At 41.1% G+C, this 57600-nt stretch carries 55 protein-coding genes, 2 tRNA genes and 2 rRNA genes (2 of these 59 only partly in view); 22 read left to right on the forward strand and 37 right to left on the reverse strand.

Annotated elements, in window-relative coordinates; genetic code table 11:
• The 3 genes from yajC to coaE all read left to right on the forward strand — a co-directional run.
• On the forward strand, window positions 1-208 hold the 3' portion of the coding sequence (gene yajC / locus N7E81_RS03035; protein ID WP_263051810.1) for a preprotein translocase subunit YajC. It extends 101 nt beyond the left edge of the window; only the last 208 of its 309 coding nucleotides appear in the window; its start codon lies off the left edge, out of view; the stop codon is at window positions 206-208.
• 124 nt (window positions 209-332) lie between these two features.
• Window positions 333-1181: a YbbR-like domain-containing protein gene (locus N7E81_RS03040; protein WP_263051811.1), complete on the forward strand. Its 849-nt coding sequence runs from the start codon at window positions 333-335 to the stop codon at window positions 1179-1181.
• Window positions 1178-1759, forward strand: coding sequence for a dephospho-CoA kinase (coaE, locus tag N7E81_RS03045; protein WP_263051812.1), 582 nt, complete (start codon window positions 1178-1180; stop codon window positions 1757-1759). Before N7E81_RS03040 ends, coaE begins: the two co-directional genes overlap by 4 nt.
• Here coaE and N7E81_RS03050 read toward each other — a convergent pair.
• Complete coding sequence (locus N7E81_RS03050; RefSeq protein ID WP_263051813.1) at window positions 1756-2481, reverse strand: LolA-like protein; 726 nt, start codon at window positions 2479-2481, stop codon at window positions 1756-1758. The two genes, coaE and N7E81_RS03050, sit on opposite strands and share 4 nt — an antisense overlap.
• 93 nt (window positions 2482-2574) lie before the next feature.
• Here N7E81_RS03050 and N7E81_RS03055 point away from each other — a divergent pair, with 93 nt between their 5' ends.
• Window positions 2575-3075 carry a tetratricopeptide repeat protein gene (locus N7E81_RS03055; RefSeq protein ID WP_263051814.1) on the forward strand — a complete coding sequence of 167 codons (501 nt, stop codon included), beginning with the start codon at window positions 2575-2577 and terminating at the stop codon, window positions 3073-3075.
• On the opposite strand, the gene N7E81_RS03060 is transcribed toward N7E81_RS03055, so the two are convergent.
• Together N7E81_RS03060 and N7E81_RS03065 are read right to left on the reverse strand one after the other, a co-directional pair.
• Complete coding sequence (locus N7E81_RS03060) at window positions 3072-3860, reverse strand: (Fe-S)-binding protein (RefSeq protein WP_263051815.1); 789 nt, start codon at window positions 3858-3860, stop codon at window positions 3072-3074. The two genes, N7E81_RS03055 and N7E81_RS03060, sit on opposite strands and share 4 nt — an antisense overlap.
• A 4-nt stretch (window positions 3861-3864) precedes the next feature.
• Window positions 3865-5172 carry a (Fe-S)-binding protein gene (locus N7E81_RS03065; protein WP_263051816.1) on the reverse strand — a complete coding sequence of 436 codons (1308 nt, stop codon included), beginning with the start codon at window positions 5170-5172 and terminating at the stop codon, window positions 3865-3867.
• A gap of 84 nt (window positions 5173-5256) precedes the next feature.
• Between N7E81_RS03065 and N7E81_RS03070 the strand changes: the two genes are divergently transcribed.
• Window positions 5257-5332: transfer RNA gene (locus tag N7E81_RS03070), tRNA-Phe, on the forward strand.
• Window positions 5333-5692: 360 nt separating this feature from the next.
• Here N7E81_RS03070 and N7E81_RS03075 read toward each other — a convergent pair.
• The 13 genes from N7E81_RS03075 to N7E81_RS03135 all read right to left on the reverse strand — a co-directional run bounded on the left by N7E81_RS03075 (window position 5693) and on the right by N7E81_RS03135 (window position 17012).
• Window positions 5693-8596, reverse strand: coding sequence for a TonB-dependent receptor (locus N7E81_RS03075; protein ID WP_263051817.1), 2904 nt, complete (start codon window positions 8594-8596; stop codon window positions 5693-5695).
• Between the two features lie 139 nt (window positions 8597-8735).
• Complete coding sequence (gldC, locus tag N7E81_RS03080) at window positions 8736-9059, reverse strand: gliding motility protein GldC (protein ID WP_263051818.1); 324 nt, start codon at window positions 9057-9059, stop codon at window positions 8736-8738.
• Window positions 9060-9176: 117 nt separating this feature from the next.
• Window positions 9177-9830 (reverse strand): CoA transferase subunit B, encoded by a 654-nt coding sequence (locus N7E81_RS03085; RefSeq protein ID WP_263051819.1) that lies wholly within the window; start codon window positions 9828-9830, stop codon window positions 9177-9179.
• A gap of 24 nt (window positions 9831-9854) precedes the next feature.
• Window positions 9855-10556 (reverse strand): CoA transferase subunit A, encoded by a 702-nt coding sequence (locus tag N7E81_RS03090; RefSeq protein ID WP_263051820.1) that lies wholly within the window; start codon window positions 10554-10556, stop codon window positions 9855-9857.
• A gap of 87 nt (window positions 10557-10643) precedes the next feature.
• Window positions 10644-11576, reverse strand: coding sequence for a bifunctional riboflavin kinase/FAD synthetase (locus N7E81_RS03095; RefSeq protein WP_263051821.1), 933 nt, complete (start codon window positions 11574-11576; stop codon window positions 10644-10646).
• 25 nt (window positions 11577-11601) lie between these two features.
• Entirely contained in the window at window positions 11602-12267 is a 666-nt protein-coding gene (gene truB, locus N7E81_RS03100; protein ID WP_263051822.1) for a tRNA pseudouridine(55) synthase TruB, read from the reverse strand.
• Between the two features lie 20 nt (window positions 12268-12287).
• Complete coding sequence (locus tag N7E81_RS03105) at window positions 12288-13085, reverse strand: undecaprenyl-diphosphate phosphatase (RefSeq protein WP_263051823.1); 798 nt, start codon at window positions 13083-13085, stop codon at window positions 12288-12290.
• Complete coding sequence (locus tag N7E81_RS03110; protein ID WP_263051824.1) at window positions 13082-13297, reverse strand: DUF3098 domain-containing protein; 216 nt, start codon at window positions 13295-13297, stop codon at window positions 13082-13084. Before N7E81_RS03110 ends, N7E81_RS03105 begins: the two co-directional genes overlap by 4 nt.
• A gap of 3 nt (window positions 13298-13300) precedes the next feature.
• The gene (locus tag N7E81_RS03115; protein WP_263051825.1) at window positions 13301-14197 is read right to left on the reverse strand and encodes a cell division protein FtsX; all 897 of its coding nucleotides are present in this window, start codon (window positions 14195-14197) and stop codon (window positions 13301-13303) included.
• Window positions 14198-14267: 70 nt separating this feature from the next.
• Window positions 14268-15155 (reverse strand): hypothetical protein, encoded by an 888-nt coding sequence (locus N7E81_RS03120; RefSeq protein ID WP_263051826.1) that lies wholly within the window; start codon window positions 15153-15155, stop codon window positions 14268-14270.
• A gap of 4 nt (window positions 15156-15159) precedes the next feature.
• Window positions 15160-15699, reverse strand: a complete 540-nt coding sequence (locus N7E81_RS03125; RefSeq protein ID WP_263051827.1) for an RNA polymerase sigma factor — start codon at window positions 15697-15699, stop codon at window positions 15160-15162.
• A 202-nt stretch (window positions 15700-15901) separates the two neighbouring features.
• On the reverse strand, window positions 15902-16585 hold the full coding sequence (locus tag N7E81_RS03130) for a 2'-5' RNA ligase family protein (protein ID WP_263051828.1): 684 nt from the start codon (window positions 16583-16585) through the stop codon (window positions 15902-15904).
• Window positions 16578-17012: a DUF2147 domain-containing protein gene (locus N7E81_RS03135; RefSeq protein WP_263051829.1), complete on the reverse strand. Its 435-nt coding sequence runs from the start codon at window positions 17010-17012 to the stop codon at window positions 16578-16580. The genes N7E81_RS03130 and N7E81_RS03135 overlap by 8 nt, the downstream gene beginning before the upstream one ends.
• Before the next feature lie 342 nt (window positions 17013-17354).
• Here N7E81_RS03135 and gap point away from each other — a divergent pair, with 342 nt between their 5' ends.
• On the forward strand, window positions 17355-18341 hold the full coding sequence (gene gap / locus N7E81_RS03140) for a type I glyceraldehyde-3-phosphate dehydrogenase (RefSeq protein ID WP_263051830.1): 987 nt from the start codon (window positions 17355-17357) through the stop codon (window positions 18339-18341).
• A gap of 299 nt (window positions 18342-18640) precedes the next feature.
• On the opposite strand, the gene N7E81_RS03145 is transcribed toward gap, so the two are convergent.
• The 8 genes from N7E81_RS03145 to N7E81_RS03180 all read right to left on the reverse strand — a co-directional run bounded on the left by N7E81_RS03145 (window position 18641) and on the right by N7E81_RS03180 (window position 26927).
• Entirely contained in the window at window positions 18641-19390 is a 750-nt protein-coding gene (locus tag N7E81_RS03145) for a YebC/PmpR family DNA-binding transcriptional regulator (protein ID WP_263051831.1), read from the reverse strand.
• A 54-nt stretch (window positions 19391-19444) separates the two neighbouring features.
• A complete protein-coding gene (locus N7E81_RS03150) occupies window positions 19445-20281 on the reverse strand; it encodes a DMT family transporter (RefSeq protein ID WP_263051832.1) in 837 nt (278 codons plus the stop codon).
• A gap of 12 nt (window positions 20282-20293) precedes the next feature.
• Window positions 20294-20947, reverse strand: a complete 654-nt coding sequence (locus N7E81_RS03155; protein WP_263051833.1) for an ABC transporter ATP-binding protein — start codon at window positions 20945-20947, stop codon at window positions 20294-20296.
• A gap of 166 nt (window positions 20948-21113) precedes the next feature.
• The gene (locus N7E81_RS03160) at window positions 21114-21497 is read right to left on the reverse strand and encodes a DUF1987 domain-containing protein (RefSeq protein WP_263051834.1); all 384 of its coding nucleotides are present in this window, start codon (window positions 21495-21497) and stop codon (window positions 21114-21116) included.
• Window positions 21498-21852: 355 nt separating this feature from the next.
• Entirely contained in the window at window positions 21853-22509 is a 657-nt protein-coding gene (locus N7E81_RS03165) for a response regulator (protein WP_263051835.1), read from the reverse strand.
• Between the two features lie 6 nt (window positions 22510-22515).
• Window positions 22516-24294, reverse strand: coding sequence for a hybrid sensor histidine kinase/response regulator (locus N7E81_RS03170; protein ID WP_263051836.1), 1779 nt, complete (start codon window positions 24292-24294; stop codon window positions 22516-22518).
• Entirely contained in the window at window positions 24291-24737 is a 447-nt protein-coding gene (locus N7E81_RS03175; protein ID WP_263051837.1) for a response regulator, read from the reverse strand. The genes N7E81_RS03170 and N7E81_RS03175 overlap by 4 nt, the downstream gene beginning before the upstream one ends.
• A 66-nt stretch (window positions 24738-24803) precedes the next feature.
• Window positions 24804-26927: an ATP-binding protein gene (locus tag N7E81_RS03180; RefSeq protein WP_263051838.1), complete on the reverse strand. Its 2124-nt coding sequence runs from the start codon at window positions 26925-26927 to the stop codon at window positions 24804-24806.
• A gap of 154 nt (window positions 26928-27081) precedes the next feature.
• On the opposite strand from N7E81_RS03180, the gene sucC reads away from it, so the two are divergent.
• The 4 genes from sucC (at window position 27082) to N7E81_RS03200 (ending at window position 30205) form a co-directional block, all read left to right on the forward strand.
• Entirely contained in the window at window positions 27082-28290 is a 1209-nt protein-coding gene (sucC, locus tag N7E81_RS03185; RefSeq protein ID WP_263051839.1) for an ADP-forming succinate--CoA ligase subunit beta, read from the forward strand.
• A gap of 57 nt (window positions 28291-28347) precedes the next feature.
• Window positions 28348-28421: transfer RNA gene (locus N7E81_RS03190), tRNA-Arg, on the forward strand.
• A 192-nt stretch (window positions 28422-28613) separates the two neighbouring features.
• Window positions 28614-29396 (forward strand): type I methionyl aminopeptidase, encoded by a 783-nt coding sequence (gene map / locus N7E81_RS03195; protein WP_263051840.1) that lies wholly within the window; start codon window positions 28614-28616, stop codon window positions 29394-29396.
• A gap of 101 nt (window positions 29397-29497) precedes the next feature.
• Window positions 29498-30205: a hypothetical protein gene (locus N7E81_RS03200; RefSeq protein ID WP_263051841.1), complete on the forward strand. Its 708-nt coding sequence runs from the start codon at window positions 29498-29500 to the stop codon at window positions 30203-30205.
• Between the two features lie 64 nt (window positions 30206-30269).
• Here the strand turns inward: N7E81_RS03200 and N7E81_RS03205 are convergent, their stop codons facing one another.
• On the reverse strand, window positions 30270-30659 hold the full coding sequence (locus N7E81_RS03205; protein WP_263051842.1) for a DUF1573 domain-containing protein: 390 nt from the start codon (window positions 30657-30659) through the stop codon (window positions 30270-30272).
• 163 nt (window positions 30660-30822) lie between these two features.
• Between N7E81_RS03205 and N7E81_RS03210 the strand changes: the two genes are divergently transcribed.
• Window positions 30823-32085, forward strand: a complete 1263-nt coding sequence (locus N7E81_RS03210) for a sensor histidine kinase (RefSeq protein WP_263051843.1) — start codon at window positions 30823-30825, stop codon at window positions 32083-32085.
• Complete coding sequence (locus tag N7E81_RS03215) at window positions 32082-32765, forward strand: response regulator transcription factor (protein ID WP_263051844.1); 684 nt, start codon at window positions 32082-32084, stop codon at window positions 32763-32765. Before N7E81_RS03210 ends, N7E81_RS03215 begins: the two co-directional genes overlap by 4 nt.
• A gap of 12 nt (window positions 32766-32777) precedes the next feature.
• On the opposite strand, the gene N7E81_RS03220 is transcribed toward N7E81_RS03215, so the two are convergent.
• Window positions 32778-33725, reverse strand: coding sequence for an NAD-dependent epimerase/dehydratase family protein (locus tag N7E81_RS03220; RefSeq protein WP_263051845.1), 948 nt, complete (start codon window positions 33723-33725; stop codon window positions 32778-32780).
• A 145-nt stretch (window positions 33726-33870) separates the two neighbouring features.
• On the opposite strand from N7E81_RS03220, the gene N7E81_RS03225 reads away from it, so the two are divergent.
• Both N7E81_RS03225 and N7E81_RS03230 read left to right on the forward strand, forming a co-directional pair.
• Complete coding sequence (locus N7E81_RS03225; RefSeq protein ID WP_263051846.1) at window positions 33871-34350, forward strand: Lrp/AsnC family transcriptional regulator; 480 nt, start codon at window positions 33871-33873, stop codon at window positions 34348-34350.
• Between the two features lie 126 nt (window positions 34351-34476).
• Complete coding sequence (locus N7E81_RS03230) at window positions 34477-36213, forward strand: methyl-accepting chemotaxis protein (RefSeq protein WP_263051847.1); 1737 nt, start codon at window positions 34477-34479, stop codon at window positions 36211-36213.
• A gap of 35 nt (window positions 36214-36248) precedes the next feature.
• On the opposite strand, the gene N7E81_RS03235 is transcribed toward N7E81_RS03230, so the two are convergent.
• On the reverse strand, window positions 36249-38684 hold the full coding sequence (locus N7E81_RS03235; RefSeq protein WP_263051848.1) for a TonB-dependent receptor domain-containing protein: 2436 nt from the start codon (window positions 38682-38684) through the stop codon (window positions 36249-36251).
• A gap of 196 nt (window positions 38685-38880) precedes the next feature.
• Here N7E81_RS03235 and N7E81_RS03240 point away from each other — a divergent pair, with 196 nt between their 5' ends.
• From N7E81_RS03240 to N7E81_RS03255, 4 genes are all read left to right on the forward strand, one after another.
• Entirely contained in the window at window positions 38881-39900 is a 1020-nt protein-coding gene (locus N7E81_RS03240; RefSeq protein WP_263051849.1) for a sensor histidine kinase, read from the forward strand.
• A 4-nt stretch (window positions 39901-39904) separates the two neighbouring features.
• Complete coding sequence (locus tag N7E81_RS03245) at window positions 39905-40603, forward strand: LytR/AlgR family response regulator transcription factor (RefSeq protein ID WP_263051850.1); 699 nt, start codon at window positions 39905-39907, stop codon at window positions 40601-40603.
• 119 nt (window positions 40604-40722) lie between these two features.
• Window positions 40723-42150 (forward strand): carbohydrate porin, encoded by a 1428-nt coding sequence (locus N7E81_RS03250; RefSeq protein WP_263051851.1) that lies wholly within the window; start codon window positions 40723-40725, stop codon window positions 42148-42150.
• 46 nt (window positions 42151-42196) lie between these two features.
• A complete protein-coding gene (locus N7E81_RS03255) occupies window positions 42197-43009 on the forward strand; it encodes a ThuA domain-containing protein (RefSeq protein ID WP_263051852.1) in 813 nt (270 codons plus the stop codon).
• 134 nt (window positions 43010-43143) lie between these two features.
• On the opposite strand, the gene N7E81_RS03260 is transcribed toward N7E81_RS03255, so the two are convergent.
• Window positions 43144-43773, reverse strand: coding sequence for an Ezrin/radixin/moesin family protein (locus N7E81_RS03260; protein WP_263051853.1), 630 nt, complete (start codon window positions 43771-43773; stop codon window positions 43144-43146).
• A gap of 109 nt (window positions 43774-43882) precedes the next feature.
• Window positions 43883-45286: a class II fumarate hydratase gene (fumC, locus tag N7E81_RS03265; protein WP_263051854.1), complete on the reverse strand. Its 1404-nt coding sequence runs from the start codon at window positions 45284-45286 to the stop codon at window positions 43883-43885.
• Window positions 45287-45483: 197 nt separating this feature from the next.
• On the opposite strand from fumC, the gene N7E81_RS03270 reads away from it, so the two are divergent.
• The 3 genes from N7E81_RS03270 to N7E81_RS03280 all read left to right on the forward strand — a co-directional run bounded on the left by N7E81_RS03270 (window position 45484) and on the right by N7E81_RS03280 (window position 49192).
• Window positions 45484-46659 carry an imelysin family protein gene (locus tag N7E81_RS03270; protein ID WP_263051855.1) on the forward strand — a complete coding sequence of 392 codons (1176 nt, stop codon included), beginning with the start codon at window positions 45484-45486 and terminating at the stop codon, window positions 46657-46659.
• An 80-nt stretch (window positions 46660-46739) separates the two neighbouring features.
• Window positions 46740-48128: a di-heme oxidoreductase family protein gene (locus N7E81_RS03275; RefSeq protein WP_263051856.1), complete on the forward strand. Its 1389-nt coding sequence runs from the start codon at window positions 46740-46742 to the stop codon at window positions 48126-48128.
• Window positions 48125-49192 carry an imelysin family protein gene (locus N7E81_RS03280; RefSeq protein WP_263051857.1) on the forward strand — a complete coding sequence of 356 codons (1068 nt, stop codon included), beginning with the start codon at window positions 48125-48127 and terminating at the stop codon, window positions 49190-49192. Before N7E81_RS03275 ends, N7E81_RS03280 begins: the two co-directional genes overlap by 4 nt.
• A 4-nt stretch (window positions 49193-49196) precedes the next feature.
• Here N7E81_RS03280 and N7E81_RS03285 read toward each other — a convergent pair whose 3' ends face one another.
• On the reverse strand, window positions 49197-49724 hold the full coding sequence (locus tag N7E81_RS03285; RefSeq protein WP_263051858.1) for an RNA methyltransferase: 528 nt from the start codon (window positions 49722-49724) through the stop codon (window positions 49197-49199).
• A 124-nt stretch (window positions 49725-49848) separates the two neighbouring features.
• Here N7E81_RS03285 and mutS point away from each other — a divergent pair, with 124 nt between their 5' ends.
• Complete coding sequence (mutS, locus tag N7E81_RS03290) at window positions 49849-52425, forward strand: DNA mismatch repair protein MutS (protein WP_323131650.1); 2577 nt, start codon at window positions 49849-49851, stop codon at window positions 52423-52425.
• Window positions 52426-52527: 102 nt separating this feature from the next.
• Here the strand turns inward: mutS and N7E81_RS03295 are convergent, their stop codons facing one another.
• The 7 genes from N7E81_RS03295 to N7E81_RS03325 form a co-directional block, all read right to left on the reverse strand.
• A complete protein-coding gene (locus tag N7E81_RS03295; RefSeq protein ID WP_263051860.1) occupies window positions 52528-52926 on the reverse strand; it encodes an energy transducer TonB in 399 nt (132 codons plus the stop codon).
• A 74-nt stretch (window positions 52927-53000) separates the two neighbouring features.
• On the reverse strand, window positions 53001-53780 hold the full coding sequence (locus tag N7E81_RS03300) for a LytR/AlgR family response regulator transcription factor (protein WP_263051861.1): 780 nt from the start codon (window positions 53778-53780) through the stop codon (window positions 53001-53003).
• A complete protein-coding gene (locus tag N7E81_RS03305; RefSeq protein WP_263051862.1) occupies window positions 53761-54858 on the reverse strand; it encodes a sensor histidine kinase in 1098 nt (365 codons plus the stop codon). The genes N7E81_RS03300 and N7E81_RS03305 overlap by 20 nt, the downstream gene beginning before the upstream one ends.
• Window positions 54859-54985: 127 nt before the next feature.
• Window positions 54986-55324 carry a T9SS type A sorting domain-containing protein gene (locus tag N7E81_RS03310; protein WP_263051863.1) on the reverse strand — a complete coding sequence of 113 codons (339 nt, stop codon included), beginning with the start codon at window positions 55322-55324 and terminating at the stop codon, window positions 54986-54988.
• Between the two features lie 354 nt (window positions 55325-55678).
• Complete coding sequence (locus N7E81_RS03315) at window positions 55679-56023, reverse strand: T9SS type A sorting domain-containing protein (RefSeq protein ID WP_263051864.1); 345 nt, start codon at window positions 56021-56023, stop codon at window positions 55679-55681.
• A gap of 307 nt (window positions 56024-56330) precedes the next feature.
• A 5S ribosomal RNA gene (gene rrf / locus N7E81_RS03320) occupies window positions 56331-56442 on the reverse strand.
• 129 nt (window positions 56443-56571) lie between these two features.
• Window positions 56572-57600 (reverse strand): 23S ribosomal RNA (locus tag N7E81_RS03325); it runs 1856 nt beyond the window's last position.

Here is a 57600-nt window from a genome sequence, read left to right on the forward strand (position 1 = left end):
TCGCCCTCAGCAAAAAAAGCAAAAAGATCAGAAAGCTTTTACTGAAAGCGTGACCAAAGGGGACAATGTCGTAACTATCGGCGGCATCCATGGCAAAGTTTTGTCAGTAGAAGACACTACTGTAACTTTAGAAATAGACAAAGGTGCAAAGATGAAGATTGAAAAATCTTCTATCTCGATGGAGTCTACTAAGAAAGTAGCGAGCTAATTGTTTTTTATGAATAAATAATTGAATGGGAATATTTAGGTTCTTATTACCTGGATTAAAAGATAACTGGAAGGTAGTTGTGCTCTCAATATTAGGAGCAACTACCTTTTGGTTTTTTAATGCCATGAACAAGTCATACGACACTCGGGTGGACTACCCTCTATCCTATACCTTCGATAGAGACAGTGTCGTCGTGATAGATCCACTTGCTCCCCAAATCAAAATAGATGTGACCAGTGGTGGATGGAACCTCATCAGAAAAACGCTACGAATCAACGCAACCCCCATCAACATCCCTCTTGACAACCCAACCGAAATAAAGTTTTTAACTCGATCTAGCCTCATCCCGATGATCTCCGATCAACTCGATGGGCTTCGTCTGATTTATGTAGTCACAGACACGCTATTTTTCAATATTGAGCAACGGATAACAAAAAAACTACCCGTATACATAGACAGTGTTGCGATCCCCTTATCTCAGTCTTATCGTATGGTTAGCCCAATCTCATGCAACGTAGACAGCGCCATCGTCTCAGGGCCAAAATCTACCATGGAGCAAATGCCTGCTTACGTGCAACTTGATTTTAGTAACAAAAGCATTGACAGTAATTTTGATGACGAACTGGGCTTCTTTGTGAGCGACCACGTAACAGTAGAACCAAATGAAGCCGCTGTAAAATTTAAAGTAGGCAAATACCTAACCCGTGAAATTAGCATTCCAATAGAGCCACTAGACTTTCCTATAGACTCTTCTGCCTATTTGTCTAACCATGAAATTGTGCTCTATTATACCATCAAGGAAGAAGATGAAGACGAAGTGACGGCTACAGATTTTAGCATTACGGCAGATTATTCTATGCGAAACATGAAAGACTCTACGGTGATCCCAATCCTCATGTATGCGCACGAAAAAGCCCTAGACATTGTATTGGCTTCGGATCGCATCAAACTAGTTTACGCTGATCCAAAATGAAAACGGTAGGCATTACTGGCGGAATAGGCTCTGGCAAGTCTACAGTTTGTAAAATATTTGAGGTTTTAAACATCCCTGTATACGCCGCTGATGACCGAGCCAAATTTCTCATGCAGTATGATCCCTCATTGATCAAACAAATCACAAATACCTTTGGAGAAGCTTCCTACTCAAATGGCACACTCAATAGAAGTCATTTAGCCAATGTAATTTTTAGCAACCCTAAGGAAACCGAAAAAATAAATGCTTTAGTGCATCCTGTAGTAGCTCAAGATTTTGGTTCATGGCGAGCACAGCAACATAGCCCATATGTACTCAAAGAAGCCGCACTACTGATCGAATCTGGCTCCTACCAAAGTCTAGACTTCCTTATCAATGTCTACGCACCTATCGATACGAGAATTCACCGAGTGCAGCAAAGAGATCCGCAAAGATCAATAGACGAAATAAAAGGCATTATAGACAAACAAACGAGCGAAGAGCGAAGAACCGCTGTAGCAAATGCCATCATCAACAATGACGGCAATCAACTCTTGATCCCGCAAGTATTAGCCATTCACCAACAACTTATCAGTTAGTTTTCAGGCATTTTAAACAAGCTACTCGGCGCCCCCTGTCCAAAGACGATATCATCCACAATCACATGAGTGGCGGATCTATCAATCCTATTTTCAAACTCAAATGGCATCGAAAACGCACCTAATTTTTTGTAATTTTTAAAAATCACCTCCTTTTCCACTTCTTCAACATTATCCTCCTTATATATCCGTACCAGATGTACCATATAGGTCTTTTTATTAAGTAAATAATCTACATAAAAACCTGACGGCCTAGTAACACGAATGACATAATGCGACTTATCCTGTGCATACTCAGAGCCAATCAAAGTTAACTCTTGATCTAAACCTGCATAATTGTATAAAGGCGAACCCAGGCCTACATCCAACAGCAGCAGGGCTTTCTCACGCTCAGTCATCAATTGTGCTACCTGTACACCTGTCCATGGGGCAATCGTCCATGCACGCACACCATCATATGCACTAACATATCGTTGTTCTTTCCATACACCCTCTATGATTATTTTACTTGGTGCCTTTTTCGTAACGGTGTATTCCTTCGTTTTGCTAAAGCCATTCATCTCTCGCATATCCATAGAAATGGTACGCATGGATAAAATCTGCTCCTGGCCTACCGCCTCAAAATGACGTGTCAATATTTTATCTAAATCTTGAGCCACTACCACAGCAGGGAGGTTTAAGACTACTTGAAAAAGTACTTTTATCAACTTAATTCTATTCATTTCGTTCTAAGCGTTTAGCAATAGCAAGTTAGTTGGTAATCCACATTTTTTCATAGAAATTACAAACTCGAGATATCCAAAATTGATCACACTATGAAAAGTCTAATGACTACGCTCCTGATAATAGGAATCCTGTTTCAAAGCCAAGCCCAGCAAGCCACACTTGCCCAAGCACACGAGCTGCTCGCCGATGAGTATCTCGAAGAAGCATTGGATATGTTTAATAGTTTGGAAAAAAACAACAAGCAAAATGCTGAGTTCTATTTTCTTCGAGGCTCTTGTTTGTCCGAATTGGGTGAAAATGAAAAAGCCATCTCGGATTTGAATGTTTCTATTTCGCTCGACGGGAAAAATGCCAATGCCTTCTACCAGCGAGGGTTTGCATACTTCAGTATAGGCGAAAGCCCAAAAGCGCTGAAAGACTTTAATCAAGCGATTGCACTCAGTCCTTCTTTTGGTGAGGCCTATCTCAACCGTGGCACTATACAATATGACTTGGGCAAACCTGAAGCAGCTTGTCAAGATTGGCAAAAAGCCTTAGAAACAGGGATTACCTTAGCGCAATCCCTGCTCGATCAATTGTGTAAAAATTAATTCATCGCATCGTTGATGAGCTCGGCAATGTCTTTCACCTGTACTTCGACCTCCTTTTCTTTGTTTTTCACACCATCAGAAAGCATCGTCATGCAGAAAGGACATCCCGAAGCAATCACCTTAGCCCCTGTATCCAAGGCCTCCTCTGTACGTTCCACATTGATCTCCTTGTCGCCCGATTCGGCGTCCTTAAACATCTGCCCACCACCAGCACCACAGCACAAACCTTTGGTCTTGCAACGTTTCATTTCTACTAAATCTGCATCTAATGCTTTTAGCACATTGCGAGGCGCCTCATAGATGTCGTTGGCTCGGCCGAGATAGCACGAGTCGTGATAAGTGATTTTCTGTCCTTTAAACGAGCCTCCGCTTACTTTCAGCTTACCCTCGTCGAGCAGCTCTTGCAAGAAAGTGGTATGATGAATCACTTCATAATTACCACCAAGGTCTGGATATTCGTTTTTCAATGTATTAAAACAATGTGGGCAAGCGGTTACGATTTTTTTAACTTGATACATATCCAACAATTGGATGTTGGCCATGGCCTGCATCTGAAACAAAAACTCATTGCCCGCTCTACGGGCAGGATCGCCAGTACAACTTTCCTCTGGTCCCAATACAGCAAAATTGACATTGAGCTTGTTGAGTATGGTCGTAAAAGCCACGGTTACCCTTTTGTATCTATCGTCGAATGATCCTGCACAACCTACCCAAAATAAGATTTCGGGAGTTTCGCCTTTGGCTTGTAGCTCTGCTACGGTGGGTGCTTTTATAGTCTCGCTCATCTGCTTAGTTTTTGTCGTTTAAATCTTGTGCCCAGTTGAATCTATCGGTAGGAGAAAATTTCCAAGGGGCAAAATTGGTTTCTATATTCGAAAACATGGAATTCCAAGAAGCAGGCGAACCCGATTCTTCCATGGCCACATATCGCTTCATCTCTAGTATAATTGATAAAGGATCAATATTGATCGGGCAAGCCTCCGTACAAGCATTACAACTCGTACAAGCATTAATTTCTTCTTTGGTAATAAAATCACCCAAGAGAGACTTGCCTTCTCCCTGTCCCGCACCTATTTCTTCAATACGATCACGCGTATCCATCATGATCTTTCTAGGTGATAGGAGTTTTCCTGTTTGATTGGCGGGACACTCAGTGGTACATCTCCCACACTCGGTACAGGAGTAAGCTTCCATTAGACTTTTCCAACTCAGATCAGAGGCATCCTTGGCTCCAAAAGTACCTACCTCAGTAGGAGGCTCACTCCCTCCTTCTACTGGCATACCGAGCATAGATTTCACTTCTTTAGTCACAGCATCCATGTTCTGTATTTTTCCCTTAGGCGCTAGATTGGAGTAATAGGTATTGGGAAATGCCAAAAAGATATGCAAGTGCTTGGAATAAGTGACATACACAGCAAAAGTAAAAATGCCAATGATGTGAAACCACCACGCTGCCCGCTCAGTAAAAATCAAGAATCCATCTGAGAAGTGCTCAAATATAGGGATCATCAAACTTGAAATCATGAGGTGACCAGTATCTACATAACCTGCCACTCCACGACTCTGCAGCACCTGATCCGCAGCATTCATTTTAAGAATAGCCATCATCAGCACGCATTCTATGATTAGGATCAAGTTGCCATCCATTGCGGGCCAACCCTTCATTTCTGGCTTGGTAAACCGTGACACTTTGATCACATTCCTTCTGATTAAAAAGGCGATGCATGAAATCAACACTCCCAACGCTAGGCATTCGAAGATATTCATCGCCACGTTGTAGAATGCCCCTAGATAGGGTGCGAAAATCCTGTGTGTGCCAAATAAACCATCGATGAGAAACTCCAGCACTTCCAAATTGATTACCAAAAAACCAACATAGATCAGCAAATGCAAAAAGGCTGGAATAGGCTTTTTAAACATCTTCTTCTGACCAAAAGCAATAAGCATCATGGCTTTCCATCGATCTCCTGATCGATCGCTGCGATCGAGATCTTTGCCAAGTAAAATATTACGCCTGATCTGTTTAATTCTACGTATCAAAAAGTAGATCGGAACGGCCACTACAGCCACAAAAACTAACTGTATCATCCAAGTCATAGGTTTGTTATTTTTTTATTTTAAATATCTTCTCAAATGTTTGTAGCATTAACAATTATTTTTACTTTTGTGCCTCGTTAACGCGGTGATGTAGCTCAGTTGGTAGAGCATCGGACTGAAAATCCGTGAGTCGGTGGTTCGAGCCCACTCATCACCACCAAGTAACGAAAGGGTTTCTGAATCAGGAACCCTTTTTTTATGGTCTTGTCCGAAGACATCATTCCTATTTCCACAACTGATCTCAATGTGCCTTAACCCTATTTCAAATATTTTTATCCCAATACGTACTAAGGCATTGGTTCTCGGGTAAGTCAATATTGCGTAAGCTATCATTCCTCTAATGTAATGAAGAATTCACTAAATATAGTATGCATGCATAACAAATTAATCAGGTGAGATCTCTATTTAGAGTGATTGTAAACTAACTCCATTATCTAATGAAAGGCAAAACCAAAACACGCTGCCAAACAAAAAAACCTCGACAGTTTGCCGAGGTTTTCAAAGTCATTTGTTGGAAATGCTAGTTCATAAATTGATCAAAAGTGATCGACAAGTAATATATAGCTCCCATACGCGGTCCGCCATAGTTCAGAACATATCTCTCATTAGTTAAATTCGATCCTCCCAATTTCAGAATTGATTTCAGATTTTTTAGTTTATAACTAACCTGTGCATCCACAGTACCCACAGCGTCAACAGGTCCTTGAGCAAATGAAGACTCCCAATGGAAGGCATCCTGCCATCTATACGTCACGTTAAAACCTAGATCCTTAATAATTTCTCTATTACCAAAGCTTACATTGTACTTGTGCTCTGGAGTATTAAAGTCATTTAAGAAGCCTGCGTCTAAACTAGCGTCATCCAATTTATTCCAGTTGTAGTTTGCACCAAATTTGTAGCCCCCATCAAACAAATAGTCAATGCCCAAAGTCGCTCCTTTAGCCTTCACCGTTTGCGTGTTATTAGTATAGACTTGGAAGGTATTCGTATTGTCTCCTGATAACAAAGAAGCCACGACTGCCTGATCAGTAGCAGTTCCAGTAAATGGACCAGATGCTTTTCTCACTCTAATTTGACTAATAAAATCATCAAACTGATTAAAATAAACAGCCGCATCAAAGAACAATTTGTTATTGATATTGCTTCTATAGCCAAATTCTATTGAACGAATCTGTTCAGGTTTCACTTCTTTATGCTCAGTAAATGGAACAAGCCTTGTTGGAGCCGTTGGGTCTCCTTCTATTACACCTTGAGTCATGCTGTTTACGGATTCTATTGTATAAGCATTTTCCGTGATTTTATACTTCTCGCCATATTGCGCTAATCCTCCAATCAGTTGAGCTGTAATTACATTCAAATCAATATGCTGACCTTGTGTGGTTGGGTTTCTAAAACCTGTTTGATAAGAAGCTCTGAAATTGTGAGTCTGAGCTACTGTGTATACAGCTGAAAGTCTTGGGTTAAGCTGCCCGTCAAAATTTTCGTTCTTGTCAAATCTCAACGAACCTGACAACTTCAAATTATCACTTATCAAACGCTTAGATGCCTGTAGATAGGCTCCATATTCCTTGATAGCAATTCCTCCGTCAGCATCAGCGAAAATAGTACCATTAGACTTCAAATTATATTGTCTAAAACTAGCTCCAGCTTGTAAGTCCATAAAGTCAATTTGATTTTTAAAATCAAACTGTCCTTCTGCATGATAGAAGTTTGACTTGTCATTGAATCTTGCTCCTCCATCTGAAATATTTGCTCCTAATGCCGCTGCTTTTGCTGCATCAAAAGCTGGCGTACCTGGCTCTAGTGCGGTAGCTTGTGCAGCTGCGAATGCCGCATCAGTAATGGCATCCATAGCTGCTTGATTACCAACTATAGCATCTACAATTGCCTGATTATAAGTTGGGTTTCCACCTTGAGCTGCTGCCACTTGGCCTAAAATTCCCGCACCTACTCCAGTTCCATAAATTCCAAACCAGTTACTATAGTTGCCAGTGGCCACACTATTGACGGAATATCCGACTAAATCTGCAATATAAGAGTCACCTGAATTTTCTTGTGTCGTATATCCCTTCACAAAAAAGTTATCTCCCTTCAGCTCTAACTTGTGCTGCATAATAGAAAAATTAGACAAAGAATATCTTTGAGCACCAGTATACACCGTAGTACCATACCCATAATTGAGGGTGTAGCTCAGCTCCATTCGGTCATTTAGACGATAATGTAAGGCCGTATTTATTTTCAAATTTTCAGCACCATAATCTACCAAATACTGCTCTTCAAATCCCTTTCTCCCAACAGTTAGGTTAGGCAAATTTTGTGCATAGGCATCTGTGATAGCAGTAGGGGCTCCAGTAGCTCCAGAAATACCCGCAGAAATAGCAGCTGATACAGACGGGCTTAATGACAATAGAGCAAGGTTAGTAGTACCATCATCTCCATAAGTATGTACTCCATCATAAGCTGGATTGCGAGCATAATTGCCTTGAAAAGCAATATTTTTATCATCATAATTTGTACCGTGCCAATCTTCTGCTCTACTGTAGGCTACATTTACTTTAAAAGCAAATTTGTCATTAAATGCTTTCGCATACCTGATGGCAGCCATATGCATAGGCTGAGGACTACCAGGTTCTCCAATTTCTTCATCACCACCTATATGGTTTACACCAATTTTATACATGGCACTTAGCCCTTGGTACTCAAAAGGATTTTTACTTGTCACTAAGAGGACACCATTGAACGCACTTGGTCCATAAAGCGCAGAAGCGGCTCCTGGTATCAATTCCAATCCCTCAACATCCAACTCAGAAGGACCGTTAAGGTTACCTACAGGGAAATTAAGTGCAGGTGCTTGCGTATCCATCCCATCTGTCATTTGCACAAAACGAGTATTCCCAGTAGAACTAAACCCTCTCGCATTGATAACTTGGAAATTTACACTACTTGACGTTACATCAACTCCCTTTAGATTAGCAATACTCTTGTAATACGAATCAGAAGCTGAATTTTTAACAGCCAAAATATCCATCTTTTCAATTGAAACTGGCGACTGCAGTATACTTTCTTCTACTCTTGATGCAGCAACTACTACTTCTTGCCCCATAATTGCAGATTCTTCCAAAATCACTTCTAATCCTTCAACATTAGCTTCATTAATTTCTATCTCTGAGGAGGTGTAACCTACCATAGAGAAAACTAGGGTCAATGGTGGAGCAGTGCTTACATTCAACTTGTAATTTCCGCCGGTGTCCGAAATAGTACCGACTACCTTGCCCTTGACTAGGATACTTACTCCCAGTAGGGGTTCCTTAGTGTTGCCATCGACAACACTGCCTGATATGCTGGTCTGTGCCTGAACACTGAATGCCATCAGTGCCACAAGTACCAAACTCAGATAAAATCGCTTAGTAAAAAGTTTACTCATATTCATCATTATTAAGTGTTTTGCTGATCATGTATCCCGAACATTTAAAAATCGGGTCACTAATATTAAAGAAAAAAATATAAAATCAGCCTTGATTACACACCTAATAGTGATAATTACAAGAAATTATGCATGCATACTACTTTTCGCTCAAGTATTGCACAAGCTTTTCACAGAGATTTGAGATTTCGGAAGACATAAATTCGTCGCCAGTAGCTGACAAAAGTGTGCTAGCAGAGCTGCCTAATAGATTGATATGAAACTGTTTCATCTCATCTACATTCATGTCTTTTGTCCATAAATCAAGCATCAAAGTATCGCGTTTCTTTTCGTCCCATATCCCAATAGAAATGGCTTTGGTCTTTTGCAGTTCTGCTCCTGCATCTTCGGCAGACCATTGAATATTTTCAGGAATATTTTGCTCGTCGAGGGTCACCTCTATATTGATCTTTGATTTTTTCATTTGAATTGTATTTGACTTTATCTCCGCAAGTGAAGCGCAAAGAGACTATGAATTTATCAATGAATCAACGGATGGGGGATTTAATATTAAAAGAACAAATCTCTTACTTATTGAAAACTATAACCTCATTTCGGGAATATCTCCTTCTACGATCAAAGTGCCCTCGGTAGCTTTTATAATTTCATCCACAGACACTCCTGGTGCTCTTTCAATAAGCCTGAACCCTTCTGCAGTGACGTCGAGCACGGCTAAGTTGGTCACTATCTTTTTTACACACCCCACTCCTGTAAGCGGAAGGGTGCATTTTTTGAGGATTTTAGATTCTCCTGCTTTGTTGGTGTGCATCATTGCCACGATGATATTTTCCGCGGAAGCGACCAAATCCATCGCCCCTCCCATGCCTTTAACCATTCTGCCTGGAATTTTCCAATTGGCAATATCGCCAGTCTCAGATACCTCCATAGCACCGAGCACTGTGAGCTGTACATGCTGCCCCCGAATCATCGCAAAACTGGTAGCCGAATCAAAAATAGAAGCTCCTTTGAGTAGAGTTACGGTTTGTTTACCTGCATTGATCATATCGGCATCTTCCTCTCCCTCATAGGGAAAAGGCCCCATACCCAGAATACCATTCTCAGATTGAAATTCTACTTCTATACCCTCGGGAATATAATTGGCCACTAGCGTGGGAATGCCTATGCCTAAATTCACATACCAACCGTTTTGTAGTTCTTGCGCAATGCGCTTGGCGATTCCTGTTTTGTCTAACATCTCTGTTTAATTTGTGAACATGAACTAATTAGCAAGTTTTCGAACCGTCCGTTGTTCGATCCGTTTTTCGTAATCCTTGCCTTGGAAAATACGCTGCACAAAAATACCTGGCGTATGAATAAAGTTAGGGTCCAGCTCTCCTGGCTCTACCAGTTCATCCACTTCGGCAATGGTGATTTTGCCAGCCATAGCCATTGCTGGATTGAAATTTCTGGCGGTACCCTTATACATCAAATTACCAAATCTATCTCCTTTCCAAGCCTTCACGATGGCAAAATCTGCCGTAAGTGCCGTTTCTAAAATATGTGGCTTGCCATTGAATATACGCACTTCCTTGCCTTCGGCCACTTCGGTACCATAGCCTGCAGGGGTAAAGAAAGCAGGTATACCAGCACCACCTGCCCTGCATCTTTCTGCTAATGAACCCTGTGGGATCAGATCCACATCCAACTCACCACTGAGCATCTGACGTTCGAATTCGTCGTTTTCGCCCACATAGGATGAAATCATTTTTTTGATTTGTTTTTTATAGAGTAGTAACCCCAAGCCAAAATTGTCTACACCAGCATTATTAGAGATACAAGTGAGTTGGGAGGTTCCTTTTTGATGGAGGGCCGAAATGCAGTTTTCTGGAATGCCACACAAGCCAAAACCACCGAGCATGAGAGTCATCCCATCTTCGATCCCTTCAATGGCCTCTTGGGCATCCGCTACAATTTTGTTCATAGCAGTCTTGTTGTTTAATGTATAAATATACCCAACAAACTTAAGGTTTTCGAGGCTTTGGCTCTAATCAATCTTGTGACAAGTAGATCAATATTCTTTCAAAAGGGATAATGCAGTCGTTTTATCCTTTTCGAGCTGAAATTTGAGTTCTTCGAGCGAATCAAATTTTTTCTCATTTCGAAGATGTTGTATAAATTCAACCTGAATGGGTTGATCATAAATTTGCTGATCGAAATCAAAAAGATGGGTTTCTATGACCCGATGAAGTCCTCCGACAGTCGGGCGAACACCCACATTGAGCATTCCTTTGTGCCACCGATCATTCACCATGACACTTACCGCATATGCCCCATCTTTAGGGATCAATTTAAAATCCTCCGCTACTTGAATGTTGGCTGTAGGAAACCCGAGTTCTGTACCTATTTTTTTGCCTTTTACTACAGTCCCGCTAATGCTATATTTCCTACCCAGATACTCTGCCGCCAAATCCACTTCGCCATGAAAAAGTGCCTGACGAATTTTGGTGCTACTCACGCCTACGTCGTCTATGTCTTGGCGTGGAATCTCCTCCACCTCAAAACCAAATCGACCACTGTTTTCTTTTAAATATTCGAAGCTTCCTGTTCGGTTTTTACCAAAACGGTGATCGTATCCTATGATCAATTTTTTAGTTTTCAATTGCTCTACGAGCATTTCTTGAATAAAGGTCTCTGAAGACAGTTGAGAAAATGCTTTGGTAAACTCCACCTTCACCAGGTAATCGATACCTACTTCTTCCAACAGTTTTGCTTTTTCTTCAAAAGTAGTCAAGAGCTTAAGGGTCTTTTCTTCTGGGAATAGCACAAATCTAGGGTGAGGCCAAAAGGTAAGGACTACACTTTTGCCATTGAGTTCTTGAGCCGTTTTAACGATTTTTTTTAAAATCTTTTGATGACCAAAATGTACGCCATCGAAGGTTCCGCTGGTGACAACGGCATTAGATAGATCGGGAATGGCTTGATGTCCTTCGATAATGACCATGGGTAATGCTAAATTTTGCGTAAAGCTAATCTCTTTGCAATCGAGAAATAAAATCATCCAAAACAAATGCGTCCTCCACTTGAAAATCGCCAATAGCCGTTCTACGCAATTCGGACATATAAGCCCCACAACCCAATGCTTCTCCTACATCTCTCACAAGGCTTCGGATGTAGGTGCCTTTTGAGCATTGAATTTTGAAACTGATCTCTGGCAGTTGGCTTGTATCTACCTCAAACAAAGACACTTGAACTGGACGTGGGTTAAGTTTTACTTCTTCTTTTCGTCGAGCGGCCTTATAGACTCTTTCACCATCTACTTTGATGGCACTATAAATGGGAGGCACTTGCATAATGTCTCCTGTCCATTGAGTGGCAGCCTCTTCTACTTGACCTGGCGTGATATGATCGTAAGGTTTTTCACTATCGAATTCGGTTTCTAAATCCACTGAAGGCGTGGTCTTTCCTAACACCATTTTACCCGTATAGGTCTTACCGAGATCTTGATACTCATTGATTTTTTTAGTAGATCTACCTGCGCAAACAATCAATAAGCCAGTAGCCAAAGGGTCTAATGTTCCAGCGTGTCCTACTTTTTTGATTTTTAGCTTTCCTCGAATTTTTTTGACAACATCGAAAGAAGTCCATTCGAGCGGTTTGTCTATCAAAAAGACTTCACCTTTTTCGAAATCCATCTCTGAAATAAGAATAGGACCTACCATAACAGTCCTCCCGCAATAGCCAACAGCCCTGCTACTCCGCAATACATGGCGAAATAGATGAGCTTTCCTTTTTGTACAATAGAGAGCATCCATTGGCATGCCAATAAGCCTGATAAAAATGCTGCTACAAAACCAACCGACAAACTCATCCCCGACACGTTCGCTGCAATGGCTGGGTTTTCTAAAAAATCTTTGGTTTTCAATAGCATGGCTCCCAATATGGGCGGCAATACCATCAGAAATGAGAAACGTGCTGCTTTTTGCTTGTTGACCCCCAGTAGCAACGCCGTAGAAATAGTGGCTCCAGACCTAGAGATACCTGGCATGATGGCAATGGCTTGTGCCAAACCAATAAGGAAGGCATTTTTGAAGGTAATTTCTCCTTCGTTCTTTTTGCTAAAGTAAGTGACCGCCAGTAGGCCGGCTGTCACTAAAAGCATTGTACCTACCAACAAAATATTACCGCCAAAAAGCTGTTCTATCTGATCTTCGAAAAAGACACCAACGATACCTACTGGAATCATCGACAACACAATCATGGCTGCAAATCGAGTGGACTCATTCCATTCAAATTTGAAAAGACCTTTGATAATCTCTAAAATGTCTTCCCTGAAAATAACAACTGTGCTACAAGCCGTAGCGCCATGTAGAATGATCGAAAAAAGCAAATTGTCCTCCGACTGTACACCAAGAAAATAGGTACCTAACTCCAAGTGCCCGCTACTACTCACTGGGAGAAATTCTGTCAACCCCTGAATAATACCAAGGATCAATGCCTCAAGAAAACTCATTTATCCGATTTTGGCTTGTAAAGAATGGCGACAAACTCGATAGCAAACCCAAGTAGTACCACCAAGGGGCCTAAGGTGAGTCCTAGAAAACCAAAGCCATACGGCTCTGTATCAAGCGTCATGATGATAAAGCCTAAGATCAGTACAGCTACTCCAGCAAGCATGATCTGGTAATTTATTTTTTGAAAAGCTAGTTTGTTCTTATCACTCATAATCTAATATAGTTCGTCCAGAGACATTTTCATATACCTCCTGATGGCTGCAAAAGTACTCATAAAACCCACAAATATGCCGACCAAAGCGATACCTCCCCCCAATATTAGGAGTTGATTCACATGAAGCAATTCGAGCAAGCCTTCTACTTCGGTATTTAAATACTTCATCAATGAAGCCAGCAGCCCAATAGCAATCAGCGCTGACAAAAAGCCGAAAAGTGAAGCTCGCATTAAAAAAGGCTTTCGGATAAAATGGGTAGTAGCGCCCACTAGCTGCATGCTGCGAATCAAGAATCGCTGGGAAAAAAGAGCCAGTTTAATGGTATTGTTGATTAAAATAATAACTACAACTAACAAAATCACAGAAAAACCAAGCAGAACCAAACTGACCTTCCGGACATTTTGACGAATACTATTCACGAGGCTTTCGATATAAGTGACTTCGTGTACACCACGAATAAAACCGATTTCTTTTTTTATCTCGACAAGGTTTTGTGCTTCATGAAAGTCTGGATTGATCTTGATAACCACAACATCTCGCAGTGGGTTGTCTCCTAAAAAGGCTACAAAATCCTCCCCTGTCTCCTCATAAAATTCCTTAGCAGCTTCTTCTTTGGTAATATGCGCTATTTGCGCCACGCCCTCTTTTTTGATTACATAATCTTTGGAAGACAGTGTCTTAGTGATTTTTGTAATTTCGTTTTGACTGAGGTTTTTATTGAGAAAGACCTGCATTTCTACATTCTCCTGAATAATGGTTGTCAGATTCTTGGTCATCATGAGCAACAAACCAAACAACCCCATCACAAAAAGTGCGAGCGTGACACTAAACACAACACTCACAAAGGGATAGCTCCCTAACTTTTTCTTTTTTCTGAATTTTTTATCTTTTGCCATAAGCTATGGCCAAAAATAGCCCAAATACTGAAAATATGGGGACGGAGAAAATAAAATAATCCTGTACGGCTTATCCCCTGGCCTTCAACTCGCCGAGTTCATGAATAAGCTCTCGATTTTCGATTTTAGAAAGTGGGGTGATAGATGAGGCATTTTTTCTCAACTGATAGAAATCTCCGTGATAGTAGAAAAATAATTTTTTATTGCCTGGTGTACTAATCTCAATGATTTCGTAAGGTGACTCATTAAATTTTCCATACAGAAATAGCCGATTATCTTCCAGTCTATAGTGAAAATTGTACCTTCTAGAATTGATGGTTTGAATGTTGACTTTGTCTACTTCCGATATGCCAGACACCTGAGCTATACGATCCATGGCATTGATATCTACCGCCATACCATCAAACCCATCCTCATGAGTAGGAGCTACTTCGGGCACATCAAAAGCTATGACTTGTTTAGGCATATTTGCCTCAGGTTCAATTTCTCTTTTCTTTAGTACGGGTGCCGCTTCTACATAGTCGAGCATTTGCATATTGCCTTCAAACCTGTAGTCTAGTGGTTGAACCGAAGATGGTGCTAAAGCTGAGCTCAATGAATACTCAGTTTTAGCATCGAGTGCCTCTATATGGTATTGAATAGCCGCTTCCTTGTTATAATAAAGATAGCCCCCAGTAGCAATCATTACAGCTGACAAGCCGTAGGTCAGTGATTTCAGCATAGACCCTTGCATCAAAGTACCAATCAGCGTAGGCTCTACGGATATATTATTCAGTCTTGTTTTCAGCTCTGCACGGCGGTGCGCTTTCAAGCCTTCTACAATATCGTTTTGTCTATCAAATTCAGCCTTAAGCTCTGGATTGCTCTCCACTCTGCCTTCGAACAGGATGCGATCAGTTTCTGACATCCCTCCACTAAAGTAAGCTTCTAATTGACTGCTGTATTTATTGATTCCCATGATCTTAGTCTAGTACATCTTGTGAAGAATAATTCCGCTTAACCATCAGGTCGAGCTTCTTTTTGCACTTATACTTTTTGGTCTTGGCAGTGTCCGTATTAGCAAACCCTAATTTGTCTGCGATATCGGTCATGGACAATCCATCAAAGTAGTGATAAGTCAATATTCTTCTACATGTATCTCCCAACTGATTGATACAATCGGTAATAATTTTTATTCGTTCGTTTTTTTCATACTCCTGGTAGATGGATTGTTCGACTTCTTCGGAAGACAATCGACTCTTTCGATCCAATTCTTTTCTCCAAAGATTGAGGCAAATACTATAAATGTATGTACTAATCTTAGACGTCAATACCAACTTTCCAGCTACGGCCTTCTGCCAAAACACCAAGAGCGCGTCCTGAAAGACGTCTTTCGCTTCATCTTCGGATCCGTTATTGTTTAGCACAATACGGGTCATCATTTTATAATGTTTCTTGTACAGGTAGTCCAATGCTCCCTCATCCCCTCTACTTACCCGTGCTAACACTTCATGATCTTTCATGATAAAAAAGCTCTCGCTCTAGTTTAAATACGACAATGTAACTAATTGTAACCCATCAGGGTAGAATATATGTGTTCTGTCTATCAAGATAGCTGATTTACGACAAATAATCCAATGAGCTAACGTCATTAATCCCATTTTATGATCGCACAGTTAGTATCTTTCTTGTTTAGCAAAATAATCACGAAAGTGCCTGATAGAATTAGACAAGTGAAAAAGTGTGCAAATTTTTCACTTTCCTTGCTTGCTGATACCAGTCGTTGAACACCAAATCAAGTATAGAAATCGTCATCCCACCAAAAGAAAAATCCCGAAAACACTCCAAGAGAGCTACCATCTTTTCAGGGTTTGTCAACGGCCTTCTGAGTCTAGCTACTGTGATGTGAGCCGTATTGATTTTGTATCGACTGTCGATCGAATGCTGAAGCGATCTAGCCCTGAATGCCTCACGAAGGGCGTTTCGCAACTTCTCTAAACCCTCCCCTTCAGGAAATCCTTGAATCAGAATCCCCGATGGACTAGCGGTGATCCCTCGGAAGCAAATTTGAATTGGTTTCTCCAGACAAGTTTCAATAACTTCAACATAATCTGCCACTTCTATATCCGTTAACCGAAACCCGGTATAACAGGAAATAATAGATAAGACCGTCAAGTGCAAATCCGATGTGGGGTAATAATACTGGCATGGTTCCTCTTGCTTAAGTTTATTTTGAAAATCAACAATTTGTGCACTTAGCTGGGTCGATGGTCTCGCCAACAACGTGATACCCCTACGTTCGTCAGCAGGATCATCAATAAGTGCATCTGGCTCAGAGCTGCCTTCTCCAAATTTTCGGATAGCCTCTTCCCACATCTGAGCATAATGGCTCATCAAATACTTACTCATACTTTTGCCAAGTCTGTGTACGATAAAAAAACGCCACATAGCCTCGAAGTTTCAAATTACCTTCTTCAAGCCACAGTTTACAACTGTATACTTTGCCGTTTTTAGGATCTAATATTTCTCCTCCTACATATTCTTCTCCGTCTCTTTTGGCTCCTTTTAATATCTCCATGCCCATTACTTTTTTCATATATCTTGGGTCAGACCGATCACAATCATCGCACACAGGGTCAGGATCTTCTTCGGGAGTCAAAAACATTTCGATGACTTTGCCATAGTACAAATTCTCTTTTTTATAAATCTCTACGATAGACCGAGGCTTAGCAGTCTCATCATCGATAGTTCTCCATTTCCCTACAATTGGGTCTTGAGCTATAGCCAAATGACTCCATGTCATCAGGCTAATCAAAACAAACAGGTTCATTTTCATAATTTCTCTTGTTATACTTAAACAACATACAGGCTAGTACGTATTTATCAGGAGGTATACGAACGACTAAAAAGCGGTTTTAAAAATACCTTTTGTAATTCTTTATCAAAGAAAATAAAGCTTGTTTTTTTCGAATGGGAACAGTTTTCTACTGTTTACATCACTTTTTTTACGACCAATCCAACAAAGACCTGCTATTATTACAAAATCTTGATATTTCTTGTTGATAAATTAACAAACATCCAAATAACAGTTGGTTTCTTTACGAACCAATTATTTGAATTAGTCGTTCAACCTATTAGTTTTGCCAAAATTTTTAACACACACTAAATTAAATAATCAATGATTAAAGTTGCTATCAACGGATTTGGGCGTATCGGAAGACTTGCGTTCAGAGCATTATTGAAAAAAGAAAATGTAGAAGTCGTTGCGATCAACGACCTGACTGATACTAAGACGCTAGCACACTTGTTGAAGTATGATTCTACTCAAGGTAAATTCGACGGAACAGTTGAAGCCGCTGCTGATGGCATCATCGTAAACGGCAAGAAAATCGGCATCACTGCTGAGAGAGTTCCTGCTGACTTGCCATGGAAAGCATTGGGTATCGATGTAGTATTGGAGTCTACAGGTAGATTCGTAGACGAAGCTGGCGCTAGCCAACATTTGACTGCTGGAGCTAAAAAAGTGGTCATCTCTGCTCCTGCTAAAGGAAACATCCCTACTGTAGTATTGGGTGTAAACGACGATATTTTGACTGGCGAAGAGACGATCATGTCTAACGCTTCTTGTACTACCAACTGTTTGGCTCCTATCGCTAAGGTGTTGAACGACAGCTTTGGTCTAGAGCAAGGATTTATCACTACTATCCACGCTTACACTGCTGATCAAAACTTACAAGATGGCCCTCACGCTGACTTGAGAAGATCTAGAGCTGCTGCGATCAACATGGTACCTACTTCTACTGGTGCTGCTAAAGCTGTAGGGTTGGTATTGCCTGCATTGAACGGCAAATTGGATGGTAACTCTATGAGAGTACCTACTCCAACTGGCTCTATCACTGACTTGGTAGCTACTCTATCAAAAGAAGTAACTGTTGAAGAAGTAAACGCTGCCATGAAAGCTGCTGCTGAAGGGCCAATGAAAGGCATCTTGAAGTACACTGAAGATCCTATCGTTTCTTCTGATATCGTAGGCGATCCTCACTCTTCTATCTTCGATGCTGGTATCACTTCTGTGAACGGCAAAATGGTAAAAGTAGCGTCTTGGTACGACAACGAAGCTGGATACTCTAACAGAGCCGCTGACTTGATCGCTAAGATTGGTTAATTGGGCTTGTTGGCAGAAGTGCTAACAGAACCATTAAAGGATAATAAAATTTTGAACCTCGGCTTTTAAGTCGGGGTTTTTTTGTGCCGTTTTTAGTCGTCATCGCCTTTGCTTGTCAGGATGATCTATCTGAATAACAACAAATGAAAATGTTAAGCTACCAAACAATTGAGATTACCCAGATCATTTCTTATTCGTTAGCTCGATCAGCTAAAAAAACATTCATAATATTTTGCCCCCCGTCTTCAAGCTAGACAAGCCCCTACTTTTTCATTGCCAAAAAGTAGGCAAAGGTGTGCCTAACTTAACAACTCCTCCTGACCATCTCCCACCTCTAGGTTATGCCAGACTTGCTGTACGTCGTCGTTGTCTTCTAGGGTGTCTATAAGTTTCATTACTTTTTGAAACGCTTCGTCGTTGAGTGATTGGGTGGTATTGGGGATACGCTGGAGTTCGGCATTTTCTGGCTCCACACCTAGCGCTTCAAACTTCTTGTTGAGATTTCCAAAATCTTCTAGCACACAAGTGACGGTGATGTATTTGTCTTCGACTATGAGCTCATCTGCTCCACCGTCGATCACCTCCAGCTCAAAGTCTTCTATATCCATTCCTTCAGAAATAGGAAGCGTAAAAACTCCTTTTCTGTCAAAGATAAATTCCAGCGAACCATTCGTACCTAAACTACCCTCATTCTTGGTGAAAGCAGCACGTACTTCTTGTACCGTTCGGTTTTGGTTATCGGTAAGACACTCTACGAAAACAGCAATACCGAAAGGGCCATAGCCTTCGAAGGTCTGTTCTATATATGAGCTGGCATCACCACCTATTCCTTTTTTAATGGCTCGTTCGATGTTGTCTTTGGGCATGTTTACACCCTTGGCATTTTGAATGGCCATGCGCAGACGTGGATTAGCTTCTGGATCGCCGCTGTTCCCCTCTTTTACGGCTACCGTAATTTCTTTACTAAAGCGCGTGAAAATCTTAGCTCTTTTAGCATCCGCTGCTCCTTTTTTTCTTTTGATTGTCGACCACTTACTATGTCCAGACATACCTTTCTATACTTTCAATATTCAAGTGCAAAATTACAAATTAGCAAAAAAGGATCAAGTCTTCTTGTACCTAAGGTTGAGAATGATGCCGACCACCACCAAGGCCATTCCCATATAACTTAGCCATTCGTAGGTCTCTCCAAAAATGATAAAACCAAATGCCAGCGAATAGATAATGCCCATATAATTGATGATCGAGACTTTGGAGAGCTCTTCGGTCTGATAGGATCGTGTCATATAGTACTGTGCAATCTGAGTAAATAAACCGACTAGCAGCAGATACATCCAATCCCAGCCCTGCGGCGACACCCAACCAAACCACGAAATTATTCCTGCCAAAGGCAAGGAAACTAAGGGAAAGTAAAAAATAATAACAAGTGGATGCTCTGAGGTTTTTAGAATACGGATACAATTGTATGCCAGCCCTGTAAAAACAGCTCCTCCAATACCAATGATTAAGTGAATCATAGATACGCGTGCATCAAACCCTTGGATAATGATGATACCCAAAAAGGATATCATGAAAAACAAATACTGCTTGGCAGTCACTTTTTCTTTGACAATAAACACACCCAAAATGGCGGTAAAAATAGGGGCCATATATTGCATACTTGCAGCAGCAGCCAATGGGATCTCCTGAAGAATATAAAAGTAAGAAGCCAAAGCAATAGACCCCACCACTCCACGCAGTACTAAGATTTTTTTATTGTTGCCCCAAGGGCTGACTTTGTCTTTCAAAAGAAAAAACAAACAAATAACGATAGAGATAACCGAGCGAAAAAAAATAATTTCGATAGCAGGAATGTGCGAAATCATTTTCACACAGACTTTCATCAATGCAAAAGTAAAGGTAGAGATGATCATAAACTGCACCCCTTTAGATAGATTCATATTAGATGGGATTTAGCTTACGATCTTGCCGTCTTGAATCACAATCTTGCGGTCGGTCATTTCTGCTAAAGCCTGATTGTGTGTGACAATAATAAAGGTTTGATTCAGCTCTTTTTGCAATTGGAAAAACAGATGGTGCAACTCTTCTGCATTGACAGAGTCCAAATTGCCACTAGGCTCATCTGCAAAAATCAGAGCTGGCTTATTGATCAATGCACGGGCTACGGCTCCCCGTTGTAGCTCCCCCCCAGACAGTTCCGAAGGCTTGTGATCCTTGCGGTGGTCGATATGAAGCAGTTTCATCAAATGGCTGGCATAATTGGTCAATGCTTTGCCATTCTTGCCGTTGATATAAGCGGGAATACAAATATTTTCGAGCAGGGTAAACTCTGGCAACAGATTATGAAACTGAAATACAAAACCTATTTGCTGGTTACGAAACGCAGCCAAAGACTTTGAATTAAGCTTGAATACATCCTGTCTGTTGATCTCTACGGTGCCCCCATCTGGCTTATCCAGCGTACCTAAAATTTGTAATAGTGTGCTTTTTCCAGCACCAGAAGCGCCTACTACGGACACCACCTCGCCTGTCTCAACTCTAAGATCGATTCCTTTGAGGACTTGTAATTCTCCGTAAGATTTTATGATGTTGGTCGCTTGCAGCATGTATGATCCGTTGTGCAGCAAATATAAGAGTCAGGAGTCGAGAACCAAGAAACGAGATTCAAGATTTCTTCATTTCCTACGAGAGTAAGAAAAAAGGGCATAAAAAAAGGCTGCCACTAGAGCAACCCTTTTAATCCACCTGTATTATCCCATTATTTTTAAGCCATTAAGCTGACTGTTTTTCTTCTCCAAGTACTTTGATCTCTGGTATCTCTAAAAAATTGAATTCCATGTCGAAGAAACTACTCAAGTCTTCACCTGCTTCTTTCATGTCTTCGTCTCCATCTTCGAAGTACCAATTGATTATTACCTTCTTTCCCATTTCATCTATTTTAGACAGTTTCTTCATGAATACATATAAGCATTTTGAAGTACTGGTGTTGAAATATTCAAACGCCAAGTTTGCTGTCATAGAAGTAGTGCCACTTTCGGCATACTTATCTAAGCTTTCTAGGACATAATTATAAAATGCCAGCGGATTTTCAGGACTCGACTTCCCCCTCATGTCAAAAATCCCTTTGCTAGGATTGAAGTAAATTGAGGGTGTCACGCGTGACGATCTTATAAAATAACCTTTCATAGCTTTTCGTTTAGATTGAAAACTGGTCAAATAAACGGCAGCTAACTGCTGTTGCGATTAACTACAATTCAAAAGTAGAATAGAAAATTCCTGAAAAAAATAGAGGTTTTGCTTAATTAGATTTTTAGGAGATTTGAACACTGAAAACTCAATAATTTAGCCATTTAAGAAGTTTACTATTGGATTTTACCATGATTCAATAGTAAAATTGATTCCCGCATCCTCAGATGCCCTAAACGTAAACCCGAGTGTTTGCCTAGCAGGCAATTAAGTAAAGCTCCTACATTTAAGAGAATCCCCTAGTGCTTTGCGGAAAATGACGGTATTAATCCAGTTCTATGATTTTTTCACGAATGGCATATTTCACTAATTGAGCCGTACTCTTGAGCGCGAGCTTCTGCATGATGTGATTTCTATGAGCATCTACCGTACGAATACTTATAAATAGCTTGTCTGCTATCTCGCGATTGGACAGCCCTGAGGCGATTTGCCTAAGCACCTCAACTTCTCGCTTACTTAAGTCTTTGTTTTCATTGGCTACTCGCTCTCCTTTACTCTGGTTGTAGAAGCCTTTGAATATAACCTGAGAGATTTTTTGTCCGAAGTACTGCTCACCCTGCATTACTTTTCTGATAGCTTCAGCCAAAATGTCTTTTTTAGTGTCCTTGGCCAAGTATCCTGCCACACCAGCTTTGATAGCTTCAGAGATATGATCTTGAGTCACCTCCATAGATAGGATGATGATTTTGACCCCTTCATGATCAGTACCTATTTTTTTTGCCGTTTCTATACCATTCATCCCTGGCATATTGATATCGAGCAATACAACATCAGGTTCCATTTCGGCAATTTTCTTCAAGGCTTCTTCACCGCTTTCGGCTTCTCCTATGATATTGAAATCTTCATAAATAGATAGCATCGTAATGACCCCCTCTCTAACTAAAGAATGATCATCGACTACGAGTATAGATATGTTTGACATGGCGGTTTATTTGTTTATTGGAAACCAAGATTTAACAACTGTTCCTTGGTTTGGCACTGAAGTTATCTCAAAATGTCCGTTTTGCAAAGATGTTCTTTCTTTCATATTTTTAATACCATTCCATTTAATTTCTGTCTCAAAGCCTACTCCATCATCCTTCACTTCTAGGACAATGTTTTGGTCTACGGGCTCAATACGCACAGAAACATGCTCCGCTTTGGCATATTTAATTACGTTGCTAATCGCTTCTTGTGCGATCCTATAAATGGTATTGGAGAGCTCCATGTCGTAATCTTCTGGAATATCAATGACATAATCAACCTCAAACTCTCCCATATTTTCTATTTCCTCCATCAGATAATGCATGGTCTTACTTAAACCAAATTCCTCCAAGTGGCGGTTAGATAAATTTCTTGATACGCGTCGTACTTCTTCTATGGTAGTAGCTAGCAAATCCTCTACTTCGTCTTTTTTTCTAGTGAGCTCTTCTTCTGAATTAGCTTCCAGAGAAGCAAGTTTAAATTTGGCTGCTACCAGCATTTGACCAATGCCATCATGAATATCTCTAGCCATGCGACTGCGCTCAAATTGCTGTGCATTAAAAATAGACTTGCTAATCTCCCGCTGCTCGGTAATGTCCTGAACTACTCCCAACACAGAGGCTATCCTCCCTTGATGGCGAGACGTGACATTGCCCGTATTTCTTACTATTTTGGTGACGCCTCCTTGCAAGACAATGCGGTGTTCTATATCGAAAAAGTTTTTTCCACCAGCCAACATTTCCTTGAAATATGGCTTATCATGGTCATGCATAGTCTTTCTAATCAATTGAAAAACAGACTCTTCACTGTTTTCTGGCAGTTCAAAAATTCGCCTAAACTCGGCAGATATTACGAATGAATTTCCTTTGGCAATCCACTCATAACTACCCACATGAGCGACGGATTCCGCATTTTCGAGAATGGATTGATTCTTTTTAAGCTGCTCTTCGTAAACTTTTTTTTCGGTAATATCTAGTAGTGTGCCTGATGCTCTGAGCGGTTCACCTTTGTGCGACCGTCTAATTATTTTACCTCTAGCCAGCACCCACTTTACCGCACCTGTTTTGTTGCGGACATAGAACTCTTGATCAAAAAATGGCATGTTGCCTGCTATATGCTCTTTCATAGCAGCTACCACATATTCTTGCTCATCAGTGTCATATTTTTGAAAATACTTAAAGTCTTGTATGGCATCTTCTTGATCAAAACCCAGAATCTCTAAGCTCTTATTATTATACACTATGGCATTGGACATAAAATCTAGATCCCATATCCCCAAATCAGTGCCTTCTAGCGCCAGTTCTAGTCTTTCTTTGCTCAAGATCAATTCGTGCTCAGCAGATTTCTTTTCTCTTGTCACTTTTTGTTCATTGAGCGCACGCTCGATGACTATGGGCAGACGAGACAAGCTATCTTTAGACACTAAATCTGTGACTCCAAGCTTAAGTGCCTCTACAGCATTCTCTTCCCCTATAATGCCTGAGACAATGATGAAAGGAAGGTTGATTTCTTTCACCAGATTAAATGCGTCGATAGCACTACAAGCGGGCAGGTTATAATCCGATAAAACTACGTGTGGCAGGAAATCAAAAAGCTTGAATTTGAAATCTTTCAAATTGTCTACCCGATAAAATTCATACTGAAACCCTGCTCGCTTGAGCTCATAGAGTGCTAAATCCGCATCCTCCTCTACATCTTCTAAGATCAGAATATTTAGTTTGGTGTCTCTCAATTTGTAATTCAAACGGAAGGGGTGGTATTAGTGACTAGCCAATAGAAGCCTACCTCGGCTATCGCTTTGGCGAAATTTTCAAATTCTACAGGTTTTACAATGTAACTGTTTACGCCCAAATTATAGGTTTTTACTACGTCTTGTTCCTCTTTGGATGAAGTTAATACTACGACAGGTATTTTCTTTGTCAGTTCATTATTGCGGATTTCTTCAAGGACTTCCATTCCATCTATTTTGGGCAATTTCAAATCTAAAAAAACAACTCTTGGTAGTTTTTTTGGATCTCGAGAAGCGTATGTTCCTTTGGCTAGCAAATAATCCAATGCTTCTACTCCATCCTTTAGCCAAATCAGCTTATTGGCCAAGTTATGTTTTTTTAATGACCGAATGGTAATCTCAGCATCGTTTGGATTGTCTTCTACTAAAACTATATCAGCCATTTCAAGATCGTTCATGCTCATTATTTATTTAATCAAGTGTTGAATATACTCAACTCGATTTTATTCTACAATTTTTGATTTCTATTTGGGTAAGGTGAAATAAAAAGTAGCCCCTTTTCCTTCTTCACTTTCAGCCCAGACTTTACCATGATGCTTCATCATTACCTTCTGTACAATGGCGAGCCCTACACCTGTGCCTTTAAACTCCTCATCGGTATGCAAGCGCTGAAAGACGCCAAATATCTTATTATAATAAGCCATATTAAAACCTACACCATTATCCTTCACAAAAAACTCAAGGTGATCTTCTCTATCTACAGCTCCTATTTCAATTTTCGGCGCTGCTACTTTACTACTAAACTTGACTGCATTGCCTATCAAGTTGGAATAGACCTGTTTCATGAGTATTTTCTCCCCTTTGGCCTCAGGCAGATGGTCAATTTGAAATATATTGGGATTGAGATCTTGCTCGCCTATGACATTTCGCACAACCTTATTGAGGTCTAAGGGTTTGAACTCTGCCACTTTACGAGTAATTCTAGAGAAAGTAAGTAAATCATCTATCAATGTGGCCATCTTTCCACTGTTTTTGATAATGACGTTGAGAAGTCTTTTGCTCTCCTCGCTAAACTCATCTTCATGGTCTTCTAAAATAATTTTAGAAAACCCATCTATTGCACGCAATGGCGCTCGCAAATCATGCGACACTGAATAGCTAAAGGCTTCTAATTCTTTGTTGGCCTCCTCCATTTTGTCGACTTGTATTTCCAACGCCTGATTCAGGTTAGTGATTTTTTCTTCGTTGGCTTTTCTGTTGGTAATATCATCGATGATCATCACCGTAAACAGCATAGCACCATACTCATCGCGAATAGCTGAGACTGTTTTATTGATGTATATATGCCTGCCACTTTTGGATATTTTTCGCTTTTCTATGACATAGTGGTCTAAATCTCCTAGAATTATCCTTTCATACTGACTAATATCCTCCCCCACTTCATCTAAATCCCCAAAGCTAGAAATAGAATAAAAGGTTTCCCCTCGCATTTCGTTTTCCGTGTGTTCAAACAAGGTCTGTAATGCTCTATTGGCCATCATTACCTTGCCTTCCATATCGCACACACAGATTCCCACATTGGCATAGTCATATATGCTCTTAAATCGCTTTTCGCTAAATTGCAATGCCTTATCTGTCTCTGCTTGATGGTCTCTCCATACTTTCATATTGAGCAGGTGGCTAATATTAATAGCCATCAATTCGATGATTTCAAGATCATAATCTTCAAACCGATTTCTAAGAGATGCTTCTGCTGAAAACAAGAGTACGCCATACTTGGCATTGTTGACGATAAGCGATGAAGCAATAAAAAATGGTGGCGTTGTATCCGTTATTTTTTCCTGATCAAGGTTCGTTATCTGACCTGCTCGATAAACCGAGCGTCCAGTCTGAAAGGCTTCATTCACGATCAGCTTACTCTTCTCTAGCGTCTTTTTGGCTTGATACTCTGCCGCTATGGTTTCATTACAATTTCTAACCAAATGATCCTCTCCTTGTATCTCTACAATCAACCCCGTCTGCATTCCCAACAACTCCGTACCAGAATTAAGGTAATCTTTGAGTACATCGTCAAGATTAGAATCATGCCTCAGGTTCAATCGATGGAGTTCTCGAAGCCCCTTACTAAACTCTCCTATCTTATCTTCTTTGAGGTCATAATTTGTTTTGAGTATCGATACCAAAGACAAATTAACTAGCGAAAGAAGCAAAAAATCCCAAGATGATTTAGTATTTACTCCCCAGAGGGGAAGGTCTGGGAAATAAACATCACACAGCACTAAAATCAACTGAGTAACACCAAAAACCATGGCTAATCTCGCCCTGTACTGTTTTGGTGAAATAAGAATCAATACAAACGAGACTGTAAAAAAGACCATTCCTCCACTTTGCAGTCCTCCTGTTTTGAACCATAAAAAAACCGCAAGCACGTACATGAATAATAACCAAGGCAAAATCAAAGGCTGCAACCTAACCATTTGATTTCTAACACTCCAGACCCACCCGGTAAAGCCTATCCCCAAGATATAACCGATTACTGTCCAGTATTCGCCCAAGTATATCCTATAAGCGATGGCATAACATAGCATGATCATTACATACACCAATGTGGCACGCAAAATTCTATGTTCGAGAGAGCCTTCTTTCAAAAGATAAGATCGTTAAGTTTGTATTCACTCAAAGTGATTAAAGCACCTCTAATCTATTAGAATAATTAGAAAGATTACAAGACAATAGCGCAAAAGAATACGACGGCTTGAAAATACGACGGTATTGCTGTAGCTTCGCACAAAATTTAAGGATATGAACATTCACGAATATCAAGCAAAAGAAATACTCAAAGGATACGGAGTCACTATACAAGAAGGTATAGTAGCTGAAACTCCTGAAGAAGCACAAGCTGCTGCAAAGAAACTGAATGCCGAAACGGGCACAGAGTGGTATGTGGTAAAAGCACAAATCCACGCTGGAGGTAGAGGAAAAGGCAAAGTAAACGAAACCGGATCTCACGGCGTAGTACTAGCCAAAAGCCTTGACGAAGTACCTCAAAAAGCTGGCGATATTCTGAAAGGCACCTTGGTGACTCACCAAACTGGCCCTGAAGGCAAAGTGGTAAACAAGGTCTTGATCGCACAGGATGTATACTATCCAGGAGAATCTGAGCCTAGCGAATACTATTTGGGCATCTTGCTAGACAGAGCCAAAGGCTGCAATGTAATCATGGCCTCTACCGAAGGTGGAATGGACATCGAAACAGTAGCGGACGAAACTCCAGAAAAAATCATAAAAGAATGGATCGACCCTACGGTAGGTCTTCAGGCATTCCAAGCTAGAAAAGTAGCTTTTGCTCTAGGACTCGAAGGTGAAGCATTCAAAGGTATGGTGAAATTTATCTTTGCGCTATACAAAGCCTACGAAGCTACTGATTCATCGATGTTTGAGATCAATCCCGTCTTGAAAACATCTGACAACAAAATATTGGCAGTAGATGCTAAAGTAGACATCGACGACAACGCTTTGTACAGACACAAAGACATCGCAGAATTAAGAGATTATTCTGAAGAAGATCCTGCTGAAGTAGAAGCGGCTAAGTCTGGTCTAAACTATGTGAAGCTCGACGGTAACGTTGGCTGTATGGTGAATGGTGCAGGATTGGCTATGGCCACTATGGATATTATAAAATTGTCTGGAGGCGAACCTGCCAACTTCCTTGACGTAGGAGGATCAGCCAATGCGCAAACCGTAGAAGCAGGCTTCAGAATCATCATGCAAGACCCTAACGTAAAAGCAATCTTGATCAACATCTTCGGTGGTATCGTAAGATGTGATAGAGTGGCTAGCGGCGTAGTAGAGGCTTATAAAAACATTGGAGAAATCAATATTCCAATCATCGTAAGACTACAGGGGACCAATGCAGAAGAAGGTGCTAAAATCATCGAAGAGTCAGGTTTGAAAGTTTACTCTGCGATTGTATTGAAAGATGCAGCTGCTAAGGTTAAAGAATTGATATAAAGCAATACTGAGTATGATGCATAGACAACCGCCTCATACATCATACTCAGTAAAAATGCACACGTAGTTCAACTGGATAGAATATCGGATTTCGGCTCCGAGGGTTGAGGGTTCGAATCCTTCCGTGTGCACAAAGAGACCGCTATGACTAGCGGTCTCTTTGTATTTATACTCTTTCAGAAAGGGTAAAGCAATCAATACTAGGTTTCTCTATTTTCACCTTAAAAGTAAATAGCCAATGAATTTCTAGTCCAAGAGGATTGAATCATTCTCTCATAAACTATAATTATTATACTTTTGCAGTCCATTTATCTAACATCCTTATGACCAAGTATAAAACCAGGGAAGAAATAGAGCTCATTAGAGAAAGTGCCCTCATTGTCTCCAAGACACTGGGACTCATGGCATCTAAAATCCAACCAGGAATAACTCCCCTGCAGCTTGATGCTTGGGCAGAAGAATTCATCAGAGACCAAGGTGCTGTACCAGGTTTCTTAGGACTGTACGACTACCCCAATACGATCATTACCTCTGTCAATGAGCAAGTGGTACATGGTATCCCCACAGATCGACCACTAGAAAGTGGCGATGTGGTAGGTGTAGATATCGGAGCATTCAAAAATGGATTTTATGGAGACCATGCGTATACATTCGAAGTAGGAGAAGTAGATCCCAAAACAAAAAAACTACTAGAAGTAACCAAAGAATGTCTTGACCTAGGCATCGCACAAGTGAAAAAAGGCAACCGAATGGGCGACTTGAGTTTTGCCATTCAGCAACATGCCGAAAACAACGGCTATGGAGTAGTACGTGAGCTCGTAGGCCATGGGCTAGGAAGAGAAATGCACGAATCTCCAGAAGTACCCAACTTTGGGAAACGTGGCAGAGGTCCCCTATTCAAAGATGGGCTTGTCATAGCAATAGAGCCAATGATCAACATGGGCACTAAAAATGTAAAACAACTCTCTGATGGATGGACCATTATCACAGCCGACAAATTGCCCTCTGCACATTTCGAACACAATGTGGCGATGATCGATGGCAAGGCAGAAGTATTGTCTACATTTTCCTATATCGAAGAGGAACTAGCCAAGGTGAATGCCTAAGACACAACCCTTTGACTCTCATATTTTTTAATTGTTGAGTTCAAGTCCTATTTTTTTTCTTATCTTTAAAATGTGAATATTTATACTTTTAAAAGAATATTATGAATCAACCCGATGCGTCTTTAGTAGAGCTATTGCATAATGCTCAATACCTCGCTAAATTTTCAGCACTTATACTTGTCAGCGGATCACTTATTGGTTATCTATTCTACTTTGGTGTTATACAGGTTATCACTGGAAGATCTACCAAGTATCGATTTAGAGCCAAAAATGAGATCAATGTATTGTGGACAGCTTCTCTTGGTATAGTAGTAGCAGGATCCATTTTCATTTCTGCCATCCTAATCAAGGATCGAGATTTGACTAATGCACTAGCACTAAGTATGAAATTGATTTTGCCTTTAGGCTTTGGCTTTTTGGTAGGATCTGCCATCAATACTTACCTTCGGATCTACTACCCATCTATCCTAGAAGATAAACTGGCGAAAATCCGATTTAAGCAAAGAAAATCTCCACACAATGGCCAACCAATGAGATTGCTCAACGAAGAAGAGGAAGATGCATATCTAACACGTGAAATGATTCACGAAGAAGAACTGAATCACTTTGACTATGACGTATGGTTGGACGAAGCTACTAAAGTAACCATCATTGAAAAGTATGTAGGAAACCCTAACAAGCTTTGCCCTAGCTGTAAATTCCAAACGTTGAGATTAGAAAGCGAAGAAGAAGAAGGCAATCACACCACTCAAAAGTACAGGTGTACGTACTGTGGAAACAAAGAAACTGAGGTTATCGAAAACAACTAATCGAGCTGACCAAAAAATTAAAAAAGGTTCTGAATCAATGATTCAGAACCTTTTTTTGTTGAGTTTAATCTAGCACTTCCCCCTTTACGGTCAAAACAATAGGGCCACTGTCTGTATTGGCATTCACCGTTACCGTCTTGGAAAAGACACCTGCCTTAGCAGCATTGTAAGTAGCACGGACTTCACCATATTCTCCTGGCAAAATTTCTCCTTGGCTATACTCTGCTACCGTACATCCACACGACCCTTTCGCCGATACGATGACTAAAGGTGCATTACCTGTATTCTCGAATTTGAAATTGGCCTGAACTGGCACATTCCGTTCGATACGACCAAAATCATATTCGGTCAGACTCCAAGACATCACTGCGCCCATAGTTTTAGGTGCTACAGATGCAAAAGAAAGAGAGGTGAAGGCTGCTGCCAACGTGAGAATTGAAAGATACTTTTTCATACTATTATTGTTTAAGTTTAAAAAAATTACCCTTCAAAGATGAAAATCAACCTTTATAAGCCTTGTTAATAGATTCCTATCAATTGTTAATGGAATGTTAAAGTCGGCAGAATCGATCGACATATGAATTATTATGAAGTCATTTGACTAAGCAATTGAAGTCATGAATAGAAAAACTTTTCATTTGGTCGTGTTTTTAGCCACCATTTCTATCAGTGGTATTTTATTTATTCAAATTTTTTGGATGGGCAAAGCTTTTGACCTGAGCAACAAACAATTTGAACACAATGTCAACTTGGCCTTACTCAATGTAACTAGCAAGCTCTGTGAAATCAATCAAAATGAAATACTCCCTGATCCCATCGAGCAATTGTCGTCCAATTATTTTATCGTCAACCTCAATAATAAAATAGCTCCCGAACTATTAGAATCCGTTCTCAAAAACGAATTCCAGAAAAGAGAAATAACAGAAGATTTTGAATACGGCGTGTTTGACTGTACTAACAAAGAGATGGTCTATGGCCGATACATCAACCTCAAAACCAACACCTACGCATCGCCAGCGTCTTCTATCTTCCCAAAACTCAACAAAGATGCCTACTACTTTGGGGTCTATTTTCCAAACAAGACCTCTACACTGGTTGGTGAAATGTGGATCTGGGGGTTTTCTTCTTTAGTTCTGGTAGTAGTGGTTGTGTTTTTCGGCTATACGCTCAGTGTTATTTTCAGACAAAAAAAACTATCCGATATTCAAAAAGATTTCATCAACAACATGACACATGAGTTTAAAACGCCCATCTCTACCATAGCCCTGTCGTCGGGTGTGCTACAATCGCCAGAGATCATGCACCAGCCTGAGCGACTGACACAATATGCCCAAATTATTAAAAAAGAAGCCTCCCGACTGCAAAACCAAGTAGATCGCGTATTGCAAATGGCCACCGTGGAAAAAGACACTATAAGTCTAACCAAACAAGAAATAGACCTCAATGAACTCTTAATACAGTGTATTCAAAGCGCCCAACTCAACCTAATACAAGGCGGAGAGATCAGGTTCGATCAGCAAACAACACCAGCCCTACTACAAGCAGACAAAGTGCATCTCACCAACATCATTTATAATCTGCTCGACAATGCCATAAAATATAATGAAACCATACCCAAAGTAGTCGTAAGCACCAGTAGTAATACTAAAACCCTAGTTCTGACGATTCGTGACAACGGCAAAGGCATCGACAAAAAAGATCAAGAATTGGTATTCAAAAAATTCTATCGTGTGCCCACTGGCAATGTGCACAATGTGAAGGGCTTTGGCTTAGGGCTCTACTATGTAAAAATGATGGTAGATGCACACCACGGCAAAATAGCCATAGACAGCTCACCCGAAGGCACTACATTCTCTATACAATTTCCTATACGATCATGAACAAACGCATACTCTTGGTAGAAGACGACGAAAGCCTTGGCTTTGTAATCAAAGACAGTCTAGAAAATAAATCATATCAAGTCACATTGTGTACAGATGGCGAGCAAGGGCTTGAGACATTCGGTTCCCAGTCGTTCGACCTTTGCTTGCTGGATGTGATGCTGCCTAGGCTCGATGGGTTTTCCTTGGCAGAAAAAATCCGAGTCAAGAGTAAACTGGTACCCATCATTTTCCTCACAGCCAAAGGCATGCAAGAAGATAAACTCGCTGGGTTCAAACTCGGAGGCGACGACTACATGACCAAACCTTTTTCGATGGAAGAGCTGATCTATCGGATTGAAGTTTTTTTGCGTCGAGGGAGCTCCCTACCCAAAGAAGAAACTGCTCACCTCTTGGGAAATTATCGTTTTGACCTTAATAGCCTAACACTTACGACTCAAGAGCATTCACAAAAGCTGACTCGACGAGAAGCCGAAATCCTTCAATACCTTTCGGACAGAAAAGACACCCTCGTAAAACGCGAAGAATTGCTCCTAGCACTCTGGGGCGACGACGACTATTTCAAAGGCCGAAGCCTCGACGTATTCATCTCAAAGCTCAGAAAATACTTAAAAGAAGATCACACCGTGGATATAGAAAATTATCACGGCGTAGGCTTTAAACTCGTCGTTCATGGCTAATTACTACAGATTTTATTCAAACAGAATATATTCCTTCTTTAGCTGCTTAATCATATCGGCCGCCATAGATTCCAAATCATACATGGGTTTCCAGCCCCAATCGGATCGTGCAGGACTATCATCTATGCTTTGTGGCCAGCTCGAAGCGATCTGCTGACGAAAATCTGGTGCATACGATATAGTAAAATCAGGATATGTTTTTTGAATGACTGCCGCTATTTCTTTGGGCGAAAAACTCATCCCCGCCAAGTTGTACGACATACGCGTTTTGATGCTTTCCGCAGGTGCTTGCATCAATGCAATAGTCGCTCGAATAGCATCCTCCATATATATCATAGGCAAAGTAGTGTCTGCCTCCAAAAAACAAGTATAATGCGTCCCTTCTACTGCTCGATGAAAAATATCAACGGCATAATCTGTCGTACCTCCTCCTGGCAAAGACTGATAGCCAATCACCCCAGGATACCTAAGTGAACGCACATCTAGCCCATACTTCTGAAAGTAATACTGTGCCCAATTCTCACCTGCTGCCTTGCTCATACCATAGACTGTCGAAGGATTGAGAAAAGAAGCCTGAGGGGTGTTTTGCTTCACCACCTCGCTACCAAACACGGCGATAGAACTTGGGTAAAATACTTTTTTGACCCCATTGAGTCTGGATACCTCCAGCACATTGAAAAGTGTTTTCATATTCATATCCCATGTGCCCAGAGGATTCTTTTCTCCATTAGCCGAAAGGATAGCCGCCAAATGATAAATCTCTTCTACTTGATACTGCTGCACAACCTCTTCGATACGCTGATAATCTGTGGCATCGATGAGTTCGAAATGTCCAGTAAAAGATCCATTGTTTCGTAGATCCGAGGCAATGACTTGGTCTTCGCCATACCATTCCTTCAACTGGTTAGTCAGCACGGTGCCCAGCTGTCCGCCAGCACCAATAATTAGGATACGTCCCATGATTGTTAAATTTTTGGGTTAATGTTCAACACTCATATTCTATACAATTTTAGGACATATCTATATATAATAGAATATCCACCATAATAATAGCTGCTATATACTGATTACCACACATTTATTACTTTTACAGCAATGTATCAGCATGACAAAAAGCAAAACTTACGGCAGGATGGATGAAATAGACAAGAACATATTAAGGATACTCCAAAAGGACGCCAAGATAACGGCCAAAGAAATTGCGACCACACTAAAGCTGACCATTTCCCCTGTCTACGAGCGTATCCGAAGACTAGAAAAAGACGGCTATATCAAAAGGTATGCTGCAATCCTAGACAAAGAGCTGATCGGCAGGTCTGTAACGGGACTCTGTCAGGTATCCATGCAGTACCACAATGCAGCTTTTATCGACAACTTCGAAAAGCAGATCCAAGCCTTAGAAGAAGTACAGGAGTGCTACCATATGGCGGGTCAGGTAGATTTTATTCTAAAAATCAATGTAAAAAGCCTAGAGGACTATCATGAATTTGTGAGATATAAACTGTCCAAGATCGAAAACATCGGCGTACTCAATACCACCTTTGTATTGAAGGAAATCAAACATACTTCGGAGTATTATATTTGATTAAAAGCTTCTTAAATCAACAGGCGCACAAACGCTTTAATTTGAAATAAAAGGGCGTATGAATTGTGATAATATTTATATATTGAGAATTATAATACTTGATTTTCAACCAGCTTTCACCATTTCATGATCAAAATTCTTAATAAAACTCGCCATTTATTTACCCTTCCATTTCATAACGAAAACGCTAAAGCAGATCTCTCAAACAGCCTGCAACAAGCCATTGACACTGGGTGGGCACATATAGAATTCTATCCCGATGGCACCATCATCTATGCCAATAACATATTTCTAAACGCCACAGGGTACACGTACTCAGAACTTCAAGGCCAACACCATCGCATGCTTTGCTCCGAAAAGTACACCCAAACCAATGAATACAAAGATTTTTGGATCAATTTGTCTATGGGAAATATACATACTGGCGAATTTAAACGGCTCCATAAAAATGGACATGAAATTTGGCTTAATGCTTCGTATACACCCGTCAAAAATACGGATGGACAAGTCACAAAAATTGTAAAAATAGCTTCCGATATCACCGACATGGTGAATACTAGAAAAAAAGCACAATGGGTACAGGCTGCTGTTGATTCAGGGTGGGCAACCATTGAATTTGATATCAATGGCATTGTGATTGATGCCAACGAAAATTTTCTCCATCATTTCGGCTATTCAAAACAAGAAATCATAGGCAACCATCACCGAATGTTTTGTCAACCTGAATACACACAGTCTGAAGAATACGATCAATTTTGGATACAACTCAAAAAAGGGGATATCAGCTCAGGGGAATTCGAACGCATTAAAAAATCAGGAGAAATTATCTGGATTTATGCCTCATACACCCCTATAAGAAACGAGCAAGGCAAGGTCGTTAAAGTCTATAAAATGGCCTCTGACGTAACTGAAAAAGTCAAGGCCCAGCAACAATTGGAATTGGTCATGACCAGTGTCCAGCAATTGGCAGAAAGTGTATCCTCTGCATCCTCCAAAATCACAGAAAGGAGTACTGACCTCAAAAACACAATTATAGAAACCGCAACCTCGATTAGTCAAATAGCTGAAGGTGCGAGTGATCAATCTCGGCAAGTAGATGAAATCTCCGTTTTTCTTGAAGAATTACTTCGCTCTGCCGAACAAATGTCTTCGTTGGCAAAAACCATAAACAAAGACATAAGTGCTGCACAAAATAATACACGTTCTGGTGTCGAAAAATTACAAGTCATGATAGAAACCATGCGAGATATAGACACCAATACTAAAATCACGTCGCAGTCTGTTCAACGTTTAACAGAGAAATCTATAGAAATCGAAAAAGCTTTAAGAGTAATCTCAGACATCTCTTCACAAACCAATTTGCTATCGCTCAATGCCGCCATAGAAGCAGCTAGCGCAGGAGAATCTGGTAGAGGGTTTGCCGTAGTAGCAGAAGAAATCAGAAAACTCGCAGAAGGGTCTCGCACCAGTGCTAGAGAAATAGAAACTGTAATAAAAGAAGTGCAAGCTGATATCAGCAGTGCTCAACAATGCATCCAGAAAATGGAGCAGAGTGTTGCCTCTGGTCAATTGGCCAGTAACGAGACCAAAACCGTCTTCGACACCATCGACACCAGTATCTCAGCGACCTTCTCTAAATGCATAGAAATAGATGGGTCTAGCAACAAACAACAACAAGATATTGCTAAAAGCGTGCAGTCAATAGAACGCATCGTGGTAGTAACAGAGCAAACCACCTCTAGCATTGAGGAGGTCGCCACATCGTCTCGCACAATAGATCAAGAGATGACAAATATCAATGAGCAAAGTGCTCAGCTAGACCAAGATGCTGCTCAAATGCTAAAACTTATTACGAGAACTTAACTCATCATTATAGCGATAACAAAAAAATGGAGAGGCTAAAAGTCTCCTCCACCCATGTCTCCCCCATTTTCTTCACGCTCGCCACGAGACCTGGTTTTGTTCTGATTGATCCTATAGGCAAATGATACGCCTGCCTGACGAGAGCGCCCTTGAAATTCTTTCTCTTCTATGAAATTGTCTGAAAAGGTAGTGCCTCGGTATTTGCGAGAGTTAAAAAGATCCTTAACAAAGAAGGTCAACGTCCCGTTGCCTTTTAAGATATCCATATTGCTCCCTAGATCCACGCCATACATCGACTTGCGCTTGCCTTGGGTAGTTTTCTCTGGCGCATTGTAGAACCCACTGACCTGCAGATTGACTTTCCCTATCTTGAACTTGTTGTTCAATCTGAAATTTGCCGTATAGGTATCTCTTTTCAATTCAATGTCTTTGTACGCCCCCTCAGTGATCACCCGATAAAAATTTGCATTACCATTTACATTGTACCAGTCGGTAGGATCTACGCTAAAATTGTATTCTATACCATAGGCATTGCTCGTGCCTATATTGTATGGCGTGGATATCGTGGTGTATCCGTCGTCCGAAGTAGAAATCCGCTCGATGACTCCCTCTGTGCGTCTGTAATACCCCCCAAGATATATGGATGCTTTCTCCAGATTGTAGAGCCAGCCCAGTTCGTATGAATCTGAGTATTCTGGGTTAAGGTCTTCATTTCCTGTTCTTATATTTCTAGGGTCGGTAAACGAAGAGAAGGGGCTTAGATATCGATAGTTAGGCCGAGAAATCCGTCGGCTATAGCTGGCTTGCACCGACTTCTCATTGTTAAACTTATAAGAAACAAAAACACTTGGAAAGAGGTTGAAGTAATTTTTCTCAGCAGATTGATCCGTTTCTCTTTGGTAGGTGTCAATCAGCGTTTGCTCTGCTCGTAGTCCTGCCTGATAACCCCACTGATCCATTTTTTGTTCGTAGATGGCATATACGGCATGAACGCTCTCGCTATACGAGAACCGGTTAGAATAATTTTGATAGGGAGACCATACGCCCTGATCATCTACCTGTTCCACGAGATATTCGTTGGTGATCTCTCTAATAGAACCCCGATAACCTGTTTCTATTTTTTTACCCTCAGCAAAAGGGTTCACATAGTCCAGTTGCATCAAAATGTTTTTATCCCCTTGCTCATTGAGAGATCGCTGATAACTGATTTGGTCGCCATCCGTCACCAGATTGGCCGAATCTATACTCGACTGCTCGACTTCATTATTTTTTCGGAATTGAAAATCTGCGGTCAGTTCATGCCCTTCTCCTTCCATAATCCGACGATAGCTCAGCTGATATTCGTAAGTGTCGTCGCTCTCTTTTTCAAAGTCTTTTCTATAAGTATTTGATAGCAAATTATCATTTACATCCCAATCATAATACGTAAGGTTTGTGATGTTTTCTTCATCACCAATTCTGATCAAACCTGAAGCCGTCAGTATATTGTTTTCATTGAAATAATAATCCGTACCTAATCGATAGGTGTGCGACACATCACTTCTGGTACGGTCGTTGTCGATATGCGTCACGATGGTGTCCGCATCAAAAGCTACCCGATCAGTGAATCCTCCTCCAGGATTTTCTCTATAGCCGATACCATAGCTACCGAAAACATTGAACTTGCCAGCTCGATAATTCAAACTACCCGAAAATCCATAATTGGCTGGATAGCCCAGGGTCGTCGTAAAAGAGCCATTGAGACCTTTTTCACGTTCCTTTTTCAAAATGATATTGATAATCCCCGCGCTACCTTCGGCGTCGTACCTGGCAGACGGGTTGGTGATCACCTCAATGCGTTCGATCAAATTGCCCTGCAATTGGCGCAAGCCATTAGCATCACTGATACCCACTAAACCAGATGGTTTTCCGTTGACTAATATCCTTACATTATTACTTCCTCTCAGGCTTATATTGCCCTCCACATCCACAGCTACCGACGGCAGATTGTCCATGATTTCCGAAGCATTAGCTCCAATATTGCTCAGGTTTTCACTGACGTTAAATACTCGTTTGTCCAGCTCTAGTTGCATCTGATCTCGCTTGCCTGCTACTACTACTTCTTCGAGGGTTTCTGCATTGGGAGCCAGAGAGATCTTACCCAAGTCAACTGCTTTTTGATTTCGACCGAGTTCTAAATTATGAATGTATTTTTCTGCATAAGAAATGTATTGCAATCTCAGGTAATATTTGCCCGCTTCGGGTGAAAGACTAAAGACGCCCTTGTCATTAGTGATGGCTCCATCCGCGAGCGTGCTATCGCTGAGCTGAAAAAGACTAGCAGAAGCATAAGCCAAAGGTTCACCACTTTCCTGATCGATCAATTGTCCCGTGATCGTATACGGGTTTCCTTCCGCCATATTCGGCTGTGCCAAAAGCATAGTGGAAAACAAAATAAAGTATAAAAGCGTCGAAAGTATTTTGTACATCATAATCAAACCATTGAATTAAGTACAAAGAAACGAGATGTATTGTGCAAGGCTGCAATTATTCTGTAAACAACAATTCTTTACCGTCGAACGACAATTTGCGCCAAAAATCTACTGCAAAACGGTTGATCAACCTAGTATTTATGTCGTTTACCCAAAATCATTATCATGTACTTGCACTACTCTATATATTTGACAGATGCGATTAATCAACAAACCACTAAAGATCAGCCTATCAGAAGTCATCTTCCAACTGGTTCTCCACTTGGTGGTATTCGTCTTTTATGCTTATAGTCGTCACAACCCACAATTCGAAGTTTATGAAATCATTTCATTTCTGAATTATATGATGGGAGGACTCATCATCAACTACTGGCTTCTACCCTCATACCTCTACGCCAAAAAATACCTGCCCTTTTTTCTGTACTTCATAGTAGTAGTAGCCGTGGTGATTCTCATAGAAGAAGGCATCATTGAAAACATATTTTTTCCCGACACACGGGGCAAAAAAATCATCGCTCTTAGCTATAACCTGCTTCAGATACTTCCTATTCTAGGTATATTATCTGGGTTCAAATTTGCCTGGGATGCGCTAGGCAAAGAAAAAGAAATGGAAGAGCTGAGAAACACCATCAAAGAAAGCGAGTTGCAGTTTTTAAAATCACAGATCAACCCTCATTTCTTGTTCAACAACCTCAACAATATCTACGCACATGCCATCGAAAACTCTCCACAAACACCAACAATCATCTTGGAATTGTCCTCTGTACTGAGATACATGCTCTACGAATGCAAGGCCCAATACGTGCCACTCTCTAAGGAAATCGAACAGCTCAACAATTTCATCAACCTCAACAATCTACAGATCGAAGGACGTGGGGGTGTCACTTTCACCCATCAAGATTTGACCCAAGATTATCGTATCGCTCCTCTCATTCTAATGGTCTTTGTTGAAAACGCATTCAAGCACAGCTCTTCGAGCCAAACGGAAGACATTAAAATTGCAATAGACATGCAAATAATAGCCGAAGACGATTTAGTTTTTAGCTGCACCAACACCTATCTAGCAGAGACCAACACACAAGACATCAACAGTGGCATTGGCCTAGAAAACGTACGAAAAAGGCTACAGCTCCTCTACCCTGAAGCACACGAACTCACCATTTCAAGATCTAAAAATGAATATCAGGTATATTTGAAAATGAACTTGAGCAACTAAGCCTATGAACTGTATCATCATAGAAGATCAACTACCCGCCCAACGCATTCTTAAGAAATACATCAGCGATATAGGCACGTTGAACTTGGCAGGCACTTATTCGGATGCACTACAAGCCATGGACATACTAAACACACAGCCAGTCGACCTCATGTTTCTCGACATTCATTTACCTAAGATTTCTGGGATTGATTTCTTAAAATCATTATCCAATCCACCACAGGTCATTCTCACCACAGCATTTTCAGACTACGCCTTAGAAAGCTATGAATTGTCGGTAGTAGACTACCTACTCAAGCCATTTTCCTTCGAAAGATTCGTAAAGGCCGTTTCGAAAGCGACTGAAAAAAACCTATCACATGAAACACTGAGAGATTCTACTTTAAGTCAGCGGTCAGAAATTTTCATCAAATCTGGATACGAACATATCCGAATCAATCTTGCAGATGTTTATTTCATCAAGTCAGATGCTGACTACACAGAGATCCATCTCTACAACAAAAAACATCTCTCTTCAGACCCTTTGAAAAACTGGGAAGACCGACTGGAGAACTTGCCATTTTCCAGAATTCACAAGTCTTACATCGTCAATACCGAAAAAATAAAAAAAATAATAGGTAATCAAGTATATCTCAATGATGATATGATCTTACCCATAGGCAGAGCCTTCAAAGAAGTCTTGGTCAAAAAATTTATTAATTAGAATATCTCAATACCCTATTCGAATTAATATGTAATTTTAGTTTGATACAAAACTAAAAACCAAAGCAAACCATTCGATTAAGCATGCGCTATTCCTATGCCCCATCACCAATCGCCTGGATGGCTTTACGAATACAGATCAAGTACCTGTTAATTTTATTACTCCTTTCAGTAGAAGCAAATGCCCAGATCGCATATCAAAATGTTTCGAATCGAAACGTTGCCCTTGGCTCCTACGGCAGAGTAGGCGTCGATTGGTCTCTTGAAAACAACGGCACAATCGGTCGCAGACTCAACCTCAACAATATGGGAAGTATAGGTGGCCGAATGGAAGAACAGGACTATTTGGAATTGGCTCCTGCGCTACATTTCCAACCGGCAGAAGACGACAGTACGACTATATATGCCCAGATGAGATTTGCGGTCTATGCCAATAGCCAAACCAGTTTTGGCAACAGTACTACATCCAGCATAGGGGGACTCACGATCGCCATTCCTGAAATGTATGTGGAAGCACGCAACATCAATGGCAAGCCACTGAGCATGTGGATAGGCGCACGCCTCTACCGTGGGCCAGATGTACATATAGCTGACCATTTTTATTTCAACGACCACAGCAGTCAGGGGTTTGGCTTAGAGTGGAAAGGCACACGTATGATGGCTCTGTTTGTGGAATCTACCGACACTACTTCTACCGTCCCCCCTTACTTTTATCTCAATATAAAAACAGGTACTGCCAGTGCTTCTTTGAGACAGCGTATCGTGATGGCCGTTGAGCAAGATGTCACACTCTCGTCCAACGATGCCATTACCTTCTTAGGTGAGTTTCATCGTATGGCAAATGCCGACGAACGCCGAGATACTATTACGGTATCTAATGCCGTCAATTTCCCCGCAGACGTTGGGATTGTAATCGGAGCCAAATACCAACGAAATTTGCCTAGTCTACTGGAGGGGTCTTTTAACCACTTGGCCATACGCTACGGTACAGGCATCGCCAATGGTGGAGATGGCGGGCTATCCCGTACCTGGCTCACCTTTGGCGCACCAGACCTCAACAATCTCCATTTTGGCGGTGCTTATTCTTTATATCTTGTTAACCATACGGTGTTAAACTTTTCGCAAAACTATACGCTAAATGCCTACGCCATATATACCAAAAGTAAAGGCGCAGCAGATAGCGACCACATGGCCAAAAGCTACTTTGGCAAAGAAGTATTCAATCGGAAAGAAGATTTTACCATCGGTAGCCGCAACGAATTCTATATGACCAATTATTTTCACTTACTCGTCGAACTACACTACTCTCAGCGCCGTGATGGCACTAATCCTATCGCCAGCACTACCAAGTTCAGTATTGCTCCAGTATTTGTACCTACAGGTAAGCGAGACACATGGGCCAGACCACACCTCCGCTTTGTAGCATCCATTGCACGGTACAACGACTTTGCTATGAAAAGCCTATACTCACCCTACTTGCAATTTGCAGGCGAGCACCGCTGGGGGTATTACTTTGGCGTAAAAGCCGAGTGGTGGATTTTCAATTAATGAATTGTAAGAAGCTATTACCATTTATAAAAATGACTTATTACCGATGAAAACCAGACGATACTTTCTATCCAAAACACTAGTAACTCTCGCAGGAGCAGCTCTTTCTCCATCCCTTTTGACAGCCCATCATGTAGAAGAACCTCTACCACTCCCCACTCTTCAGGGCAGAAAAATATTGTTTACTTATGGCGGGTGGGCCGGTCATGACCCCGAGACCAATAAAGACTATTTCGTACCTTGGCTAGAAGAGCAAGGAGCTACAGTAGTGAGTGCTAATCATACTGCTCCATACGCCGACGAAGCCCTCATGGACACCATTGATCTCGTTATCCAATCGATCACGATGTCCAATATCACACGCGAAGAAGAAAAAGGATTACTACGTGCTATTAGCAATGGCACTGGCATGGTGGGATGGCACGGCGGCTTATGCGATTCTTTTAGAAGCAGTACAGCTTATCAATACATGACTGGAGGGCAATTTGTAGCACACCCTGGCGGCATCGTCGACTATCAAGTAGATATCGTCAATAAAAAAGATGCCATCAATCAAGGTTTGTCTTCATTCCAGATGAAGAGTGAGCAATACTATATGCATGTAGATCCCAATGTAAAAGTGCTCGCCACCACAAAATTTAGCGGTGCAAACGACCCTTGGATAGAAGGGTGTGTAGTTCCCGTGGCTTGGAAAAAAATGTTCAATAATGGCCGAGTATTTTATTCCTCATTAGGCCACGAGCTCAGCCACCTGATCGACAAACCTGATGCACTTGCCATGATCCAGAGGGGTATTACTTGGGCCAGCGCTAGTAAATATGAGCCTGTAGAAAAGTGGATTAATCCCGTATATTATTAACAAACACTAAACAGTTGAACTAGTACGAGCTACTCAGAATTGCACAAAAAAATAGCACCAATAATTCTTGGTGCTATTTGATTTTTTCATCCCTTAGTCTATTGAGTCAGGAGGATATGGCTTAGGCAGCTAGATTAGATAACACCTTCCAACACATCTTTGATCGGCACTCTTTTTCCATCCTTGAAAGCCACGATCCAAGCGTCTTTTACGCCCATCTCTCTCAAATATTTTTTGAAAGTATCCGCTTCCCAGTAATCCTTAAATAGGCCAACAGTATATTTCATTACACCATCTTTTTCATCCAATTGGAATGATGGGTTGTTTTGAGAAAACTCAGATAGATCTTTCTTTTTGAATGCTCCGATTTGAACTTTAAAAAGAACTCCTTTTTCACTAAACCCTTTCTGTGCAGCCAATGAGCCTGCTCCACCAGCAGAACTACCTTCACTAGGGCTAGCAGCTGCTTTCTTCTTGGCATCAGCTAATTCTCTTCTAAGGCTAGATACCTGATCTTGGTAATCCGAGATTTGATCGTCTTTTTCTTTGATACGATCATCTACGCCAGCTACTTCTTTCTTCAAGCTACTTAGCTGGCCTTTTAGAGATTTGTTTTCCTCTAACAGAGCTTTGTATTGCTCTGGGCTAAGCGCCTTAATTCTTTTTTTCCACTCTTTTGTTTCTTGCTTAGACATCTGTGCTTCCGCCGTTTGTGCGAAACCCACGAACATCAAAAGGGAAAAAATTGTTAGTATATTCTTCATGATTTTATGATTTAATCCTACTTATAATAACTAATGTACAAAAAAATTCAGCTAAATATAGGTCAATTTAGTCAATAATTGCACTTTTTCAAGTTTTTGAAATTGATGATTACTTTTTTAAACTACCTACCATATCTGCTGGCACTACCCATTCGTCAAATTGCTCATTCGTTAGCAATTCTAATTCTAGAGCAGCCTCTCTTAGGGTCTTCCCTTCTTTATGCGCTTTTTTAGCAATTTTAGCTGCATTTTCATAGCCAATGTGCGTATTCAGCGCCGTCACTAGCATCAAAGACTTTTCTAGCTTCTCTTCTATTACAGCATGGTTTGGTTCTATGCCTACAGCGCAATTGTCATTGAATGACTCACAAGCATCCCCGATCAATCGAGCAGAGTTTAGCAAATTGTAAATCATCATTGGCTTGAAAACATTCAATTCAAAATGACCTGTCATACCTCCCGTAGAAATCGCCACATCATTGCCAATCACCTGACAGCACACCATAGTAAGTGCTTCACACTGCGTAGGGTTTACTTTTCCTGGCATGATCGATGACCCTGGCTCATTTTCTGGAATAGTGATCTCGCCGATACCACTTCTAGGGCCAGAAGACAGCATACGAATATCATTTCCAATTTTCATTAGGCTCACGGCCAATTGCTTCAATGCACCACTAGACTCCACGATGGCGTCGTGAGCAGCAAGGGCTTCAAATTTATTTTCGGCAGTCACCAATGGCAAACCTGAGTGTTCAGCTATTTTTTTAGCTACCAACTCTGAATATCCTTCTGGAGTGTTCAATCCTGTACCTACTGCAGTACCACCCAGTGCTAATTCAGACAAATGAGGCAAGGTGTTTTTCAGCGCCTTAAGGCCAAAATTCAATTGTGCGACATAACCAGAAAATTCATGCCCCAAAGTCAAAGGAGTAGCATCCATAAAATGCGTACGTCCGATTTTTACCACGTCTTTGAAGGCCTCTACTTTTTGAGCCAGTGTATCTCTTAGTTTTTCAACTTTAGGGATGGTCGTTTCTACGAGCATCTTATAGCCAGCTATGTGCATAGCCGTTGGAAAAGTATCATTAGACGACTGTGACTTATTTACGTCATCATTAGGATGAATAGCTTTTTTGTCGTCCGTCAATGAGCCGCCATTAATCACATGTGCGCGGTTGGCTATAACTTCATTGCTGTTCATATTCGACTGTGTACCAGAGCCTGTCTGCCATACAACCAATGGAAATTGATCATCCAACTGACCGGCTAATATCTCATCACATACCTGTCCGATCAGGTCAGACTTGCTTTTGTCCATTACGCCCAATTCAGCATTAGTCTCAGCAGCCGATTTTTTTAGGATAGCGAATGCTCGAATGATTTCAAGCGGCATTTTCATGTGCTCACCACCTATTTTAAAATTCATCAACGAACGTTGTGTTTGCGCTCCCCAGTATTTTTCGGCAGGGACTTTCACCTCCCCCATTGTGTCTTTTTCTATTCTATATTCCATGTACATAAGAGTTTGATTCAAAATTACATACAGAATCACAACAATTACAGAAATATGGCTCAATAATCAACCAAATTTTCCCAATCACTAGTTCTAGGGATTTTAAAAAAAATCTACTTGTAATATTATCGTGGTGAAGTAAATCGCCCTACTCTTGTGCTTGCAAACACTTATTTAGAATCAATCTTAATAAAACCATGAAAAATATATTATTCATCTTCTCTATGATAGCTATGCTCTTTTTGGCCGCCTGCGACGACGATGGTGAAACTTCTCAAAAAGAAACCACACTGCAAAAAGCTATTGAAAACTATGCGGACCTAGTATACGCAAGCTATCTCGACACGCACACAGATGCAGTGGCTTTGCAGACAGCAATCAATAGCTTTGTCGCTAGTCCTGATGTGACTACTCATGCCGCAGCCAAGCAAGCTTGGCTTGATGCGCGTGAGACGTATGGACAAACAGAAGCTTTTCGATTTTACGGTGGGCCGATAGATGACGAAGACGGACCAGAAGGACAACTCAACGCTTGGCCTCTTGACGAATCGCATATCGACTATGTGACCGTCTCCGATGCTGAAAATGCAGGCACCAATATTATTAATAACACGGCTGATTTCCCCACCATCACTAAAGAAGTAATAGCAGATCAAAACGAAAACGGAGGCGAAGCCAACGTAAGCTCAGGCTACCATGCCATCGAGTTTTTACTATGGGGACAAGATGTAAGTGATGGGCCTGGAGGAGGCGAAAGAGACTTTACCGACTACACCACCGCTAGTAATGCTGACAGAAGAGGAACTTACCTCAAAGAGGCAACAGCACTTGTAGTAGACGATTTGGCTTCTTTATTGGCCGAGTGGGAAGAAGGAGGAAGCTACCGCACCATATTTACAGCAGCTGATAATGCCGATAATTCACTCAAAGATATCGTAAGTGCACTAGGCAAATTATCTAAAGGCGAACTGGCCGGTGAAAGAATGTATACTGCTTATGACCTGCGAAGCAAAGAAGACGAGCACTCTTGCTTTAGCGACAATACACACCGAGATATTGTGACCAATGCTTTGGGTATTCAAAATGTATATGAAGGCGTTTATGTTTCCACCAATGGCAGCAGCGTATCTGGCACCAGTATCAAAGAGGTCCTCGCTTTAGAAAACGAAGAATTGGCCAATTCAATTTCTGAAAAAATGACTGCTTCATTGAAAGCCTGTACCCAAATCCAAGCCCCTTTTGATCAAGAATTTTTGAACGAAGAAGGTAGAAAAAGAATCCTAGCAGCCATTACTTTATTGAGAGAACAAGGCGATTTGCTAGCAGAAGGTGCCGAAGCATTAGGTTTCGAATTTGACCCAGAAGATATATAGGCAGTATTTCATAAATTGCTGACGTAACGTACTGAATACATCCCTGTTTTAACGGGGGTGTATTTTTTGATTTATAAACCATGAGAATAAGTGTAGTTTTATTAGCGTGCATAGTCGGAATAACGAGTTGCTCGACAGAGCAAGACCCATTTGAACACCTAAAAGAAATAGGAGAAGAAATGATGGGAGGCGATGCTACAGTATTCGATATGTCTGTCAATGCTTTTGGTCATGCGGCACCCAACCTGACGGGAACAAAAGACTTAGAATTTGTGACGGGCAATGCTTTTTTCAAACGCAATTGGGTCACTTCGCCAGCTTCTACGGAAGACCTCGACGGCTTGGGCCCTTTGTTCAACGCACGCTCATGCTCAGCCTGTCATCTGCTCGATGGCAGAGGTGCACCCCCAACTGATGCTGCAGAAGAACCTCTCGGCCTACTCTTTAGACTCAGCGTACCAGACGGAGCTGGTGGCACAAAACCAGACACCTATTATGGGGAGCAGTTCAACAACCATGCAACACAAACCGTAGCTCCTGAAGGCAAAGTATCGGTAACCTATGAGGAAATAAAAGGTACCTACCCAGATGGCACCACCTATACTCTACGCAAACCAAAAAACAGGTTTTATGATCTCAATTATGGAGAACTACCAGCAGACCTGATGGTCTCACCAAGAGTAGCTCCACACATGGTAGGATTAGGGTTACTAGAAGCAGTAGATGAAAACACACTGCTCTCCTTTGCCAATGAACAGGAGGTCAATAACGATGGGATATCAGGCCGACCTAACTACGTCTGGGACATATTGAAGGGCAAGAAAACTATTGGCCGGTTTGGATGGAAGTCCAATCAACCCTCTGTACGTCAGCAAGTAGCAGGTGCTTTTAGAGGTGATATTGGAATCACTTCTGCCATGTTTCCTGAGCAGCCTTGCGCAGATGCTCAGACTGATTGCGAGAAGGTATACGCTGAAAATGGTCCAGAACTCACCAATGGCATATTAGACCGAGTGACGCTTTATTCTGCTACTTTGGCCGTACCTGGCAGGAGAGATTGGGAAGAGCCTGAGGTACTAAAAGGCAAGGAATTATTTGGGCAGTTGAATTGCATAGCTTGCCATGTACCTAAAATGACTACTGGCAGTAACGGGGAAATTCCCGAATTTAAAAATCAAACCATTAGACCTTACACTGATTTATTGCTACACGACATGGGCGAAGAGCTGGCAGATCATAGGCCAGACGAACTCGCCACTGGACTGGAGTGGCGAACGCCTCCGCTGTGGGGAATCGGGCTTATTCATGTGGTAAGTGGGCACACTTTTTTGCTACACGACGGCCGAGCTAGAAATATGGAAGAAGCCATCCTTTGGCATGGTGGTGAAGCCCAAACGAGTAAAGAAGCATTTAAAAATTTACAAAAAACAGAAAGAGAAAACGTTATTAAGTTCTTAGAATCACTATGAAAAAAGTTTTTTTACTCCCTATATTATTAGGTTTCATTTTATGGAATGGGTGCGACTCGTCAGAAAAATCATTTGATCGTAGTGAAATTTTGGAGCAAGTAGCCAGCGCACTAATTCTTCCCAGTTATAAAAAGCTTGATACTGAATTAAAATCATTGCAACTATCTGCAACTGCATTCAATCAAAATCCTTCTACCTCTACCTTGGCCAACCTGAAATCCAGCCTTCAAAAAGCCAGACTGGCTTGGGCTACATCAGAGACTTTCAACTTCGGACCAGTGGATCAATTGGCCTTAGCCACACAGGTCAACTTCTGGCCCGTAAACACCATAGGTATCGAAGAAGAAATCACTAATTATGACCCCACTAAGGACTATAAAAGCTTGCTGGCTAGCAACAAAAAAGGATTCTCAGCAATCGAATATTTGCTTTACCAAGAAGAAGAAGCAGTCACTATTGCTGCGTTCAACAACTCCTCTCGGCAAGGGCTTTTAACCTTTTTTGTAGAAGACTTGCTTCGTATTTCTACAGAAATCCATTCGGCATGGCTCGATAATTACAATCAAACATTTATCACCAGTACAGGCTCGGACGTGAATTCCAGTGCTACCATTCTAGCCAATGAATTGATTATGCTCAGTGAACAAATCAAAAATAAAAAGCTTGGCGAACCACTAGGATTAGTATCTACTATCACTGCTGATCCATCCATAGTAGAAGCCTATTATGCCAAGCAATCTTTGGCGCTAATCAAAACTAATTTAGAAACCATGAAGCAAACATTCAACGGCACAGATGGCTCTGGTTTCGATGATTTTCTAAATGCTTTAGACATCACTTATGAAGGGCAGGAGCCGCTCTCTTCTACTATTAACAGCCAGTTTGATAAGTGTCTGACTGCCGTAGCGGCAATCAATGGTTCATTGCAGGAGGCCATAAATTCAGACGCCAGTCATACTGAGGATTTGTATGATGAAATGCGTGCGCTGATCGTATTACTAAAAAGCGACATGATGTCTCAACTGAGTCTCACTGTAGTCCCAGGCGACAACGACGGTGACTAAGCATTTACTTCACATGAGAGACGTAATGCCACAGTACCACACCTATCGTTACTGAGATATTGAGCGAATGCTTAGTACCGAATTGAGGTATTTCTAGGCAATGGTCTGAAGCACTTACTGCTTCTTGCTCTACACCAAAAACTTCATTGCCAAATATAAAAGCATATTTCTCATCTGACTTGGGTTCAAACTTATCGAGCATCAGACTGCTCTCGGCTTGCTCTACTGCTAAAATGACCCACCCTTCGCCTTTCAATTTTTGAATAACCTCTAATGTGCTTTCCACATGCTCCCACTCTACGGTCTCTGTGGCTCCCAGTGCCGTCTTGTTGATGTCTCGATGTGGTGGCTGACCTGTGATACCACAGAGAAATATTTTCTTGATATTGAAGGCATCGGAAGTCCTAAATGCCGACCCCACGTTATTGAGACTCCGCACTTGATCCAGGATCAAAATCACTTCATTTTTCTCTACATTTTTGTATTCTTCTACAGAGTGACGCTCCAACTCTTCGTTTTTTAGTTTCCGCATGAGTGCAAATAAAAATGATTCACACAATTTCTGCTTGACGAAGCATCAATACTTTACACGACTTATTAAATTCGTGTTTTGATCCCAATATAAAATGGCAACCGCAAAGAAAGAAACTCCCCTAATGAAACAGTATAATGCCATCAAGGTAAAACACCCTGATGCGTTACTATTATTTCGTGTTGGAGATTTCTACGAGACTTTTGGAGCTGATGCCGTAAAGGCCAGCAAAATCCTCGACATCGTACTCACGAAGCGAGCCAATGGATCGGCATCACACATCGAATTAGCCGGTTTCCCTCATCATTCGCTAGACACCTATCTCCCAAAACTTGTGCGAGCAGGCAATAGAGTGGCTATTTGTGATCAACTCGAAGACCCCAAATCGGTCAAAGGTATTGTGAAGCGTGGAGTAACTGAACTCGTCACACCTGGGCTCACACTCAACGACAATGTACTAGACCAGAAAAAAAACAATTACCTAGCCTCTGTGGCCTTTGGCAAAGACATTCATGGCATTGCTTTTTTAGACCTTAGTACTGGTGAGTTTATGGTTTCGACAGGAGACCTCTCCTACATCGACAAGATGATTCAGGGTTTTAGCCCATCAGAAGTTATTTATTGTAAAAAGAATAGAGAGCAGTTTACGAACCAGTTTGGTGAAGACTTCAATACTTTTTGTCTGGAAGAATGGATTTATGGGTTTGACTTCGGCTACGAAAAACTCAATACGCATTTCAAAACCAAAAATCTGAAAGGTTTCGGGATTGAAGACTCCAAAGAAGGTATCTGTGCTGCTGGTGCCATTCTATTTTATCTGGAAGAGACTGAGCACAAAGAAATCAGCCATATATCAGCTATATCAAGAATAGACACCGACAAATATGTCTGGCTCGACAAGTTTACCATTCGCAACTTGGAGCTGGTCTATGCCCAACAGTCGGACGGGGTGCCGCTGCTTCATGTCATGGACGACACCCAGACCCCTATGGGTGCACGATTGCTCAAAAAATGGATGGTATTGCCACTTAAAGAAAAAGCGGAAATAGAAGCTCGCCTCAATGTGGTAGAAGCACTGATCGATGACCCCGAAACCTCCGAACAAGTACTCTCTCATCTCCAACAAATCGGCGATGTGGAGCGATTGGTGTCTAAAGTAGCGGCACTCAGGATCAACCCACGAGAGCTGCTTCACCTCAAAAAAGCGCTGAAAAACATAGCTCCAATCAAAGCGATATTAGAAAGCACACCAAACGAGCACTTCAAAAAATTTGGCGACAAACTCAACCCTTGCACTCAGCTGATCGAAAAAATTGATCTTAACCTAAAAGAAGAGCTACCACTCAATGCCACACAGGGCAATATCATCCAAGACGGCATAGATACAGAACTGGACGAACTGAGAAAGATCGCCTTTTCTGGCAAAGACTATTTGCTACAAATCCAAGAAAGAGAAAAAGAACGTACAGGCATCTCTTCTTTAAAAATCGCTTACAACAGAGTATTTGGCTACTATTTAGAAGTATCCAATGCGCATAAAGACAAAGTACCTCAGGAATGGATCCGAAAACAGACTTTAGTGAATGCGGAACGATATATCACCGAAGAACTAAAGACCTACGAAGAAAAAATCCTAACCGCAGAAGACAAACTAAGCAGCATCGAACTCCGATTGTTTAATGAACTGGTAACCTTCACTGCCGACTACGTAGCCGAAATTCAAAACAACGCTAGAAACATTGCGCAGATCGATTGTCTTTTGTCTTTTGGACAAGTAGCGATCAAGCAAAATTATTGTCGCCCATCTATCAACAACGAGCGAGCCATCGACATCAAAGAAGGTCGTCATCCAGTGATCGAAACCCAATTGCCTACTGGCGAGGAGTACATCTCCAACTCTGTGTTTTTGGATGATATCTCTCAGCAGATCATGATCATCACTGGGCCTAACATGGCAGGTAAGTCCGCCTTACTTCGTCAAACCGCTCTGATTGTACTGATGGCACAAATGGGTGCTTACGTACCTGCAGCTTACGCTAAAATCGGCATCATCGATAAAGTGTTTACCCGTGTAGGTGCGTCAGACAACCTATCTAAAGGCGAATCTACTTTTATGGTAGAGATGACCGAAACCGCCAGTATTCTCAACAATCTGAGCGAAAATAGCCTTGTGCTAATGGATGAAATCGGACGAGGCACCAGCACCTATGACGGCGTATCAATCGCTTGGTCTATCGTAGAGCATTTGCACAATCATCCAAAGTGCCATGCCAAGACCATGTTTGCCACGCACTATCATGAACTCAATCAAATTGCCGAAGATTTTCCTAGGGTCAAAAATTTCAACGTGTCTGTAAAAGAATTAGACAATCGAGTCATTTTTATGAGAAAGCTCAAAGAAGGAGGCAGCCAACACAGTTTTGGTATCCATGTGGCTCAGATGGCAGGTATGCCCAATGGAGTGGTCATTCGTGCCAACGAAATTCTGCAGCATTTGGAAAAGGATAAAATCAAGGAACAACACGATGAAAAGATCGAATCCTTGCCTAAAAACAATTTCCAGCTGAGCATGTTTGAGAGTGATCCCCACTTCGAAGAAGTCTTAGGTCTACTCAATAGACTAGACGTAAATACCATTTCTCCCGTTGAGGCATTGCTCAAACTCAATGAAATAAAGACAATACTGAAAGGGAAAAAATAAGAGAATTAGATACCCAAACCTGCCAGCTACTCTAATCAGATGAAATACTAACAACAATCTATACACCAGCACTTTTTTTCACCTCTCGATAAGAGATGAAGTTTACTTCGGCAATTTGAAATGCAAAGGAAGCGCCATTTTTACGCGTACTTTCTTACCATCAATTTCTCCAGGAGCCCATGTTGCAGTATTGCTGATGAGTCGAATCGCTTCTTGATCACATTCATTATTCAGACCTTTGAGTATTTTAGCTCCAGATATTTTACCATTTTTTTCGACTATATATTCTACAAATACTCGCCCTTCTACCCCTTTGGCTTGAGCCGCTACAGGATACTGTAAGTTGGTTTCGATGTATCTAAAAAAAGCTGCCATCCCTCCTGGATATACAGGCTGTTTGTCAGCCAATGAATAAACCGTATCGTCTCCTTGTGCCAAACTAGTATAGCTAGAGAGAGAAGTAGTTAAAAAAAGAGCCAGTATGATATGAATTAGTTTCATAATGATGAATTTAATTGCTTACGCAAATTTACCACGATTGTATCACAATCCTTCTCGGCCTTGTTAACTCAATGTTATCTTTCAAGCCAACTCAAAAATTCGGGAACCCTCACCCTGCTAATAAGAATTTGATCTTTGGGTTCTGGGTCGAGCACCACTTCTAGTCTACTGTTGAAGTATTTGTTTACCACTTTTACCGAGTGAATATTGGTGATGAACTTTCTCGAAAGACGGAAAAAATCATTGGGATCCAATAAATCTACGAGTTCATCCAGTTTGTAATCAATGATGAACTTAGCATTTTCTTTCGCTACAAGATAAGTATAATCGTTTTCCGAATAGAAATAAGCAATATCTTCTACCGATACATGTCGCAATCGATCCCCCGTTTTGATAATAAATCGTTTTTTAAATTCTACAGCTTCCATGCTCAGGTTGAGTAGTTTTTCTACCTGTAGTGCATTCAATACGGGCTGTTTGGGCTCTACAAACTTATTTTTGATGGCATTGTACTTGTCGAGCGCCCCTTTTAAGCTGCCTTCTTCGATGGGCTTGAGTAGATAGTCCACACTATTTACCTTGAAGGCACGAATGGCGTAATTTTCGAAAGCCGTGGTAAAAACCACTGGACAAGTAATATTTCTTTGATTGAAAATTTCAAAGCTTAAGCCATCAGACAGTTGAATATCCATGAAGACCAAGTCTGGCTCTTCATTAGTATCGAACCACTCCACAGCATCTTCTACGGACTCCAGAGCGTCTAACACTTCAATTTTATAATCTTCCACTCGCGCCAAAAAACGTTTAAGTTCTTCTTGCGCAAATTTTTCATCTTCAATAATTAGCACCTTCATAATCAGGATCCAGTAATGGAATTTTGACCGTAAAAAATTCTTCTGTCTGTTCGATAACGACTTTTTTGTCCGTCACTATATCATAATGACTGCAAATATTATCCAATCCAATCTTAGATGAGTAACCTTTAGAGGTTTTTAACCGAAGTGTGTTTTTAATCACAATTTGGTCGTCCTCCAATGTAATCCATAAAGAGAGTGGGTATTTTTCCGACACCACATTGTGTTTAATAGCATTTTCTATCAATAGCTGCAGCATAAGTGGTGGCACTTGATGAAAGTTTTTGTCTTCAGAAATATTGAATTGTAAATTGAGTTTATCTCCAAACCGCAATCGCATCAAATCTATATACGAAGAGGTCGCCTTTAGTTCTTCTTCTATCGTCACCAGTCCTTTATTTCTATGTTCTAGTACATTTCGATAGACGCTAGCCAACTGACGAATAAAATGATATGCCGATTCGGGGTCGGAATATACAAGCGAAGAGAGTGTGTTGAGGCTATTAAATAAAAAATGGGGATTGACCTGTGTCTTGAGCATCTCGTGACGAAATTCCAAACTAGATTTTTTAAACCTTTCCAACTCCACCATGGATCTGCGCCAACGATTGAGAAAATAAACGCCCATTTCGATAGAAACCACTATCACCGTAATCGAAAAAGTAGTAGTGATCACCACTACATCGTCGAACATTGGTCTCACATTGGGGATACCCAGCAGTTTATCGAACAAAAACTTAAGGCCCGTCACTGCTACCACCACAAAAAGGCTATTAGAACTGAGTTGCGCAAAAAATCTTTTAGATATATTTTCCACCCAAGGCAAGTATCGTTCTAGTCGACGATTGATCCATCTCACTCCTTCGAGGATGATAAATGCAATAACAATGGCAATGGCGTATTCTTGAACTTGAAACCTTAAACCATACTCTTCATAAAAAAGGCTATAGATAAAATCTACAAAAAACTGGGTACCTAACCCCATAATAAGAATGCTCAACCATCTCCAATAATTGAATCTGGTATTGGAATAGGTGCTCGGAATTCTCAGTTTTTTAGTCATTAATAATTGTTTCATGAAAGTTAAATAAAAAAAGGATCCTAGCGGCCAGGCTAGGATCCTCAGCATGATACAAAAACAAAACTACTTAACGATTAAGATTTTAGAAGTAACCAGTGCTGATACTGACAACTCTTTCGAGTAATTACTTCTTTTCAATTTTTTTAACAATCGTATAGGAATCACTAGACACTTTATACGAATACAATCCTGAAGGTAAGTTTGACACATCAAACCTTTTCAAAACTTTCAAATCCTTTTTGATGGTCTCATTGTGTAGGAGTACTCCATCCATATCAGTAATAACGATTTTCACTTTATTATCTGCAGGGTTATCCAACTGCACGTATATCAGATCATTGCTTTGAGAAAAGATTTGTGCGTTTATTTCAGCACTTTCTTTCTTACCTACTTCGTTCACATTTGCCAAAGCTGCAGTAGTAAGTGTCAAGATGGCGATCACTAATAATTTTAAAGCTTTCATAGGGATGTGTATTTTTCGTTGTGAACAATTAATTACAAGGCAAGGATAGTGGCAGAAAAGCTCCTGCCAAAGCCAAAACCGGTGAGCTTCATTATTGACAAGGTGAAATGTAATATGCTTCTGATGAACTGAAACGGCGTTTTTTGAAGCGATAGACACTTATGAGATTGTACATACTATCAACTGTCAAATGACAGAATATTAATCTAACCAACATCTGTGATCGGTTTGTTGAAGCTGTTTAGGAAAGCTGGAGACTCGAAAAACAGACGCATAAAAAAATCCGTCTTAGTAGACGGATTTTAGGTGAATACAAAATTCAGATTTGGTTTACTCGCTCCTTGCAGTTTAAAGTTATTCCTTTTCGATTTTCTTTCTCAGGCTATAATAATCATTAGACACCTCGTAGATATAGGCTCCTGCAGGAAGGTTCGAGATATCGAATCTTTTCAGAACTTTGGTTTTATCTTTTACGGCTTCATAATGAAGTATATGGCCTTGCAGGTCGGAAATTTCAATGATGACTTTTCCTTTTCCAGCTTTTTCAAGCTGCACATAGATCATATCTTTTTTAGCAGAGAAAATCTGTGCTTTTACTTCAGCACTCTTTTCCTCATTCGCTTTGTCCACATTGGCCAAAGCTACATTTGCAACAGTCGCGAATACGACAACTACTAAGAATTTTAAACTAGCTTTCATAAAAGTATCGTTTAGTTGTGAACAATTAATTACAAGACAAGATTAGCTGAGATTTGAAGGGATCGAAAGCAAAAATCGGTGAGCTTCAATATAAATCAGGTGAATTTCAACACGTTTCCGCTGAATTAAAACAACGATTTTTCACCCATTCAAAAAGACTGGGCTTAGCAATTCAAAAACCTGTCAGTTGACAGTTTTTATTCATCAAAACACCCATTCGGCCGATATAAGAAGGGAACTAAAATTAATTGGATAAAAGAGGGCATAAAAAAACCCTGACTATATTTATAATCAGGGTCTTGATAAAAACTGGCGACGACCTACTCTCCCGCGTATTACCGTAGTACCATCGGCGCTGAGTGGCTTAACTGCTCTGTTCGGAATGGGAAGAGGTGGACACACTCGCAATAATCACCATAAAATCTTAATGAGCATCTATCTAAATAGATCTTAGACTCTTTTGCCTACTCATTTAATGTCTTAAAGTTCATGCTTAACAAAGTAAACTTGACATGAATATTGTGAAAGAAAGAATGATATAACACTGTTATAGAAAGCTTACAGGTAATTAGTACTACTCAGCTTTGACATTACTGCCTTTACACCTGTAGCCTATCAACGTCATCGTCTATAACGACCTTTAAAAGAAATCTCATCTTGAGGAGGGTTTCGCACTTAGATGCTTTCAGCGCTTATCCTCACCGAACGTAGCTACCCGGCGGTGCAGTTGGCACCACAACCGGTAGACCAGAGGTTCGTCCAACTCGGTCCTCTCGTACTAAAGTCAGAGCCTCTCAAATTTCTTACGCCCACAACAGATAGGGACCGAACTGTCTCACGACGTTCTGAACCCAGCTCGCGTGCCACTTTAATGGGCGAACAGCCCAACCCTTGGGACCTTCTCCAGCCCCAGGATGTGACGAGCCGACATCGAGGTGCCAAACCTCCCCGTCGATATGAGCTCTTGGGGGAGATCAGCCTGTTATCCCCAGAGTACCTTTTATCCTTTGAGCGATAGCCCTTCCATACGGAACTACCGGATCACTATATCCTACTTTCGTACCTGATCGGCTTGTTGGCCTCACAGTCAAGCACCCTTATGCTATTGCGCTCTACGCACGGTTACCAAACGTGCTGAGGGTACCTTTGAAAGCCTCCGTTACTCTTTTGGAGGCGACCACCCCAGTCAAACTACCCACCACACAATGTCTCCGACATAGTCGGATTAGGCATCAGATAAATAAAGGCTGGTATTTCACCAACGGCTCCACCATGCCTAGCGACACAGCTTCAAAGCCTCCCAGCTATCCTACACATCATTTACCCAATACCAATGTGAAGCTATAGTAAAGGTTCATGGGGTCTTTCCGTCCCGTTGCGGGTACGCGGCATCTTCACCGCGACTACAATTTCACCGAGCTCATGGCTGAGACAGTGCCCAGATCGTTGCACCATTCGTGCAGGTCGGAACTTACCCGACAAGGAATTTCGCTACCTTAGGACCGTTATAGTTACGGCCGCCGTTTACCGGGGCTTCAGTTCAGCGCTTCTCAACCGAAGTCAATAACGCCCCCCCT

Source organism: Reichenbachiella carrageenanivorans (assembly GCF_025639805.1).
In the GTDB taxonomy this organism is placed as follows: Bacteria; Bacteroidota; Bacteroidia; order Cytophagales; family Cyclobacteriaceae; genus Reichenbachiella; species Reichenbachiella carrageenanivorans.

What these genes read in the sequence shown, in the direction of transcription:
- N7E81_RS03125 (WP_263051827.1), bottom strand. Translation starts at nt 15,699, where the DNA reads ATGAAAGATCATGAAGTGTTAGCACGGGTAAGTAGAGGGGATGAGGGA.
- N7E81_RS03305 (WP_263051862.1), bottom strand. Translation starts at nt 54,858, where the DNA reads ATGAAACAATTATTAATGACTAAAAAACTGAGAATTCCGAGCACCTAT.
- sucC (WP_263051839.1), top strand. Translation starts at nt 27,082, where the DNA reads ATGAACATTCACGAATATCAAGCAAAAGAAATACTCAAAGGATACGGA.
- N7E81_RS03040 (WP_263051811.1), top strand. Translation starts at nt 333, where the DNA reads ATGAACAAGTCATACGACACTCGGGTGGACTACCCTCTATCCTATACC.
- map (WP_263051840.1), top strand. Translation starts at nt 28,614, where the DNA reads ATGACCAAGTATAAAACCAGGGAAGAAATAGAGCTCATTAGAGAAAGT.
- N7E81_RS03295 (WP_263051860.1), bottom strand. Translation starts at nt 52,926, where the DNA reads ATGAAACTAATTCATATCATACTGGCTCTTTTTTTAACTACTTCTCTC.
- N7E81_RS03055 (WP_263051814.1), top strand. Translation starts at nt 2,575, where the DNA reads ATGAAAAGTCTAATGACTACGCTCCTGATAATAGGAATCCTGTTTCAA.
- N7E81_RS03110 (WP_263051824.1), bottom strand. Translation starts at nt 13,297, where the DNA reads ATGAGTGATAAGAACAAACTAGCTTTTCAAAAAATAAATTACCAGATC.
- N7E81_RS03085 (WP_263051819.1), bottom strand. Translation starts at nt 9,830, where the DNA reads ATGTTAGACAAAACAGGAATCGCCAAGCGCATTGCGCAAGAACTACAA.
- mutS (WP_323131650.1), top strand. Translation starts at nt 49,849, where the DNA reads ATGAAACAGTATAATGCCATCAAGGTAAAACACCCTGATGCGTTACTA.
- N7E81_RS03225 (WP_263051846.1), top strand. Translation starts at nt 33,871, where the DNA reads ATGACAAAAAGCAAAACTTACGGCAGGATGGATGAAATAGACAAGAAC.
- N7E81_RS03200 (WP_263051841.1), top strand. Translation starts at nt 29,498, where the DNA reads ATGAATCAACCCGATGCGTCTTTAGTAGAGCTATTGCATAATGCTCAA.
- N7E81_RS03285 (WP_263051858.1), bottom strand. Translation starts at nt 49,724, where the DNA reads ATGCGGAAACTAAAAAACGAAGAGTTGGAGCGTCACTCTGTAGAAGAA.
- N7E81_RS03050 (WP_263051813.1), bottom strand. Translation starts at nt 2,481, where the DNA reads ATGAATAGAATTAAGTTGATAAAAGTACTTTTTCAAGTAGTCTTAAAC.
- N7E81_RS03245 (WP_263051850.1), top strand. Translation starts at nt 39,905, where the DNA reads ATGAACTGTATCATCATAGAAGATCAACTACCCGCCCAACGCATTCTT.
- N7E81_RS03275 (WP_263051856.1), top strand. Translation starts at nt 46,740, where the DNA reads ATGAGAATAAGTGTAGTTTTATTAGCGTGCATAGTCGGAATAACGAGT.
- N7E81_RS03075 (WP_263051817.1), bottom strand. Translation starts at nt 8,596, where the DNA reads ATGAGTAAACTTTTTACTAAGCGATTTTATCTGAGTTTGGTACTTGTG.
- N7E81_RS03215 (WP_263051844.1), top strand. Translation starts at nt 32,082, where the DNA reads ATGAACAAACGCATACTCTTGGTAGAAGACGACGAAAGCCTTGGCTTT.
- N7E81_RS03150 (WP_263051832.1), bottom strand. Translation starts at nt 20,281, where the DNA reads ATGAATCTATCTAAAGGGGTGCAGTTTATGATCATCTCTACCTTTACT.
- N7E81_RS03260 (WP_263051853.1), bottom strand. Translation starts at nt 43,773, where the DNA reads ATGAAGAATATACTAACAATTTTTTCCCTTTTGATGTTCGTGGGTTTC.
- N7E81_RS03135 (WP_263051829.1), bottom strand. Translation starts at nt 17,012, where the DNA reads ATGAAAATGAACCTGTTTGTTTTGATTAGCCTGATGACATGGAGTCAT.
- gldC (WP_263051818.1), bottom strand. Translation starts at nt 9,059, where the DNA reads ATGAAAAAATCAAAGATCAATATAGAGGTGACCCTCGACGAGCAAAAT.
- N7E81_RS03165 (WP_263051835.1), bottom strand. Translation starts at nt 22,509, where the DNA reads ATGTCAAACATATCTATACTCGTAGTCGATGATCATTCTTTAGTTAGA.
- truB (WP_263051822.1), bottom strand. Translation starts at nt 12,267, where the DNA reads ATGGATTTCGAAAAAGGTGAAGTCTTTTTGATAGACAAACCGCTCGAA.
- N7E81_RS03210 (WP_263051843.1), top strand. Translation starts at nt 30,823, where the DNA reads ATGAATAGAAAAACTTTTCATTTGGTCGTGTTTTTAGCCACCATTTCT.
- N7E81_RS03235 (WP_263051848.1), bottom strand. Translation starts at nt 38,684, where the DNA reads ATGATGTACAAAATACTTTCGACGCTTTTATACTTTATTTTGTTTTCC.
- N7E81_RS03220 (WP_263051845.1), bottom strand. Translation starts at nt 33,725, where the DNA reads ATGGGACGTATCCTAATTATTGGTGCTGGCGGACAGCTGGGCACCGTG.
- N7E81_RS03300 (WP_263051861.1), bottom strand. Translation starts at nt 53,780, where the DNA reads ATGAAGGTGCTAATTATTGAAGATGAAAAATTTGCGCAAGAAGAACTT.
- N7E81_RS03155 (WP_263051833.1), bottom strand. Translation starts at nt 20,947, where the DNA reads ATGCTGCAAGCGACCAACATCATAAAATCTTACGGAGAATTACAAGTC.
- N7E81_RS03115 (WP_263051825.1), bottom strand. Translation starts at nt 14,197, where the DNA reads ATGGCAAAAGATAAAAAATTCAGAAAAAAGAAAAAGTTAGGGAGCTAT.
- N7E81_RS03240 (WP_263051849.1), top strand. Translation starts at nt 38,881, where the DNA reads ATGCGATTAATCAACAAACCACTAAAGATCAGCCTATCAGAAGTCATC.
- N7E81_RS03090 (WP_263051820.1), bottom strand. Translation starts at nt 10,556, where the DNA reads ATGAACAAAATTGTAGCGGATGCCCAAGAGGCCATTGAAGGGATCGAA.
- N7E81_RS03205 (WP_263051842.1), bottom strand. Translation starts at nt 30,659, where the DNA reads ATGAAAAAGTATCTTTCAATTCTCACGTTGGCAGCAGCCTTCACCTCT.
- N7E81_RS03315 (WP_263051864.1), bottom strand. Translation starts at nt 56,023, where the DNA reads ATGAAAGCTAGTTTAAAATTCTTAGTAGTTGTCGTATTCGCGACTGTT.
- N7E81_RS03250 (WP_263051851.1), top strand. Translation starts at nt 40,723, where the DNA reads ATGGCTTTACGAATACAGATCAAGTACCTGTTAATTTTATTACTCCTT.
- coaE (WP_263051812.1), top strand. Translation starts at nt 1,178, where the DNA reads ATGAAAACGGTAGGCATTACTGGCGGAATAGGCTCTGGCAAGTCTACA.
- fumC (WP_263051854.1), bottom strand. Translation starts at nt 45,286, where the DNA reads ATGGAATATAGAATAGAAAAAGACACAATGGGGGAGGTGAAAGTCCCT.
- N7E81_RS03280 (WP_263051857.1), top strand. Translation starts at nt 48,125, where the DNA reads ATGAAAAAAGTTTTTTTACTCCCTATATTATTAGGTTTCATTTTATGG.
- N7E81_RS03130 (WP_263051828.1), bottom strand. Translation starts at nt 16,585, where the DNA reads ATGAGTAAGTATTTGATGAGCCATTATGCTCAGATGTGGGAAGAGGCT.
- N7E81_RS03105 (WP_263051823.1), bottom strand. Translation starts at nt 13,085, where the DNA reads ATGAGTTTTCTTGAGGCATTGATCCTTGGTATTATTCAGGGGTTGACA.
- N7E81_RS03120 (WP_263051826.1), bottom strand. Translation starts at nt 15,155, where the DNA reads ATGGGAATCAATAAATACAGCAGTCAATTAGAAGCTTACTTTAGTGGA.
- N7E81_RS03230 (WP_263051847.1), top strand. Translation starts at nt 34,477, where the DNA reads ATGATCAAAATTCTTAATAAAACTCGCCATTTATTTACCCTTCCATTT.
- N7E81_RS03270 (WP_263051855.1), top strand. Translation starts at nt 45,484, where the DNA reads ATGAAAAATATATTATTCATCTTCTCTATGATAGCTATGCTCTTTTTG.
- N7E81_RS03095 (WP_263051821.1), bottom strand. Translation starts at nt 11,576, where the DNA reads ATGGTCATTATCGAAGGACATCAAGCCATTCCCGATCTATCTAATGCC.
- N7E81_RS03175 (WP_263051837.1), bottom strand. Translation starts at nt 24,737, where the DNA reads ATGAACGATCTTGAAATGGCTGATATAGTTTTAGTAGAAGACAATCCA.
- N7E81_RS03310 (WP_263051863.1), bottom strand. Translation starts at nt 55,324, where the DNA reads ATGAAAGCTTTAAAATTATTAGTGATCGCCATCTTGACACTTACTACT.
- gap (WP_263051830.1), top strand. Translation starts at nt 17,355, where the DNA reads ATGATTAAAGTTGCTATCAACGGATTTGGGCGTATCGGAAGACTTGCG.
- N7E81_RS03060 (WP_263051815.1), bottom strand. Translation starts at nt 3,860, where the DNA reads ATGAGCGAGACTATAAAAGCACCCACCGTAGCAGAGCTACAAGCCAAA.
- N7E81_RS03065 (WP_263051816.1), bottom strand. Translation starts at nt 5,172, where the DNA reads ATGACTTGGATGATACAGTTAGTTTTTGTGGCTGTAGTGGCCGTTCCG.
- N7E81_RS03255 (WP_263051852.1), top strand. Translation starts at nt 42,197, where the DNA reads ATGAAAACCAGACGATACTTTCTATCCAAAACACTAGTAACTCTCGCA.
- N7E81_RS03145 (WP_263051831.1), bottom strand. Translation starts at nt 19,390, where the DNA reads ATGTCTGGACATAGTAAGTGGTCGACAATCAAAAGAAAAAAAGGAGCA.